Origin of the sequence: Cellvibrio sp. (genome assembly GCF_039207905.1) — a bacterium.
Taxonomy (GTDB): Bacteria; Pseudomonadota; Gammaproteobacteria; order Pseudomonadales; family Cellvibrionaceae; genus Cellvibrio.
Genome location: NZ_JBCECX010000007.1, coordinates 115,344 through 173,014, shown reverse-complemented (window position 1 = coordinate 173,014; position 57,671 = coordinate 115,344). Strand labels below are relative to the sequence as shown.

General features: G+C 48.2%; 41 protein-coding genes (1 of these 41 only partly in view). 19 read left to right on the top strand and 22 right to left on the bottom strand.

Annotated features, from left to right (window positions below; translation table 11 throughout):
- Positions 1 to 191: 191 nt before the first annotated feature.
- The 12 genes from AAGC78_RS06150 to queG all read right to left on the bottom strand — a co-directional run bounded on the left by AAGC78_RS06150 (position 192) and on the right by queG (position 15,799).
- Positions 192 to 935: an alpha/beta fold hydrolase gene (locus AAGC78_RS06150; RefSeq protein ID WP_435783172.1), complete on the bottom strand. Its 744-nt coding sequence runs from the start codon at positions 933 to 935 to the stop codon at positions 192 to 194.
- Positions 936 to 965: 30 nt separating this feature from the next.
- On the bottom strand, positions 966 to 2,042 hold the full coding sequence (locus tag AAGC78_RS06145; RefSeq protein WP_435783171.1) for a DUF2817 domain-containing protein: 1,077 nt from the start codon (positions 2,040 to 2,042) through the stop codon (positions 966 to 968).
- Between the two features lie 84 nt (positions 2,043 to 2,126).
- On the bottom strand, positions 2,127 to 5,390 hold the full coding sequence (locus AAGC78_RS06140; RefSeq protein WP_435783170.1) for a ligand-binding sensor domain-containing diguanylate cyclase: 3,264 nt from the start codon (positions 5,388 to 5,390) through the stop codon (positions 2,127 to 2,129).
- Between the two features lie 340 nt (positions 5,391 to 5,730).
- Positions 5,731 to 9,378 carry a proprotein convertase P-domain-containing protein gene (locus AAGC78_RS06135; protein ID WP_435783169.1) on the bottom strand — a complete coding sequence of 1,216 codons (3,648 nt, stop codon included), beginning with the start codon at positions 9,376 to 9,378 and terminating at the stop codon, positions 5,731 to 5,733.
- A 208-nt stretch (positions 9,379 to 9,586) separates the two neighbouring features.
- Positions 9,587 to 9,802, bottom strand: coding sequence for a DUF4287 domain-containing protein (locus AAGC78_RS06130; RefSeq protein ID WP_435783168.1), 216 nt, complete (start codon positions 9,800 to 9,802; stop codon positions 9,587 to 9,589).
- Between the two features lie 104 nt (positions 9,803 to 9,906).
- Positions 9,907 to 10,305, bottom strand: coding sequence for a fosfomycin resistance glutathione transferase (fos, locus tag AAGC78_RS06125; RefSeq protein WP_435783167.1), 399 nt, complete (start codon positions 10,303 to 10,305; stop codon positions 9,907 to 9,909).
- Between the two features lie 19 nt (positions 10,306 to 10,324).
- A complete protein-coding gene (locus AAGC78_RS06120; RefSeq protein ID WP_435783166.1) occupies positions 10,325 to 10,798 on the bottom strand; it encodes a L,D-transpeptidase family protein in 474 nt (157 codons plus the stop codon).
- Between the two features lie 6 nt (positions 10,799 to 10,804).
- Positions 10,805 to 11,398 carry a GNAT family N-acetyltransferase gene (locus tag AAGC78_RS06115; protein ID WP_435783165.1) on the bottom strand — a complete coding sequence of 198 codons (594 nt, stop codon included), beginning with the start codon at positions 11,396 to 11,398 and terminating at the stop codon, positions 10,805 to 10,807.
- A 170-nt stretch (positions 11,399 to 11,568) separates the two neighbouring features.
- Positions 11,569 to 12,219, bottom strand: coding sequence for a DUF6680 family protein (locus tag AAGC78_RS06110; protein ID WP_435783164.1), 651 nt, complete (start codon positions 12,217 to 12,219; stop codon positions 11,569 to 11,571).
- A 181-nt stretch (positions 12,220 to 12,400) separates the two neighbouring features.
- Positions 12,401 to 13,855 carry a decarboxylating NADP(+)-dependent phosphogluconate dehydrogenase gene (gene gnd / locus AAGC78_RS06105; protein WP_435783163.1) on the bottom strand — a complete coding sequence of 485 codons (1,455 nt, stop codon included), beginning with the start codon at positions 13,853 to 13,855 and terminating at the stop codon, positions 12,401 to 12,403.
- Positions 13,856 to 14,161: 306 nt separating this feature from the next.
- Positions 14,162 to 14,647 (bottom strand): DUF2147 domain-containing protein, encoded by a 486-nt coding sequence (locus AAGC78_RS06100; RefSeq protein ID WP_435783162.1) that lies wholly within the window; start codon positions 14,645 to 14,647, stop codon positions 14,162 to 14,164.
- A gap of 45 nt (positions 14,648 to 14,692) precedes the next feature.
- Positions 14,693 to 15,799 carry a tRNA epoxyqueuosine(34) reductase QueG gene (gene queG / locus AAGC78_RS06095; protein ID WP_435783161.1) on the bottom strand — a complete coding sequence of 369 codons (1,107 nt, stop codon included), beginning with the start codon at positions 15,797 to 15,799 and terminating at the stop codon, positions 14,693 to 14,695.
- Between the two features lie 214 nt (positions 15,800 to 16,013).
- Between queG and AAGC78_RS06090 the strand changes: the two genes are divergently transcribed.
- The 3 genes from AAGC78_RS06090 to AAGC78_RS06080 all read left to right on the top strand — a co-directional run bounded on the left by AAGC78_RS06090 (position 16,014) and on the right by AAGC78_RS06080 (position 20,245).
- Complete coding sequence (locus tag AAGC78_RS06090) at positions 16,014 to 16,739, top strand: SIMPL domain-containing protein (protein ID WP_435783160.1); 726 nt, start codon at positions 16,014 to 16,016, stop codon at positions 16,737 to 16,739.
- Between the two features lie 369 nt (positions 16,740 to 17,108).
- Positions 17,109 to 18,176 (top strand): PEP-CTERM sorting domain-containing protein, encoded by a 1,068-nt coding sequence (locus AAGC78_RS06085; RefSeq protein WP_435783159.1) that lies wholly within the window; start codon positions 17,109 to 17,111, stop codon positions 18,174 to 18,176.
- Between the two features lie 266 nt (positions 18,177 to 18,442).
- Positions 18,443 to 20,245, top strand: a complete 1,803-nt coding sequence (locus tag AAGC78_RS06080) for a tetratricopeptide repeat protein (protein ID WP_435783158.1) — start codon at positions 18,443 to 18,445, stop codon at positions 20,243 to 20,245.
- Between the two features lie 85 nt (positions 20,246 to 20,330).
- Here AAGC78_RS06080 and AAGC78_RS06075 read toward each other — a convergent pair whose 3' ends face one another.
- Both AAGC78_RS06075 and AAGC78_RS06070 read right to left on the bottom strand, forming a co-directional pair.
- A complete protein-coding gene (locus tag AAGC78_RS06075; RefSeq protein ID WP_435783157.1) occupies positions 20,331 to 20,684 on the bottom strand; it encodes a PilZ domain-containing protein in 354 nt (117 codons plus the stop codon).
- Positions 20,685 to 20,807: 123 nt separating this feature from the next.
- The gene (locus AAGC78_RS06070) at positions 20,808 to 22,631 is read right to left on the bottom strand and encodes a DUF1631 family protein (protein ID WP_435783156.1); all 1,824 of its coding nucleotides are present in this window, start codon (positions 22,629 to 22,631) and stop codon (positions 20,808 to 20,810) included.
- A gap of 215 nt (positions 22,632 to 22,846) precedes the next feature.
- Between AAGC78_RS06070 and AAGC78_RS06065 the strand changes: the two genes are divergently transcribed.
- The 3 genes from AAGC78_RS06065 to AAGC78_RS06055 all read left to right on the top strand — a co-directional run bounded on the left by AAGC78_RS06065 (position 22,847) and on the right by AAGC78_RS06055 (position 27,230).
- The gene (locus AAGC78_RS06065; protein ID WP_435783155.1) at positions 22,847 to 24,352 is read left to right on the top strand and encodes an NAD(P)H-hydrate dehydratase; all 1,506 of its coding nucleotides are present in this window, start codon (positions 22,847 to 22,849) and stop codon (positions 24,350 to 24,352) included.
- Positions 24,353 to 24,379: 27 nt separating this feature from the next.
- Entirely contained in the window at positions 24,380 to 24,838 is a 459-nt protein-coding gene (gene tsaE, locus AAGC78_RS06060; protein ID WP_435783154.1) for a tRNA (adenosine(37)-N6)-threonylcarbamoyltransferase complex ATPase subunit type 1 TsaE, read from the top strand.
- A 112-nt stretch (positions 24,839 to 24,950) separates the two neighbouring features.
- Positions 24,951 to 27,230: an EAL domain-containing protein gene (locus tag AAGC78_RS06055; protein WP_435783153.1), complete on the top strand. Its 2,280-nt coding sequence runs from the start codon at positions 24,951 to 24,953 to the stop codon at positions 27,228 to 27,230.
- A gap of 12 nt (positions 27,231 to 27,242) precedes the next feature.
- Here the strand turns inward: AAGC78_RS06055 and traF are convergent, their stop codons facing one another.
- A complete protein-coding gene (traF, locus tag AAGC78_RS06050; protein WP_435783152.1) occupies positions 27,243 to 28,517 on the bottom strand; it encodes a conjugal transfer protein TraF in 1,275 nt (424 codons plus the stop codon).
- Between the two features lie 338 nt (positions 28,518 to 28,855).
- Between traF and AAGC78_RS06045 the strand changes: the two genes are divergently transcribed.
- From AAGC78_RS06045 to AAGC78_RS05985, 13 genes are all read left to right on the top strand, one after another.
- Positions 28,856 to 30,598 (top strand): N-acetylmuramoyl-L-alanine amidase, encoded by a 1,743-nt coding sequence (locus tag AAGC78_RS06045; protein WP_435783151.1) that lies wholly within the window; start codon positions 28,856 to 28,858, stop codon positions 30,596 to 30,598.
- A gap of 23 nt (positions 30,599 to 30,621) precedes the next feature.
- Complete coding sequence (mutL, locus tag AAGC78_RS06040) at positions 30,622 to 32,517, top strand: DNA mismatch repair endonuclease MutL (protein ID WP_435783150.1); 1,896 nt, start codon at positions 30,622 to 30,624, stop codon at positions 32,515 to 32,517.
- Positions 32,518 to 32,522: 5 nt separating this feature from the next.
- A complete protein-coding gene (miaA, locus tag AAGC78_RS06035) occupies positions 32,523 to 33,524 on the top strand; it encodes a tRNA (adenosine(37)-N6)-dimethylallyltransferase MiaA (protein ID WP_435783149.1) in 1,002 nt (333 codons plus the stop codon).
- Between the two features lie 113 nt (positions 33,525 to 33,637).
- Positions 33,638 to 33,904: an RNA chaperone Hfq gene (gene hfq, locus AAGC78_RS06030; protein WP_039912679.1), complete on the top strand. Its 267-nt coding sequence runs from the start codon at positions 33,638 to 33,640 to the stop codon at positions 33,902 to 33,904.
- A gap of 36 nt (positions 33,905 to 33,940) precedes the next feature.
- The gene (gene hflX, locus AAGC78_RS06025; protein ID WP_435783148.1) at positions 33,941 to 35,275 is read left to right on the top strand and encodes a ribosome rescue GTPase HflX; all 1,335 of its coding nucleotides are present in this window, start codon (positions 33,941 to 33,943) and stop codon (positions 35,273 to 35,275) included.
- A 50-nt stretch (positions 35,276 to 35,325) separates the two neighbouring features.
- Positions 35,326 to 36,456, top strand: a complete 1,131-nt coding sequence (hflK, locus tag AAGC78_RS06020) for an FtsH protease activity modulator HflK (protein WP_435783147.1) — start codon at positions 35,326 to 35,328, stop codon at positions 36,454 to 36,456.
- The gene (gene hflC / locus AAGC78_RS06015) at positions 36,456 to 37,331 is read left to right on the top strand and encodes a protease modulator HflC (RefSeq protein ID WP_435783146.1); all 876 of its coding nucleotides are present in this window, start codon (positions 36,456 to 36,458) and stop codon (positions 37,329 to 37,331) included. Before hflK ends, hflC begins: the two co-directional genes overlap by 1 nt.
- Positions 37,332 to 37,503: 172 nt before the next feature.
- Positions 37,504 to 38,676, top strand: coding sequence for an ATP phosphoribosyltransferase regulatory subunit (locus AAGC78_RS06010; RefSeq protein ID WP_435783145.1), 1,173 nt, complete (start codon positions 37,504 to 37,506; stop codon positions 38,674 to 38,676).
- 44 nt (positions 38,677 to 38,720) lie between these two features.
- Positions 38,721 to 40,019 (top strand): adenylosuccinate synthase, encoded by a 1,299-nt coding sequence (locus AAGC78_RS06005; protein ID WP_435783144.1) that lies wholly within the window; start codon positions 38,721 to 38,723, stop codon positions 40,017 to 40,019.
- A 337-nt stretch (positions 40,020 to 40,356) separates the two neighbouring features.
- Positions 40,357 to 43,704, top strand: a complete 3,348-nt coding sequence (locus tag AAGC78_RS06000; RefSeq protein ID WP_435783143.1) for a TonB-dependent receptor — start codon at positions 40,357 to 40,359, stop codon at positions 43,702 to 43,704.
- A gap of 189 nt (positions 43,705 to 43,893) precedes the next feature.
- Positions 43,894 to 45,456 (top strand): tryptophan halogenase family protein, encoded by a 1,563-nt coding sequence (locus AAGC78_RS05995; RefSeq protein WP_435783142.1) that lies wholly within the window; start codon positions 43,894 to 43,896, stop codon positions 45,454 to 45,456.
- Entirely contained in the window at positions 45,444 to 46,907 is a 1,464-nt protein-coding gene (locus tag AAGC78_RS05990; protein WP_435783141.1) for a tryptophan 7-halogenase, read from the top strand. Before AAGC78_RS05995 ends, AAGC78_RS05990 begins: the two co-directional genes overlap by 13 nt.
- Before the next feature lie 33 nt (positions 46,908 to 46,940).
- Positions 46,941 to 48,452 (top strand): tryptophan halogenase family protein, encoded by a 1,512-nt coding sequence (locus AAGC78_RS05985; protein ID WP_435783140.1) that lies wholly within the window; start codon positions 46,941 to 46,943, stop codon positions 48,450 to 48,452.
- A gap of 61 nt (positions 48,453 to 48,513) precedes the next feature.
- On the opposite strand, the gene AAGC78_RS05980 is transcribed toward AAGC78_RS05985, so the two are convergent.
- From AAGC78_RS05980 to AAGC78_RS05950, 7 genes are all read right to left on the bottom strand, one after another.
- Entirely contained in the window at positions 48,514 to 49,134 is a 621-nt protein-coding gene (locus AAGC78_RS05980; RefSeq protein ID WP_435783139.1) for a PEP-CTERM sorting domain-containing protein, read from the bottom strand.
- A 370-nt stretch (positions 49,135 to 49,504) separates the two neighbouring features.
- Positions 49,505 to 50,155: a putative glycoside hydrolase gene (locus AAGC78_RS05975; protein WP_435783138.1), complete on the bottom strand. Its 651-nt coding sequence runs from the start codon at positions 50,153 to 50,155 to the stop codon at positions 49,505 to 49,507.
- 190 nt (positions 50,156 to 50,345) lie between these two features.
- A complete protein-coding gene (locus tag AAGC78_RS05970; RefSeq protein ID WP_435783137.1) occupies positions 50,346 to 51,467 on the bottom strand; it encodes a glycoside hydrolase family 43 protein in 1,122 nt (373 codons plus the stop codon).
- 49 nt (positions 51,468 to 51,516) lie between these two features.
- Positions 51,517 to 52,725: a D-mannonate dehydratase ManD gene (manD, locus tag AAGC78_RS05965; protein ID WP_435783136.1), complete on the bottom strand. Its 1,209-nt coding sequence runs from the start codon at positions 52,723 to 52,725 to the stop codon at positions 51,517 to 51,519.
- A gap of 39 nt (positions 52,726 to 52,764) precedes the next feature.
- On the bottom strand, positions 52,765 to 55,653 hold the full coding sequence (locus AAGC78_RS05960; RefSeq protein ID WP_435783135.1) for a glycosyl hydrolase 115 family protein: 2,889 nt from the start codon (positions 55,651 to 55,653) through the stop codon (positions 52,765 to 52,767).
- 15 nt (positions 55,654 to 55,668) lie between these two features.
- Positions 55,669 to 57,336 carry a glycoside hydrolase family 43 protein gene (locus tag AAGC78_RS05955; RefSeq protein WP_435783134.1) on the bottom strand — a complete coding sequence of 556 codons (1,668 nt, stop codon included), beginning with the start codon at positions 57,334 to 57,336 and terminating at the stop codon, positions 55,669 to 55,671.
- A 97-nt stretch (positions 57,337 to 57,433) separates the two neighbouring features.
- On the bottom strand, positions 57,434 to 57,671 hold the 3' end of the coding sequence (locus AAGC78_RS05950; protein WP_435783133.1) for an endo-1,4-beta-xylanase. Its footprint extends 1,592 nt past the window's final position; the window shows 238 of its 1,830 coding nt (coding positions 1,593-1,830); its start codon lies off the right edge, out of view — the gene reads right to left on this strand; its stop codon occupies positions 57,434 to 57,436.

Here is a 57,671-nt window from a genome sequence, read left to right as displayed (position 1 = left end):
CTAGTTCCAGATCCCGTTAAGAGGGGTCAATATTTGTAAATACGTAATCGGTTTCACGCCCTTTTTACGGGGCTTATACGCATGTTTGACGGGGATATAAAGGATTGTAAGTTGGCGGGCGGATCAACCAATATGAAACAGCATAATGTGTGAGAGTAATTGCGATTTGCGTTGCCGGTAATGGCAGAGTGTTAGCTGTGAATCCACCTACTTATTTGGTTGGCCAGCCACTGCGGATTATCCATTGGTAAGTCGTGCCCTGCGCTGGGGTGATGGATAATTGGCCAATTAAATTGGCGGGCGATGGCATTGCTCGCCTGTACCGAAACCATGCGGTCTTGCTCGCTGGCGATAACTAGACCTGCCACGGCACAGGTTGGTTGGGGATGAAAACTGGCGGCCGCGCGTAACATGGTCACAATTGTTGCGCGCGTCACCGGGCGCTGCTGCTGGATGTTTCGCCAGAGATTGATGTGCTGTGTGTAATCGTCGCGGTTATTGCTGACCAGCGTGAGTACGGCCGCTTCGCGCTCGTTGCTGCTGGCGACTAGCGCGTGGATCATGCGCGGCCAGGCTGAGGGGCGCAGTCGCCACCATAGGGGTTGGTTGCCTGCGCTGGAGTTTATCAGCACCAGCCTGCGTAACTCCCGCGGGAAGCGCTGCGCCCAATCCAGTGCGACCATGCCGCCCATCGAAATACCCAATAGGTAAATTTCATCGCCGCGCGCTGCGATTACCTGGGTTTCGCTGCGTGCATGATCGGTCATTGCGGCGACCGATGTGAGTGCATCTTGATTGATGTATTTTCCACAACCGGGGAAATCCACCAGATGCAATTGGTATTCATCACCCAATACCTGTTGCAATATCTCAGGGAAATCCAGCCAGTGCGCTGCTTCGCGAGCCAATCCGCGCAATAAAATAAAATGCTTCATGGGAACCTCCTACGGCTTGAGAGCCCCTTTTTAAAACCACAGGCTCTTGGCGGTTTGGTTGAATATCCCCGTTTGTTTTTCATCTGGCAACCAATTTTTGTGATTGAGTGTTGCTGCCACAATAAAATCCAGTAGCAAAATGTGGCGACGCAGCACTCGCGAATGGCGATGCTGGATTTGCGGATTGAATAATCCCGCCATATTGAACAGTTGGCGCGGACTTTTTTTCACCCACATCCAGGAACCCATTTCCAGCGTGAGCGGTAAAAAATGCGGCTGGTTTTGCGCACGTGATTGATAGTAAAAATAATCCCACAAATCACCGTGGGATAAATAATGGATTGATTGCGGTTCAAATAAATAGGTGTGGTTGGGATAGGTGCGCTCCCAGAGTAATTTCAGCGCGACATATTGTGCGATATTGCCAATGGCTTTTTTGCGATACGCATGGGGAAACCACAAACGATCCTGCATGCCGAGCCCCGAATGCAAATCGAGTACTGCGGCAAACGGACGGTTGAAAATTTGCCGCTGCAATACTTGTTCAAGCGCAATATTTTCTGCTTCCATTTGCCCGCGTTTGCGCCCGCGATACCAGGGCAAAAATGGTCCGAGCCTGTGTCCGCCACCGAGTAGCGGCACGCGCCCTTCTGCATCAATCGGTGCGTTGCGATTCAAATCTACTCCGTTGCCATTTGCGCGTTGGTTTAAATACATCCCAGCGGGATTTAGGATTGGCAACAACACTAATTGGATGTGTGACAGCAATTGCTGCAAATGCTCATCCCAATTTAATCGCTCCAACAAGGTATGCAGCCAGGCAATTAATACCTGGCTGCCAATGCGTTCAATGCCGTGCATGCCGCCAGTCAGCAGCAATGTCGGCGCATCAGGTTTTTCGCTGCCAAGCGTGACGGAATAGAGCGGGAATTCGAGGGCATTATTTTTTAACAGGATTTCAGTGCGCGCATGCAGGTGTTGCGGGTACTGGCGAATCAGTCGCTCCAACTCAAGCAGCTCAGGGATTTTTTGTTTGAAATCGCGGCGCAATTCGGCGGTGCGCAAACTGGTTAAATCGGGCGAGGTAAGAATTTCATGTCGGGTCATAGCAATGCCGCAGGAATGCCGGGATGACCCAGCATAGCGGCTTTTTGTTGCAATTTTTTTGACAGTTTTATGACAGGGCTGCGCTTAGTCCCAAATGAGTTGATCTGCGTCGTCGGCGATAACGCCAAGTTCACTCTTATCAATCATGGCTTTTACATCGCTGGCAATGCGCTGGTGAAGTGAATCTACACTGGTGTTGTGATTGGCGACTAATCCTACGCTGCGGTTGCGGCCGGATTTTTTCGCGGCGTAAAGTGCTTGGTCGGCGATATCAATTACTTGCTCCCAACTCAATGCCATTGGCTGGCTTTGTATAAATGGGAAACTGGCAAAACCCATCGAGCAGGTTTTTTTCAAGATGCCACCATCTGGCAAAGTGAAATCATATTGCTCAATACTTTTACGGATTCGTTCTGCCATGAGTGGTGCTTCATCGCGATCGGCAAAACGGCTGACAATTAAAAACTCTTCGCCGCCCCAGCGCACTACACAATCGGACTCGCGGCAAATTCTCGTCAGCAATTCTGATAGCTGGATAAGCAATTGGTCGCCCGCGCTGTGACCATGCTGGTCATTCACCGATTTGAAGAAATCCACATCCAGAATAAAAAAAGTCAGGTCGCGTGAGGATTTTCTCTGTGGACGATTGGGTATCGGCGGTATGTGTTCGCGTTGCACTTTCGCGATATCCATCGGAATTAATTTTTGCAAATAGCGGCGATTATTTAATCCGGTGAGCGGATCAGACAAACTAATTGCCTCAAGCTGTGCGTAAGCATTTTCCAATTCACCATTTTTGTTTTGTAGCTCTGCCGTGCGCTCGGCAACTTTTTGTTCCAGCTCGCGGCTGATATTGCGCGCAGCGACTACTTTTTGGTTTTGGTTGCGCATAAACAATAACAACAGGCCAATTATTATGGCGGCATAAATACTGTAAGCCCACCAGGTTTTCCATGGCGGTGGCAGTACAATCAGTTGGATGCTGTGCCCTTGCTCGTTCCAGATGCCATCGTTGTTGCTTGCTTTTACGCGAAACTGATATTTGCCTGCGGGTAAGTTGGTGTAAAGCGCGGTGCGCTGGTTGCCCACTTCGCGCCATTTATCATCAAATCCTTCGAGCATGTAGGCGTAGGCATTTTTTTCCGGATCGCGATAATTCAGCGCGGCAAAGCTAAATGAAATCATCGATTGGGTGTAGTCCAGCGTAACGGATTTGGTTTGGTTGATGGAGCGAGTTAATAATTTATCCGGTCCGTTAATCGCGACCTTTTGGGTGAAGAGACGGAAGTCGGTAATCGCAATTGCCGGCGTTACATTGTTGCGGTGATTTTCGAGGCGATCCACATCAAAAAAATACAGGCCGTTGCGTGAGCCAAATGCCATTGAGCCCGAGCGTGTTGCCAGTGCTGCACCGGTTGCAATGCCGCCGATTAATTCGCCGTTGAAGCGCGTGTAATTTTTTACCGCGAGCGTGTCGGGATTAAAACGCACAATACCGTTGTTAGTGCCCAGCCACAGATTGCCAAAATGGTCCTCGATAATCGCGCGAATTCCCTGGTCGGCAAAACCATTGCTGGTGTCGTAGTGATTGAAGTCGTCAGTTTCAGGATGGTAAAGGTGCAAACCCATATCGGTGCCGAACCAAATGCGCCCTTTTTTATCTTCATGGATAGACAGCACTGAGCCGTTCGCAAGGCTGCGTGGATTTTCTGCGTCGGGGATATAGCGTTTGAACGTTTCCTGTTCGCGATCCATCAAGTTGAGGCCGTAGGCGGTGCCGATCCAGAAGCGACCTTTGGAGTCCTCGTAAGATACCCAGGCTACTGCGCTGGATAAACTTGCCGGATTATTTTCGTCGTGCGGATAAAAATGATAGCGGCCGGTTTTGCGATCGTATTTGGTCAGGCCATTAAAGTGGGTGCTGATCCACAGGTTCTGTTGGTGATCCTCGGAAACATTCCACACCATTAAATCGTTGAGTTTGTTTCCGGTTTTTTCGCCGCGTTTGCTCTGGTCCGGATCGACCGGGATGGTGTCGAAGCGGTCGGTAGCAGGATTGTATTTCTGCACCGCAGCACCCCAGGTGCCGAACAGCAGGTCGCCATATGAATCGGTGGTGCCGTTGAGGATGGCCGTAGTTGCAACGCGCGCGTCGGCGCCGGTATCGGGGCGGTAGTGAGTAAAGGTATCCGTCGCTGCATCAAAGCGCGAGATACCGCCCGAGCCAATCCAGAAGTGGCCGTTTTTATCTTCCACTATGGCTTCGACGTTATTATCCAGCGGCCCTTGGGTGATATTGGCGGACTTTTGGTAGACCTTGATTGCGGTGCTTGAGCGGTCGTAGATATGTACGCCCGATGGATAGGTGCCTATCCACAGGTCGCCGATTCGATCTTCATAAATGCGGCGGATGGTATTACTCACCAATTTGCCTGATCCGCCATCGCCCCGATCAAAGTGAATCCAGCTGTCATTGGTCGCGTCGTAGAGACTTATTCCTGCCCCATCACTGCCTGACCAAACCCAGCCATTGTGATCGATAAAAAGTTGGCGGGAAAAATTATTGCCCAGGCTGCCGGGGTTGTTTGGATCGTGTTGATAATGAGTGAATTGCAGGGTGTTACGATCCAGCCGATAAATCCCGTTGTCGCCACCTGCCCAGACCTGGCCGGCATTATCGATGGCAATTGTGCGCAGGCTATTTTCGAGCGCGGATTTGGGATTGGCAGGGTTGGGAATGTAGAGCTTGATATTGCGAGTAGCCAGATCCAATTGCGCAAGGCCGGTTTCCAGCCCCAACCAAGCGTTGCCCGCTTTATCGACCACTATATCGTTAACCAGATTGCTCGGCAGGGTTTGGGTCTGCTGGTTAAGGAATTCCAGTTTGCCAGTGGCAGGATTCAAGATGCAGAAGCCGTTGGCCGAGCCGATGAGTATGTCGCCGGTCAGGCTTTCAGCCAGCGCGTTGACGGCACCGCCTGCGGGGGTAATGTCATCCGACAGTTTTACCGGCACCAGGATTTCATGGTTGCGATCATAGCGATACAAACCTGAGCGAGTCGCCGCCCACAGGTTTTGGTTTTTATCCTCCAGCAGTTCCAGCACCTGATTAACCGCTTCCGTCTGGCTCAAGTCGGCTGGATCTTTCGCTGCTGGAATCGGCAGGAACTCATAACCGTCATAGCGCAACAGCGCGTTGCGTCCGCCCAACCACATAAAACCCTGGTAGTCCTGCAAAATCGCTTCAACCTCACCGAGGGCGATATCCTGATTTTGCATGATGTTGCGGAAATGGATTTTTTTGGGGTAATCAGTATGGTCGGAAGTGGTTTGCGCACAGACATTCACCGCGCAAATGCAGAGCAGCCAGCACACTAGCGTCCATCGATGTGAAAAACGATATGTGTCGCGCTCAAATCGGCGAAATATAGGTGCAGCCAAGGTTGCCGCAAGACATTGTGGAATCATTGTGTCGATGTGTAGTGGTCAGGAAAAGGATGTCCATGAGCCGGTCTCTAGTTTCCGGGTGACGGACTTTTTTGTTTATAGGTTTATGTATAGCAGGAGTTGGCAAATTTGCCGATTAAATGACGATAGAGAGGAATTGTTTATCGGGAGAATATTTTTCAAATATAAAGTGCAGCGCAAATTGGATTGGTTGCAATCCAATTTGCGCTTGAGTCACGCGTTAACCGCGTGGTCGTCTGTACAGGTAAATTCCGATCATCAATGCAATTAACCAGAAATTGATACTGCCCCCTCCGCCTCCCGAACCACCAGAATTGTTACTGGCTTTCGACGAACGACTGGAGGAGCTAACTACGGCTACATTGTTCACATTAATCGTGAATGTTTGTTCGTTGGTGAGCCCATAAATATCCGCGACTATCAATTTGTAAGTAAACAGGGTTTTTGTCTCCACCTGTGGAGCAACAAATCGTGGACGTGAAGATTGATCATCTTGGAGCGGATGAGTCGGACCTTCTATTTGGATATAGCTGAAACTTAATGCGTCACCTTCTGGATCAGAACTGCCGGAAGCGTCAATGGTGACACTTTGGCCTTCATTAACCTCGAATGTGGTTTTATTTAAGATTGCCGTTGGAAGCATGTTGATATTGTTTGGTGCGCAATCCAATTCATTCTCGACTTCAAAACCAAACAGTTGAAATTCACCTACATTTCCTGGTTTTGTATCTTTAACTGTTAGCGTCCAGGTGCCATTAGGGTTTTCATTATTCAGTATTGAAAAAGAATCTACGGGTTCCAGATCGGAAGGGAATTTATGATTGACGTAGGTCGGTAAATTATTGTCGGGTTTTACCAATATAATTTCAGTCCCTTTCGGTGATCGCAGCTTGATATCCAAATCCGCTGGGTTTGGATGTTCAAATGAAAGGTGCACTCTTACATTGTTGTCATTAAATAAGGCTCTTCCAACAACTGAAACGGTTTGGGTAATTCCATTGCTGTCGTTATCCGGAATTTCTAACGCCTCATTAAAGGTAGAGAACTGTGTTGTAAAAGCACTACCAACGAGCAGATTGGTCGAGACTTTTTTGCTGACGATACCCGCCGCAGTTGCGTGGCTGTAATTTATATTCACCGGCAGTGTACTGCCGCAGGCTGTTGCGTCCGGAATTAAAAAGCTGAATTGCCCTTTATGTAAGCTAAAAGCATCAAGCGTTGTTATTGGCGTAGATTGTCTGAGGTTTTCAATATCCACTGGCGTATCGAGAGCCACCTCGATAGCTGAAATATTTTCCTGTGAATTATTGCGTAACACATAATCCACCTGCACATTACTATTTTTCCGAAATGACGGTGTTGTTGCAGATGTTGGTACGTATGGAATTGATGCCTGCGAGAGTTGTAGGCTGTCAATATCCAGTGTGACAGGATTCGTGTTAGTGCAATCTGCTTCACTCAGAGTGCTTATGCCCCATGACATCAATAAACCGGCTGCTGCGAAACTCTCCGGTTGCGTTAGTTGGAGTTTCCAGGTTCCGTTTGGATTCTCACCTGCGAGCGGTACAAAGATAGTTTTATAGCCATATTTCCCCGGAACAGTTCCGACAACTTCTGTATCCCAGAACGGAAATCCGGTGATATAAATCCGTGTTCCTGCTGGCGATATTAATGAAAGGTTAGGCATCACAAAGAGCGATATGCGTAGATCCAAATGTAATTCAAAATAATTGGTGTTAATGGGCAGCCCTTCAACTTGCAATTCGCTGATTATTTCCGCATTGACGGTTGCCGGGATTTTTAACACCGGTTTGGTTTGGGTGAGCCTCACTTTGTATTCACCGACTAAATAGGCGTAATCCCTGCTGATATTTTTTATGGTTTTTGTTTCCGGATCTTCATAGTTAAGTCCGGCAGTAAATTTTACCTGGCTGCCACAGGCGATGTCATCGGCAATTTCGGCGTTAAATTTGAGCGGTGTTTGTGAGTCGGCATCCACATCTATTGAGGGGATTTCCGTTGTAATAATTTTTACGCCGGGGGTGTTTGAGCTAACAGTAGGCGTTAGGTTGCTTAATTTTGTTTCGCTGTTGTTGCGTAGATTAAGCGTGATACCTAAGGTAGATCCTGCTATCACTCCTTCATTTCTTGATCCGAATAATTGAGGATCTTCAAATGAAACTGATTCAGGCAGGATTTTCTGTTTGATAAAACTATTGCGAAAAACGGCAGCATGCTCTCCTTGTGGATACATTTGTTTAGCCGTAACGATGATCGCCTTTGCCATTTCCGGCATGGTCATTTCACTGCCCAAACCAAAATGAGCCTCTAATATAATTCTATCAACCTCTTCGCGTGCAACACCTTTTTCAAGCAGGGTGCGCAGTGAAGAATAAAGCGGGGCGGCCCAGAGTTCATCTGACCAATGGTCACCTACTTTTTCGTGTGCGGCATAAGCTTTTCCGGTGATGTAGTTTTTGTCGGTACGGTTCAGCAAGCGACCATCTACCCAGCAAGAATTGAATGCAATCCAGTTACCGTTTCGTTCCGGATAAAAAGTAGCACCGTTGAGTGTGGTTAAACCGTAGGATGCGGCCCAATAATCAGAAAAACCTTCACCCATTGCACCTGTATCACCGCCATACCAATTCGGATTTATTGAAAAATGAATAGCATGGCCATATTCATGAAGAATAACGTCAGCGTCTTCCGCCATTGCGGGGCAGTCCTTGGATGCACCGAAACTGATGGTATTGGTTGTCTGCATATAAAACGCATTGTGGACTCCCATAGCGCCCTGTGCGTCAACCGAAATAGGTGCGAACTGGATTCCTGACTCATCCTTAAATCCAAGTGATTGAATGTAGCGTTGGCTTTGATCGAGATGGAAGTAAGCCATTGCATCAAGGAAAGCCGTTTCATTGCGTTTGGCTCGCCAATTGCCATCGATCGTTGTGCTGGGTGCAGTGAAAGGATCTTCTTTATCCTCGATGGTTACCCAAGGGCCGTTAAGGCTGTACACACCGTTGGTGAGTGCTATATCGCGCAGCGGGCGCTCGACATAAGCTGCATCAAAAGCTTCCAGTGGTGAATTAATGGTGAGTTCAAGATTTTGTAAAGCAGTGATCGGATCAGGATCAAATAGCAGTGCAGTGCCGTTCGCACGCGTGACTTCTTCCGTCGTCTTTTTGCGTAAATTATTTTTTGTGTTTAATGTGGCTAGTGCAGTAGCGTATGTTGATTTGGTTTGTGTTTTGAGTTGCGCGGGATTGATATTGCGCTGGAAGTCTTTCGGCAAATGTGCCGGTGTGTCCAACCTTTCGATAGTCAGGACGTCTCCTGAGTAAGCATCCACTGTGTATTCCCAATCACCGGCTTGTTGATTGGTCGCCAGGTTAATGCGATAGACCAGTTGAGGTGACCCGCCTGTTTCAATATAAACAAGGCGCGTGCGTGGTTTAATGAGGAGCTGGCTGCTGGAAGATTGCAGCTGCCAAATTTTTTCCAGTGCGTCTGCTGCGGATATTTTAGTCGCAGTTGTATTCACTTCTTGAAGTAAATTTTTTGTAGAGTTATGAACGCGAATGACTTGGTCGTTGTTGATATCGACACTGATAATTATTTCGGCGCGATCAACAGCCACGCCCTTAAACATTTGCTGAAAATGATAGTGGCGTGAGCTGAGGCTTGGTTGAATCCGCTTGAGTGATAGTGATTCTGGTGATTCCAGTTGATAGCGATCAGCGTGCGCTGCTAAAAATGCGCGAGCTGAGGCCTCATCGGTTATTTTTGTTTGAGTGAAAAAATCCTGATATGCATCAAGTCTTGATATCGGGGTGGTGGCATTTACATTTGTCGTAAATGTCATACTTAATGCGAGGGTAAAAAGAGAGATAGAACTTATACGAAGGCAACGCGGGAGTACTTGCTGGCTAGACTCCTGAATCCTGCTAAAAAAACTGCTCATTTTTATATTCCTTTTTCCATGTGATGTATAGGTCACGCGCGGTAACTATAGTCACATAATCCTGAGCTAGCAATTGATTCTGTCTGTCCGGATTTCGTCCCTCTATCGGCTATAACTTCTCTTTATCCCGGAAATAAGCAACCAACGCATTCGCATGCCCGTGCCCAATTTCGTGTTCACTCTTAAGCCAATTCACCATCTCCATATGTTTTAAGGCTTTTTGTGCAGAAAGCAGTGTGAACCAGTGTTCCACTGGTTTGCCATATTTGGTTTCGATAGAAGGGAAATAAGATGCGGGGCCTTTTACTTTTTCGGTGCTGGACATGGCAATCTCCAAATTATTAATCGGATTTCTCCTGCGCTGTAGCAGGTTTCGTTATTAGTCGGTTGAGCTAAAGATAATTCGACAGTTGGAGTTAACTATTTTTCTCAAAACCACATCAAGCCTTTGTAAGGTTTTTCCTTTAACGACTCCAATCGACTCTGCAAATTTCCGCAATGGATTTCCAGTTTATGCCCGTCGGGATCAAGGAAATACAATGAGTCACCCTCGCTGGTATTTTGCTTCCATTCAATAACCTTCGTCGCGCGCAAACGCGTTGCGATTGCGTCAAAGTTATTTGCATCGCAGCTTAACGCTATATGCGAATAGTCCTGGCTGGGCTTGGCCGCATCCAGAGATAAGCAAAGCCATAATTCACCCAAGCTTAAATAGGCTCCAGAATCCCAACGCACTTGTGGCCGAAACTCTAAAATTTCGTTGTAAAACTTAAAAGAGGTGTCTAGATCGGTGATGGCAATGGTGATGTGATTGAGTCCGGTTAGCATTTACTATTCTCGCGTGTGATTACCATTCGATCTGAATTTTTGTTCCCACAGCAACTAAACTCATAAATTCATCCATCTCCTTATTAGTAAGCGCGATACAGCCATCAGTCCAATTGAATTTTTGATTCATGCTTGAACTCCAGCCAAGGCCATTGGGTTGTCCGTGAATCATAATGAAACCACCCGGTGATACACCGCGCTTTTTCGCGCTTTCGACATCCTGTTTGTTGGGATACGAGATATGCATTGATCGATAATAAGCGGAGTCTTCTTTTTTATAATCGAGCGTGTAAGTGCCTTCTGGTGTGCGTTTATCACCTTCCTGCTGCTTATGTCCTTTCGGGTTGGCTCCAAGGGCGATGTGGTATTCCTTAATAATGCTTTCCCCATCCATCAAATACATTTTATTTGCAGATTTGTCGACTTTAACTAAATCCACCTTGGCGAAAACAATTGCTGGGATCAATACGACCAGAAGTAATAGTGCTTTCATGGAAAATTATCGACTCATTTTGTATTCAAGGTTTTTCTTAACTGTCGGCCATTCCTGATCAATGATCGAAAATACCACCGTATCCCGATAAATACCTTCTGCATTTTTTTGATGGTTGCGCAAAACACCGTCCTGCTTTGCTCCCAATCGTGCAATCGCCGTACGCGATGCCTGATTGTGCCAGTGGGTGCGGAATTCGACGGCAATTGAGTTGAGCGTTTCAAATGCATGAGCGAGCAACAGGTATTTGCACTCCGTATTTACGCCGGTTCTTTGATAGGACTTGGCATACCAGGTATAACCAATTTCTAACCGCTGATTCAGATTATCGGCATTGCAATAACGGGTTGTACCTATAATCTTTTGCGTGTCGTTATCGACAACAGCAAAAAGCAAAGCTGAACCAGCGTCCTGATCGTTGAACGCTTTATCAAGATAAGCTTCGATTGCTTTGTTATTGGGAACTGACGTATACCAAAGCTTCCATAGTTCGCCGTCGCTGGATGCTGCAAGTAATGCATCAGTGTGCTCACGCTTTAGTGGAATCAGCGTAATGATTTTTCCGGTCAAGGTTGTTTCGTAAAGCCAGCGGTTGTTCATGATATTCCTTCAGGTTTATCAGCTTGTGTAGTGGCCGTGAGGTGTTAACATCCAAATGAATGTGAACCCGAAAATGGTGAGCCTTATGCAAATTTTTATTTGCTTTCAAATTAAAATACCAACTGTCTGAAATGGTTGGTGTTGGGGACCATCCACCTCAACTCATTGATTTATTCATCTATATTATTTTCTTTATTAATAGATATAGAAACTGAACGTTTCCCCTCAAAATGTTCTTTCATTAGTACATGCAGTTCTTTTTGTGTCTCAAGGGCTTCATTGTCAGAAGGTAAGCTTAAAATTGAAATAGGTACAGTGTCCTTTTGCGATAGAATAGCTACAGTTTTTCTTCTTATAAAGTTTTCCTCATTTTCCTTGTCCACGTGCGCTTGAGGTACATATCCTGCTTTTTTAATATGAACTTTATCAAATTCAAACCCCAAGGACTCTCCCATTTCATATAGCAAGTCTGAGAGTTGATCGTTTCTTTTTTCTATCCATATTTTTTGTAAGTTTTCATCATCGGGGAAGGAGCTTAAATGATCCAAATATGTCTTCCAGGCGTTGATCACTTTGCTATATTTTTTATCGTTAAATTCAAGTCCCACCATATTTAAGGCGGATACGTGCTGGACAGCCAGGGTGGAAGCTCTTGTTGTCATTAGGTCTCGAAAAACCTTGATTTTTCTTTCTTTATTTTCCTTTCTGGAATCTATGAATTTTTGAATTTGTACCGCTAGGATTGGCCCTAAAATAACCGCAAACATCATTAGCCAGTCACTGATAGTAATAGCTGTGTTGACCACTTCTTTTGATTCCATGAGATCATTTCCTGATGTTTATAGAGTGAGAATGTTCTAATCCATTATTGATTTAATTAATCCATCAAAGCAAAAAATAATTTGAATGTTGAGTTTCGTCAATAGTCCTTACTGGCAGTAAGCAAAAAGCCGGATCATTTCTGATCCGGCTTTTCGTTTTTCTTACATCGCGTTTAAAAACTTAAACGTTGTAAGTGCTCGATGCTGTATTGCCGCCGCGACCAGTCCAGTTGGTGTGGAAGAATTCACCGCGTGGTTTGTCGGTGCGCTCGTAGGTGTGCGCGCCGAAGTAGTCGCGCTGTGCTTGCAGCAGGTTTGCTGGCAAGCGGGCAGTGCGGTAGCCGTCGAAGTAGGTCAGAGCTGAGGTGATTGTTGGAGCGGGGATGCCGTTCACAATCGCCGCTGCAGCAACACGACGCCAGCCAGCTTGGGCTGCATCAACGGTTTTAGCGAAGTAATCATCCAGCAGCAGGTTTTTCAATTCGCCATTCTTGTCGAATGCTTCTTTGATGTTGCCGAGGAATGATGAGCGAATGATACAACCGCCGCGCCACATTAATGCGATGCCGCCGTAGTTCAAGTGCCAGCCGTATTCTTTCGCGGCTTCACGCATCAGCAAATAACCTTGTGCGTAAGAAATAATTTTTGAGGCGAATACTGCGTTGCGCAGGTCATCGATAAAGGCTTTTTTGTCGCCAGTGAAATTCACAGCTGGGCCTTTAATGACTTTTGCTGCTTCAACACGTTCCGCTTTTTGCGATGACAAGCAGCGTGCGAATACGGCTTCAGAAATCAGGGTGAGAGGTACGCCCAAATCCAATGCGATTACACCAGTCCACTTACCGGTACCTTTTTGGCCTGCGGTGTCGAGGATTTTCTCAACCAGTGGTTCGCCATCGGTATCTTTGTACGCGAGGATGTCGCGGGTGATTTCGATCAGGTATGAATCGAGTTCGCCTTTGTTCCACTCAGCGAATACTTCGTGCATTTCGTCTGCAGTCAGGCCAACAACTTCTTTGAGCAATTGATAGGCTTCGCAAATTAATTGCATATCGCCGTATTCGATACCGTTGTGAACCATTTTTACAAAGTGGCCAGCGCCGTTCTCGCCAACCCAATCACAGCAAGGGCTGCCATCATCAACTTTGGCAGAAATGTCTTGGAAAATATCCTTCACGTATGGCCATGCTTCTGGTGAACCGCCGGGCATGATCGATGGGCCAGTCAATGCGCCTTCTTCACCACCGGAAACGCCGGTGCCGATAAAGCGTAGACCTTTGCTCGCCAAGTACGCGGTGCGACGGTCGGTATCGGGGAAGTGGGTGTTGCCGCCGTCGATGATGATGTCGCCAGCTTCAAGATGGGGAATGAGTTGCTCGATAAAATCGTCTACTGCCTTACCGGCTTTTACCATCAGCATAATTTTGCGTGGCTTGGCGAGTGACTGCACCAGTTCTTCAATGGAGCGCGCGCCGCGAATGGTTTTACCTTTGGCACGGCCTTCGATAAATGCGTCTACTTTTTCTACAGAGCGGTTGTAAGCGGTAACTGTATAGCCCTTGCTAGCCATGTTCAGGATGAGGTTTTCGCCCATCACGGCCAAGCCAACCAAGCCTATATCGGAAAGTGGTTTCATAGTAGTAATAGCCTATCGTTGTGGTTGATGTCCTGATCCGCAGGAACAATTCAACAGGACAGTTCCGGTCGCCAATGTCACCCGAATGCTGACCTGAAAACTCCAGGGAGCAGTGATTGACCGATTCTATGTAACGGCGCTGCTCTTATGGCTGCGCTCTTGAAGGGGTGCGTATTATTCCTGTTTGTGGCGCAAAAAAACAGACAAGACAGGAAAAGTTATCGCTATTTTGATGATTGTTTATGGCAATCGGGGAGTGTGGTCAGCAAAAGTCCGGCGAGTACCGGACTTTGTATCAGAGGGATGTCACTTTTGGCGATTCCAGGTCTGGGAGCGGCCGACCAGTGAAAAGCCAATATAGCCGCGCACGACCAACTTTTGCCCATTCTCTTCCAAGCGCATTTTGCACTTGTAGGTTTTGCCGCTCTCCGGATCGAGGATGGTGCCGCCGCTCCATTCATCGTCGTCTTTTTTCAGGCCGGAAATAAACGTCATGCCGCGGATCAGTTGGTGTTTTTGATCACCTTTGCACGCGGTACAGCGGCGCTCCGGGTTTGCATCTGGCCCCAAACCTTTAACGATTTTCCCGCTCAAGACTCCGTTGCTGTCTTCGGTGATTTCCACCAGGGATTTGGGTTGGCCGGTTTTATCGTCGATGGTTTCCCATTTTCCAACAGGTGTATCAGCGGCCAGTGCGGCGGTTGCGTGCAGCAAGCCCGCAATAACCAGTGTCGATCCAATCAACAGTTGTTTAAATATGCGACTCAGGGCGATGTGTTTGGTGGCTTTCATAATGACTCCCTTGTGTACCAAAAGACTCGTCTATGGAGTGTAGCCCTATTCGGCGCGCAGCTTGCGTTTGCGCCGACGTGCGGGATTCATTTGTTGGAGCAGCGCCCAGTCAATATGTTCCTGTACTAACGCCGACACTATTGGTCTTTTTGCTGTGAGCGCCTCGATAATGCCAGCATCACTTGGCGCATTTCCTAACCCCACAGCCAGATTTCGCTGCCATCCTTCATAGCCGATGCGGCGAATCGCCGAGCCTTCGGTGCGGCTTAAAAACTCTTCTTCGCTCCAGTTAAACAGTGATACCAGATCGCTATCAGCCAAGCCGTGGCGCGGTAAAAAATCGGTCTCATTGGTGAATTGCGCGTATTTATTCCAGGGGCAAATGGCTTGGCAGTCATCGCAGCCGAATACGCGATTGCCAATAGGATCGCGGAACTCTTCGGGAATGCTGCCTTTGTTTTCAATGGTCAGGTAAGAGATACAGCGGCGCGCGTCCAATTCGTAAGGGCGTGGGAAGGCATCGGTGGGGCAGACTTTTAAGCAGGCGGTGCATTCGCCGCATTGATTGGGTTGTTCGGGCTTCTCGACCGGTAGCGGGACAAACGTGAAAATCTCGCCCAGAAAAAACCAGCTGCCGACTTCGCTATTGATAATCAGCGTGTGTTTTCCCGTCCAGCCCAATCCGGCTTTTTCCGCGAGCGGGCGCTCCATTACCGGTGCGCTATCAACAAACGCGCGATTCTGGCCTTTGAGGGGATAATCTTCCGGCAATGCATCGTCGATTTTTTGCGCGAGCTGGCTCAGGCGTTTGCGGATTAACTTGTGATAATCGCGCCCCAGCGCATAGCGGGAAATGTAGGCTTTAGTGGGATCTTTCAGGATTTTGATTTGTTGGGTATCGCCCGGTAAATAATTCATCCGCACCGAAATCACCCGCACTGTACCGGGCAGTAATTCCGCTGGACGCGAGCGTTTGTTGCCGTGGGCGGCGAGCCATTCCATGCTGCCGTGATAGCCTTTTGCCAGCCATTCTTTGAGGCGAATTTCTGCATCGCCCAGCTCAATATCGGTAATTCCCAACTGCTGAAAACCCAGTTCGCGGCCCCAGCGTTTGATATCGCTGGCAAGTTGATGCAGGTCGGGCTGGGTCATAGGGTATCGATAGCGGACGAATGAAAGCGTTATTTTGCCTGAAATTGCTACCACTTACATGAACGGCATGATGGACAGCGCACTGATCGCTCGCACAGCTTCGGGCATGATCATTTTTTCATCGCGCGACCTATTACATTTTTAAACATTTGATTTTGTTGATGTTCAGACTTCGCCGCTATAGTGAACATGACATTTTAAACGGAGTATTTGTATGAAATTCTTGATCCCCGCTGTTGCATCCCTGTTGCTGAGCATTCCCGTATTTGCGACCCCTCTGCCTGCGCAGCCCCACGTTTATGTAGAAGGTTCGGCCGAGATTGAAGTTGAGCCGGACATGATGACTTTTACGCTCAGCATCCAGACCGTCGATATCGACCTCGCTAAAGCCAAAGCCGATGTAGACAGACGCTCGCGTTTATTAATTGATGCCAGCAAAAAATTCGGCATCAAAGCCAATGACATCGCAACAACCGCATTAAATATTCGCCCGGAATATGAGTACAAAGACAACCAACGCGTATTGACCGGCAACAATGTTTCCCGCCAAGTCGATATCAAATTGCGCGATTTGAAAAAATATCCCGAGATGATGAAAGCGCTGGTCGACGCAAAAATTTCCGAAACCATTAATACCAATCTGACAGTCGCTGATAAAAAAGCCGTGGAAGAAAAAGTGCAAACCGCCGCGATGGAAGATGCCAAAGCCCGCGCTGGCCGTTTGGCTAAATCGCAAGGGCAATCACTGGGCGCACCCTGGTCGATTTCTGAATTTAACAATCGCGGCAACGAGCGTTGGGAATTGACCCCGAATCGCAACTTGATGGGAAGTTCTGCAAAAGAAGTTGGCGCTATGCGTATGGCTGATTCTTCTGAGCCATTTGAGCCTGGTGTGATGAAAATTACAGCGCAGGTGTATGTGGTTTATCTACTGAAGTAATTTATTGAGTTCGCACCAGATAAAAATGCGGCGCAAAAAAATTGCGACGCATTTTTATTTTTTTAAATCAATTCTCCGCGTACTGTTATCAAAATCACGATGTTTTAGCTAAAACTTGTCGAGGATATTTACAAGGAAAAAGCTATTACGTGCCATTACAATCTCCTTTCTTATTGAAATTAAACATATTTCTGCTTCTGGCTCAGCCTTTGCTAAGTGCTACGTGCTGTATATCACTTAAGGATAATTGATCGAGTACTCATTGTGAGCACCTTTCAATCAGATGTGCAGTAAATCACACATAGGGCGGACATTTATCTCGTTGTGCCTAAACCAATCATTTGTTTTTTTGATGAAGGATCTGATGCCATGAATCTATTTAAAAAACTCGCACTGTCTGCTGCGCTGGTACTGCCAGTGTATGCAAATGCAGACACAATCTCTCCCGAAACTTACGCCGCAACTTTGGCTGTAGGTGAAAGTGTAACTATCACTAAAACTGTAACCATCGAGCAAACTGTATCTAGCGGTGTACTTGATATCGTATTCCTGATTGATACTTCTGGCAGTATGGGGAGCGTTATTGATGCTGCTAAAGCAGCGGCAACTAATTTGTTGGCCGGCTTGTCTGGTTTCGGTAATTTAGCCACTGGTACTGGTTATTACAGCGAGCCAGGTTCAGGTTTGAATACTGACTTGACTACCGATGCTGTTGCTGGTGTTGACGCAATTAATGCGATCAATTTGTATGATGGTGGCGATGGTGGTGATTTCCCTGAAGAAGGTATCCATGCTGTTCAATTAGCTGCTGAAAATACCTCTTGGAGACCGGGCTCATCTCGTTTCGTGATCGCATTGGGCGATGCAACCTTTAAGGAGTCTGATGGTTCAACTGTGGCGAGTGCGCAAGCTGCTTTAGCTGCTAACGGCGTAACTTTTATTGGTATTGATTTTGGCAACATGACTTATCAATGGGATGGCATTGATCCAACTGCTTTGGCTACAGGCTCTGGCGGTTCTATTGTTTCCAGTTCAGCAAATCCTGATGCGCTGATCGCTTCAATCTTGGCTGGTGTTGAAGATTCATTTGCAACTTACAACAAAGTATCTGTTGATGATCTGGGCGCTGGTTTGCCTGGTGTGGATGTTGCTGTTGAATGTTTGACTGCTGATGTTGGTTCTTGCGTAGGCGATAGCGCTGTTGGTAGTTTTGATCGCAGCATTTCACGTACCTTTACTTTTGCTGTGACCTTTACTGGTAAGGAAGCAGGTACTCACGACTTCCTCACTCACGGTTTGGTTGGCGGCAGTATTGTTGCTAGTGAGAAAGATGTTATTACGGTGACTGGTGTCTCTGTTCCTGAGCCAAGCAGCATGCTGTTGTTGGGTGTTGGTTTGCTCGGATTGGGTTTAACCCGTCGTCGTCTTAAGGCTTAATATTGCCTTGATGGAAAAGCGGCCTTATGGCCGCTTTTTTTGCTTTTTGGATGATAAAAATTCAGTGAAATAAATGCTGTTTATCTGCTTAAGAAAAAGACTTGTCGCGATTTCTGGTCGGTATATGATGGCAACGAAGGACTGATGCACACGTCCGTTTACATAACATTGATCAAACAAAGGAGTTGGCTGTGGCTGCCCTAGAATTAACTTTTCGCCTGTTTAAGGCATATCGGCTGACAAATAAATTGTTATGCAAACTAACGATGAGTTTTTGGTTATTAGTTGGTGCAACGTTTACTCATGCGGCTTTATTTACACTCGAACCAACATCGGCGTTCACCGATCAAGGTTCCTCTCCTGTTCCCAGTATCGAATTAAAAGGCCGCGTCGGATCAGAAGCTTTTACTAACCTCACTGTTGATCCTGGCAAAGCTGGTTTGGATAAATTAGGTCAGGTTGCACGTGATGCCATTAAAAAATATCCCAAGTCTGGCTTGGCTCACGAAGTATTAGGAACTGCTTTATTTTATTCTCAGGATCTTCATTCAGCACTAATTGAATTTAAACAAGCTACTCAATTGGAGCCAGAGCAGGATGGTCCTTGGACCAAGCTCGGTATAGTTCAGATGGAGTTGGGGCAAGTAGATGCTGCTGAAACCTCGTTATTGCAGGCGCTAAAAATTAAACCCTTGAACCGTGTAGCAAACCAGCGCTTGGGGCTTTTGTATGAATATCAGAAAAAAAATTCCCAAGCTGTTCTGTACCTAAAGAAAGGTTTAATTGGTACAAACAAAGATTATTTAGGGGTGACTCCAAATCTTGCGCAATTATTAAATAAACAAAAGAACTTTGTTGAAGCTATTGAGTATTTGGCTCCAAAGTTACCCTTAACATCCACTGATGCAAGTGTGCAGGGTATATTGGCGACATCCTATTTAGGTGCAGGTCAATATGCAGATGCAATCCAGCGATTTGCTCGTGCATCTGAGTTGCAACCAGAATCGCGAGAATATTTGTTGGGCTTGGCAGTGAGTCAGCGCAAAAACCAACAATTAGAAACGGCAGCAGCTACGCTGAAAGTATTGCTAGGCAAATATCCTGATTGGGGCCCGGTTTATATGGAGCAAGGTGATTCTGCTTTGGCTGCTGGCAAACTTTCTGAAGCAGAGTCTGCATTTGCTACCGCAGTTAAGATGGGCGCTCGTCAGTCGTCGATTGATTACAAATTTGCTAATTATTATGTGGAAAAAAAGCAACCAAAAGAGGCAATCAAACGGTTGAAGGCGAGTGTTGCCCAAGGTCATGCGCAGCCAAGAACTTACACTATGTTGGCCGAATTGGAGCGTTCGCAAAATAATCTGGATGCAGCGCTCGCTACTTTGCAATCGGGTGCGAAACAATTTCCTAATAATGGTTTGTTGCAATTCCGACTGGCAAGTGAGCTAGCTGCATTGCGACGCTACGAAGAGTCCCTGCCTTATTTTGATAAAGCGAATCAACTGCGACCACAGAATCCGGACATTTTGCGTGCTTATAGCTTGGTGCAAAGTAAATTAGGTAAAACTGGAGCAGCTGCGGCAACGGCGAAACAATTGTATTTAGCACGGGGAGAGCAAACAGCAGAAGCGTTGTTTTATGCCACTCTATTGCAGCAAGATAAACAGCTTTCTCAAGCAGAGGCGATTTACAAAAAAATCCTTACAGTTGAGCCGGAAAATGCTGTTGCGCTAAATAACATGGCCACGCTTTTGGCTGAACAGGGAAAGTTGGATGAAGCTGAAAAAAGTGCACGCAAAGTTAACCAGTTAAATCCAGGTAATCCCCAGTTACTGGACACGTTGGGGTGGATTTTGTATCAGCAGAAACGCTACAGCGAAGCCTCTGAGCTATTCGTTCGTGCCGCTAAACTTGCCCCCTCGTCAGCGGTTATTCACTATCATGCAGGTGTTGTTCATGATGCCGCGGGTAAAGCCAGTGCCGCTAAAACGTTTTTGGAGAAGGCGCTAGCGTTGGATTCCAAAGGTCAATGGACAGGTGATGCACAGCAGCGCTTGAAAAAACTTTAAATATCCTCTTCTGGTTTCAGCTCGCGTGCTTTATGCCAGCGAGCTGGCCTCTTTTGTTTAATTGATGTGTCTCTGCGGGGTCGCATTAGCCCGAGCAAATCTGCGCAATAAACTCTTTCCACTGCACAATGTCGGTTCCATCGGAATCGAACAGGCTTAGGCCGATGAGGTAATCGCCTTCGCTTTCATGTGGGCGGCACCATTTGACTTCGGTGACCAGCAAAAATTGGCGATCATTTTGCGCGTCGCGCACGCAGCAGCGCAGGATGATGTTGGTGTCTATGGTTTCATTGGCGATGACGCGCATGCCGTTGGCGGAAATATCCAGACTTTTACTAACCACCAAAATGGGCTCGCCATTGGCAGATGAGCCGAGTTCGATGATTACCGTCAGCTGGTTATCAAGCCGGTACTCCTGGCGTTGATCATTACTATTCATAAGTGTTCTTCCCATCGCAATGGTCGCCCGTCTTTTATTATCGTTAAGGTGCTTTGAAGCTTATTATTGTTGGCGGCAAAATGCCTATTACCACTACTTACGTCCTGCCGGAAGCTCAGGTTTTTAAGAGACATCGCGGCGTAGCCCGCGGATGACTTTGGCCAATTGGTCTTCAAAGTTATCGCCGTTGCGCAGGATTTTTATCTGATCCTCAACCATTAATGTGATCAGTTGCTCGCGTGTATATTCGGCCAGTTTGCGGCCGAATTGATCGGCAAAAATATACTTCCCAGTCGAGTTGATAATCACCGATAACTTTGCACGCAGCTTTTCTTCAGCGTTGGTTTCGCTGCTGATTTCCAGCCAGGCGCCCACTTGTAATTCGCTGATACTTTGCGCCGCTTGCTGTTGTTTTGCAATGATTTCGGCGACTTGGTTGGCCTCTTGTTCGATACGTAAACGCTCGGCTTCAGCGGCTTGTTCGGCTTCGATCCGTATTTTTTCGTGCGCCAGCGCACGCGCTTCCATCATTGCTTTGCGCGCAGCGGCACGGCGTGCTTCCAACTGTTCTTGCAGGCGTACCTGCTCGGCGGCGCGCTCGCGTTCGGCTGCTTCGGCGGCGGCTTGTTGTTGGGCGATAATCGCGCGCACCACTTCTTCGGCTTTGTTTTTTTGTAGCAATAACTGTGCTTGAACACTGCGATTTCCGCGTTCGATGAGCGCGCTCAAGTTATTGTTGATCACTTCGTCGAATTCTTGGCTGGGCAGCGGGCGGGCAATTCCGGTAGATAAACAGAGCGCGAGATCCTTGGCGTTTTTGTTCATCACTTTGCGCCCGGTGTGGTCGACAAACAGGAATTGGTCCAGCTCCGGATTTTTTAGCACGAGTTTGCAGCGGATATTATCGACACCTGCGTCGCTGGCTTTGCCATCAAAAATAATCCAGTCACCGGGTTGGATGCTTTCAGTTTGCTGCAAGAGCGCACGCGGTACGCGCATATTTGCATCGCTGGATTCGTTGGTCGTGGCGATTGCCGCGAATAATGTGCAGTCCATGGGCTGTTTTTGGATGGCACTCATCAAGCTGTGATTTAACTGCTCGACTAACTGGCTGTAGGCCTGGGCATTGCTGGTGGGGTGTTGCAGGCTGCGCTCCAGCTCGGCGAGCACTAGCGGGATCTGGTCGTAGAGCAACTGGTCATCAACCTCAATGCCCTCGCCGGAAAATAATTGGCCGATGGCGGGCAACAAGCGCTGCCAGCTTTTCCACAGCGGCAGTTGCGGTAAATCAGCAGGATCAGTATTAAACGCCCAGTACTGCAATTCACTTTTCAGTGTGCCGGCGATGGCGCTATGCAGTTCAGTCGGAAGCGGGCGCTGGGCGAGATTGTGATTAATAGAATCGGTCACGCGGGTTTCAGCGCTGGTGAGCTTCAGGTTCGCCAGCTCGGTTTCGCACAGGCGTGCTTCAAGCATGGCGGCGCGTTTGTCTTCGGTGGCGAGCCAATTAGTAAACTCATCCAGATGTTGCTGCATGCTGGCGGCAGGCACGGTTTGGTCGTTGTTGGACCAGTAGTAAAGAATGAATGCAACCAGCTCGCTCAGTTTGTCATACAGCTGTTGATTGGGGCGCGAATCGCGCGGGCACCAGCGGCTGGCGGGCAGGGTGATGGTGTTGAAAAAAGCGCGCAGTGGATGATCGGGCGAACAGTAAAATTCATCGTCATTGGCAATCTGCGTCAGCGCCACAGGCATGACTTTATCCAGCAACGATTGCAGGCGTGCATCCCAGGGATTTGCTTGTACAAAGTGATTTAACAGTTCAGTGGCGAGTTGCTGGCGCAGGGCAGTGGGGTCGGCAACCTCGGTGGCAGCGATACTGGCAAAAACTTCGCTGAGTTGCAGCGAGTCGCCGTTGGTGATGGCTTGCAGGGTAAATTCAGACATGCGTTTCCGTTACAGCTTATGGAATCAATCAACAGAGGTTTTGCTCAATATAGCCAACTTGGTCGGGCATTGCTGCCTTTAATCTGGTTCCATGTGATTAAGTCGGCATCCAGATCAAATTTCTGGCCTTGTCATGCAACTGCAACGAGCCTCACCTCACCACGGCAACTTGCGTATAATCGCGCCTCATTCTTGCCCGCTATTGGTTGCATCCCATGAAAATTACCGCCCAGTCTCCATTCCTTTATACCGCCAGCGAAGTGTACGCGCTGGATGACGCCGCTATCGCCGCTGGTATTCCCTCGATCCAATTGATGAAGCGCGCCGGACGCGCGGCCTTCGATTTGCTGGTTGAGCGTTTTCCCGCCCCAGAGCTGATTAGCGTTTATTGCGGTGCGGGCAAAAACGGCGGCGATGGTTATGTGTTGGCGGCGCTGGCGGCGCAGCGGATATTGCCGGTGCAAGTGATCCAATTAACCGCGCCGGAAAAACTGACTGGCGAAGCGCGTCAGGCCTATGATTTTGCGTTGCAGGAAGGCGTGAAAATTACTCCGTTTGCCCAAGCGACAGCACCGGCGAGCGGCGTAATTGTGGATGGCTTGCTAGGCATTGGCCTGCGCGGTGCGCCTGCGGGCGAGTTCGCCGCGGCGATTGAACAAATCAACCGCAGCCAATTGCCGGTGTTAGCACTGGATATTCCCTCCGGTCTGAATGCCGATACTGGTGCGGTTCCCGGTGTGGTAGTGCAAGCGCAATTGACTATTCCCTATATCGCGCTCAAGCGCGGTTTGCTTACTGGGCGCGGCCCTGCGGTAGCGGGTGAGTTAGTCCTTGCTAATCTGGATATCCCTGAAAATACTTACGATATTATTTCCCCTGGCTCCGAACGTCTGTCATTAAACGAACTTTTGCCGCTGCTTGCCCCGCGCGCTGCCGACGCCCACAAAGGTGATTTCGGCCATGTGATGGTGATTGGTGGCGATACCGGATATGGCGGTGCGGCCTTGATGGCTGCCGAAGCTGCCGCGCGTACCGGCGCCGGATTGGTGAGCATCGCCACGCGCCCGGAACATATCCCGGCGATACTCGCTCGTCGCCCTGAAATTATGGCCTGCGGGGTTGTCTCTGGTCAGGAGTTGGAGCCGCTGCTCGCTCGTCCGACTTTATTGGTAGTTGGCCCTGGCCTCGGCCGCTCGCCTTGGTCGGAGCAGATGTTACAGCAGGCAGTGAAAAGCGGTCTGCCATTAGTGTTGGATGCCGATGCGCTCAATATTCTGGCCGAAGGCCGAGTTGTTCCTGCCGGAGCTAAACGCGGCACCCCGAATAGTCCGTGGATACTGACTCCCCATCCGGCCGAAGCGGCGCGTTTGCTCGGCATCACCACTGCCGAGGTACAGGCTGATCGCTTTGCGGCAGTACAGGCGATCAGCGAGCGCTACAGCGCCAGTGTAATCCTCAAAGGTGCGGGTAGTTTGGTTGCATCAACAGAAGGGCTGATTGGTGTAGTGACTGATGGTAATCCCGGTATGGCGACTGGCGGCATGGGCGATGTGCTTTCCGGTATTCTCGGTGGTCTGGTCGCGCAGGGTTTGAGTGCACGTGACGGTGCGCGCCTCGGGGCAGTAATCCACGCCTGTGCGGCGGATTTGGCGGCGGAAGATCACGGCCAGCGCAGTTTGCTGGCAACCGATTTAATCCCTTATCTCGGTCAGTTGCTCTAACTGGCCGCGCGTTTTCCGGAATTATTCATGCCTATTTATCTGGCCAATAACGAAACTGAAATGGTCGCCCTGGGCGAGCGATTGGGGCGTGCATTTACGCAGCATCCCGGTGCGCTGAGCGTACATTTGCTGGGCGACCTGGGCGCAGGCAAAACCACTCTTACGCGCGGAATCCTGCGCGCCTTTGGTCACGACGGAGCGGTAAAAAGCCCGACCTATACCTTGGTCGAAGCCTATGAATTTCCCGCGCGTACTGTCTACCACTTTGACCTTTACCGTTTGGGTGATCCGGAAGAGCTGGAGTACATGGGCATCCGCGATTATTTTGCCGATCACAATCTCTGCCTGATCGAATGGCCTGCACGTGGCGATGGGGTATTGCCGGTGTCGGATCTGGTTATCGCCATCAGTGTGTCTGGTGACGGACGCCGTCTTGAACTTCAGGCTAACTCCAGTGTTATCGCCGCTTTGCTGCCATCGACCTGATTGGTGAAAATCCCATTCATGCCCTAGGCTTAATTGATCTTTCGACAGACCGCGTGTTGGATTGCCATTAATTGAGTGTTAAAGGATGTGCCCGAGTTACCCATTCCCGGCAATGAATTGCCAAGCTCCACTTCATTCAGAAACGCTGCGTTATGCGCTGGATTCGCGCCGCAGTGTGAGCTTTTTTTTACTCCCGCTTTTACTCCTCTTATTTTGTTGGCCGCGCGCCGCGTTTGCGTACGAACCGCCGGCGCGAATTTTATTTGGCGGTGATCTCGCTTACCCACCGCTGGAGTGGATGGACGACAATCAGGTGATGGGGTTTAACGTCGATCTAGCGCGCGAGGTTGCGCGGGTGGGGGGCAGTAAAGCCGAGCATCAATTGGGTAATTGGCCGGAAACGATCCGCGCGCTGGAAGAGGGGCATTTGGATGTGGTGCCTATGTATTTCTCGTTGGAGCGCTCGCGCCATTTTATTTTTACCCACTCCTATATTTATATTTCCCACTCCATTTATGCGCTGCCCGGCACTGCGCGCGTATCTTCAATTGATGATCTCACCAATAAAACAGTCGTCGTTGAAGAGGAGTCATTTGCACATCAACAATTTCGCAGTTTTGCGAGTAAAGCCAATGCGACCATCAAGCCGCAGCTCGAACTGACAACCAGTACCTTGGCGGCCGTAGAAGCTGTTATGCAGGGAAAAGCTGATTACGCCGTGCTGGCAAATTTGGCAGCGGATAATTTAATCCGCCAGCACGAATGGAAGCTGGTGCGCATGGGGCCACCATTTTGGTCGCGCGGTTACGCGTTCGCGGTGAATAAAAATAAACCGGAGTTGGCCGAGTGGTTACAGGATTCCCTAAGCACTACCATCGCCAATGGTAATTACCAAAATTTGTATCAAAAGTGGCAGCGCGAACTGGACCCGGTCGAGCCCGATGATGGTTGGTTACATTTTTTCTCCACCGGTTTTGCATTATCACTTGCTGTGTTGGTATTTGGTGGCGGGTGGTATTGGAGTTTGAAGCGCACGGTGAAAGAGCGCACGCGCGAGCTACGCGATGCACTCCAGCAACGCGAAGTTGCGGAACAGGAATTGCGCCGCGCGATCAATTTTGATTCACAAACCGGCCTTGCCAAGTTGCCGCATTTTATTGATCAGCTGGATGATTATTTTCACTCGCATCAGCGCCCGATTATCCAGGAAAAAGAAATCCTGATTTTAAAATTGGTTGATCTTGATGTGATTGTGCGCACCTTCGGTTTTGCGCGCGCAGAAATGATTGTGAATGCGTTTGCCATGCACCTGTTAAAAATGGATGACACGCTCGCCGCGTATTTAGGGCGCGGTGTATTTGCGCTATTTGTCAACAAATGCAATGCGCCGGATTTAATTGATCACCTGAGCAATGATATGGCGGAATCCGATCCCGGCTTAAATTCACAATTTGTCGGTGGCTCCGCCTATTGGCCCGAGCACGGTCGCTCGGCGGGGAAATTAATGCGGCATGCAGAGACAGCGCTGGCGATGAGCGAATTGCGCCGTCGCCGCTGGCTGGCTTATGAAGCGGCGATGGAACCAAGCCGCGTTGATCTGGATATTATTTCGATTTTTATCGATGGCAATGTGCAGGGCATTTTTCCTGTATTCCAACCGCAGCTGGATTTGCGCACCGGTAAAATTACCTCCGCTGAAATTTTAGTGCGCTGGCAGCATCCGCGTTTGGGATTGGTGCCACCCAATGTATTTATCCCGCTGCTGGAGAATTCCGGTTTGATCGAGCAAGTCACGGCGCAGATGATCGATGAAGCCGTGCGTGTGGCGGTGTTGTTACGCAAACGCGATTTGCCTTGCTGCGTGAGCGTTAATGTCGCTGCTTACGATTTAATTGAATCCAACCTCGCTGAAATTATCAGCCAAGCATTGGTGCGCTACCAGGGCATTGCCAGTGATATCAAACTTGAACTCACCGAAACCTCTGTTGCTTCAGATCCGCAGCGGGTTAAAAAAGTGCTGACGCAATTGAGTGAGCTGGGTATTTACGCTTCGGTGGATGATTTTGGGACTGGCTATTCGTCACTTTCCTATTTGAGTTTGTTCCCGATTCGCGAATTAAAAATCGACCGCAGTTTTGTCGGCGATATGATTGGCAATCCGCGCAATCACAGCATTGTTCGCTCCACCATTTTGATGGCGCGCGAGCTGGGTTTGATCACCATTGCCGAAGGCGTGGAAGATGATCAAACCTTGCAGCTGTTGAAAAAAGATGGTTGTGATATAGCACAGGGATATGTTGTCGCGCGGCCTATGCCGGAAGCAGAGTTTATTGAATTTATGCGCGCTCATGCGGCGCAGGTTTTTGATATCAGCCAATTTATGAAAGGATAATGCGAGGACGTTTTAAAACGTCCAGCCCAATTGCAATCCGCCGCCGCGATAATCTCCACCAGTCACATAAGCGACGTCGGCAACAAAACGTTTCCAGCGATAACCAATGCCGCCACTAACCAAGTTGTCGCGCAGTCCGGTTTGATCATTGCGATAACCCGCGCGCAGCGCAAGCGTATCCAATAGCAAATATTCAGCACCGATACTCAGCTCCTGAGTGGCAGCTTCGCTGGCCATAGGTTTTGCTTCGCCTAAATCGTAGTCCAAACCAATAGTGAATTTTTCATTGACGTAACCCAAGCCAAGGCGCGAGCGCGAGCTGAGCCTAACTTTGAGATCAGGTTGCGGTTCGCCGGTTACTGGGTCTGGTTCCTGGGTGGTGGTAAATGATTTTTCAAATGCATCTTTTAAGGTAAGGCTGACGCGGTAGTGTTCGTTGATGATCGCGGCTACGCCAATGTCGGCATTGAGGGTGACGTGGGTTTTGCGCGTGTCAGAAAATTCGTCGGTGCCATCTTCGACCGATTCCAGATTGTCGTTGAAGTTGGCGGTATCGCGGAAGGCATCGACGCGCATCAGTTTGGGGGTGATGCCGATGGAAATGGCCTGGTCGCGCCACTCAAATTGTTTTGCCATCGCCATGCCCCACTCGCTAATGGCGAGGGCGCTTATGTCGGCGTTGGAGGTGAGGGTGGCGGTCGGGTCGATTAACTGGCCGCGCGAGTTGATCAGGTGCGGGAATTCCGCCCTGACTATTTCGGGATCGACACCACTGGCGAGTTGGTTCATCGAATCAATATAGTCGTCCAGCAGGGCGCGATCAGTATCGCTCACATTGGCGACTCCGCCGCCGATTAAACGTGTACCGAAATAAAATGCCCCACCTTCGCGGTTACTTGGTTCGCTGATATTGAATCCGATAAAACCATCGAGGGTCAGATCCTGATTGGCGATATCATCAAGTGCATCGCGCAGTTCTGTCGCTGAGCCCGCCACTACGCCCATATTGGCTGACGTGGGTAGGGCGTTGAATGCGTTGATTGCAGAACTCAGCTGGGTGTCCAGCTCATCATCAATCGCATCAAATGCCGCTTCGGTGGCCTCGGAAACCTGCGCCACAATGATTGGTAAATAGACTCGCCCATCGCGTCCCTCTTCCTCTTCTTTATCGTGAAACGCGAGCAGCGCAGGATTATAAAAGGGAGCCTGTGCATAATTGCCTATCGCCGTAGCTGCTCCACCCATCGCCATTCCCCGTGATTCGTACACCCCGTAGCTGATAGCCATTCCGGGCGCGCTTGCCAGGATCAGAGCACTGGCAATAAGAGGTTTGTATGGAGGGCAAAGGCGAAACATTGGTTGCATAGGCATAGGAGAGAACCGATTAGTATTGTAATGAGCGCAATAATGCAAATACTGAGCCGCAGCTTGGCGCCGCTATTCACAGAATGAGGCTAGTGTTGCTGTTCAATCAGTGACCTAATTGGCAATTTTGCTAGAGCGAAAACGGTTTTTTGCGGTAAAGTGCGGCCTGTACGGCGTATTTGTTCGAGGTTCTTGATGGGGCTCGTTCTTGTCGCACCATAATTACAATCAGATTGTTGTTGATGTTATTGAGATCGCCTATGTCTTTTTCTCGCTGGCTGAGTGCTATTTTTTGCCTGGGCATTGCAATTTTTGCCCTGGCCGCCCAGTCGGCCACCGTTAATGGGGTGCGTGTGTGGCGCGCTCCCGATCACACTCGCATAGTGTTGGATCTGGATGCACCGGTACAACACAGCCTGACCCTCGCGGGTAATCCTGACCGCATTATCCTTGATGTCCCCAATAGCAAACTCAATGGTAGCCTGGGTAATTTGCCGCTCGCTGATACGCCGGTGATGGTGATTCGCAGTAACGTGCACAATAAAACCGATTTGCGCCTGGTGTTGGATTTAAAGGCCAAGGTCACGCCGAACAGTTTTTCACTTAAAGCCCATGCCGGTATGCATGACCGTTTGGTGATTGATCTTTACGATGAGGTGCCGAACACTGCAGTGGCGACAGCAACAACGGCGGCCCCTCCTACTACACCTACTACCGCCGTAGCAAAACCTCCGGTATCCACCAGCTTGCCACCATCGCAAGTAGTGAGCGGTGCACAATCACCAGCCACTACCAACAAACCGGCCACTGCTATTGAAAAGACTGTGGTAGTTCCGCCGCCTAGCCAGCCGACTGCCAATGTCGATTTGCAAGGCAAGCGCACCATCGTTATTGCGGTAGATGCGGGGCACGGCGGCGAAGATCCGGGCGCGATGGGGCCGAATCGCCTGCGCGAAAAAGAAGTAACCCTCGCGATTGCAAAAGAACTGATTGCGGCGATTAATGCCCAGCCGGGTTTTTCCGGAAAATTAACCCGTACCGGTGACTACTTTATCCCGCTGAAAAAACGTCGCGATTTAGCGCGCACCATGAAGGCGGATTTATTTGTCTCCATCCATGCCGATGCGTTTACTAAAGCCAGCGCGCGTGGTGCCTCGGTGTTTGCGCTTTCGCGCAACGGTGCAACGTCTGAAACTGCGCGCTTTTTGGCGCAGCGTGAAAACGAATCGGATTTGATTGGCGGCGTGGGCGATATCAGTCTTGGCGATAAAGATCAGGTCTTGGCTGGCGTGTTGGTGGATTTATCGATGACCGCTACCTTGAACTCAAGCTTGCAAGTTGGCCATCACGTATTGAATTCGATGGGCGGGATTGCCCATTTGCACAAACGTCACGTTGAGCAAGCGGGGTTTATGGTACTCAAGTCGCCGGACGTGCCCTCGATTTTGGTTGAGACCGGATTTATCTCCAACCCCGATGAGGCGCGCAAGCTGGCGACGGTTGCTTATCGCAAGCAAATGGCCAGCTCGGTATTCAAAGGTATCCGCCAGTATTTTTATCAACATCCACCCGCGGGTACTTATATCGCGGCGCAGGTTCAGTCGGGCAGCGTGAAAGATTTTGAGCGGCAACATACGGTGGTGTCGGGCGATAGTTTATCGGGAATCGCAACGCGTTACGGTGTGAGTTCGCAGCGTTTGATGCAGTACAACAATATGCGTGATACCAATGTGAAAATCGGCCAGACGTTAAAAATTCCCGCAGGTAATGCGCCCGCTGTTGCTAGCCAACCGGTAGTGCAATCACCGCCTCCTGTTGCGCAATCGCGTCCTGTTGTTGCGGCCAAACCTGTGCTGCCGCGCCAACATAAAGTGGTGGCTGGCGATACCTTATCGCGCATCGCCACTATTTATGGTGTGAGTGTGAGCGAGTTGCAAAAACACAACAAAATGAAAAACGCCACAGTAAAAATTGGTCAGACGATTAAAATTCCCACCACCTGATTCATTAATTCGATTCGCTTCCCATGAGAAAAATTAAACTGCTCAGCCCGCGCCTCGCCAACCAGATTGCTGCTGGTGAGGTAGTGGAGCGCCCGTCTTCAGTTATTAAAGAGTTGCTGGAGAACTCACTCGATGCCGGCGCAACGCGTTTGGAAATCGATATTGAAGAGGGCGGGATAAAATTGATGCGCGTGCGCGACAACGGTGGCGGCATTGATAAAGATGATTTGCCGCTGGCGCTCAGCCGTCACGCCACCAGCAAAATTTATGAATTAGATGATCTTGAAGCGGTTGCGACTTTAGGCTTTCGCGGCGAAGCACTCGCGAGTATCAGTTCGGTCGCGCGTCTTGCATTAATCAGCAGCACCAACGAAGAAAGTGCTGGTTGGCAAGTGGTCGCCGAAGGGCGCGATATGGAAACACAATTGTCTCCTGCTCCTCATCCGCGTGGCACCACCGTTGAAGTACGCGATTTATTTTTTAATACGCCAGCGCGCCGCAAATTTTTGCGCACCGATAAAACTGAATACACTCATCTTGAAGATGTTGTAAAACGTTTGGCGTTATCGCGCTTTGATGTTGCATTTAATTTGCGCCACAACGGCCGCGCAATTTATTCCTGGCGTGCGGGTGATTCGCAATTGGAGCAAGAGCGCCGCGTTGCACAAGTGTGCGGCCCTGCATTTATGGAAAACGCGGTGCATATCGATATCGAACGCGGCCTACTACGGTTATGGGGGTGGGTAGCGCTGCCGACGTTTTCACGCAGTCAGGCAGACTTGCAGCATTTTTATGTAAATGGCCGCGCGATTCGCGACAAGCTCGTCAGCCACGCTGTGCGTCAAGCCTATCAGGATGTTTTGTATCACGGCCGCCATCCGGCATTTGTGTTGTATTTGGAGCTGGACCCATCGACTGTTGATGTGAATGTACATCCCACTAAACACGAAGTGCGCTTTCGCGATAATCGCAACGTGCATGATTTTATTTATTCAAGCTTGCATCATGCACTCGCAAAAGTTCGCCCGGAAGATACCTTAGCGAAACGCGAGCTGGGTGAGGGCGCTGACGAAGCTCCCGGTGTAAATCCGTTTGCACTTTCATCGGCGCGCCCAATTCAAGGTATTGCTGCTGGCGAATTTAAAGGGCAGGAGAGCATGGGCTTTCGCGCAGCATCTGCCGGTAATTATGGCTCGAACTATTCGCCCTCAAATTATCAGCCTGCCGCGATCAATCCCGATGGCGTGCGTGAGCAAATGGCGAGCTACGGTGAATTGCATCGCCCAACCAATACCGAGGCAACTTATCTGTTGCCCGAAACATCTGACGATGAAATTCCGCCGCTGGGTTACGCTATTGCGCAATTAAAAGGTATTTATATTCTTGCGGAAAATGCGCAGGGATTAATTGTGGTGGATATGCATGCAGCGCACGAGCGTATCACTTATGAGCGCATGAAAGAATCATTTGCCTGCGGTGGAATCCAAACCCAGCCGTTGCTCGTGCCAGAGAGTATTGCGGTCAGTCAAAAAGAAGCGGACTGCGCAGAAAACTTTTACGATATTTTTAAAAGCCTCGGTTTTGAATTGCAGCGTGCAGGGCCGGAGACATTATTGATTCGTCAATTGCCGGTCATTTTAAATCGCGCGAAGGTCGAGCAGTTGGTGCGCGATGTATTGTCGGATTTGATTGAACATGGCAGCAGCGAGCGCATCCAACATCACATCAATGAAATTCTCGGCACCATGGCCTGTCACGGCTCGGTGCGTGCCAATCGCAAACTCACAATTCCAGAAATGAACGCACTCTTGCGCGATATGGAAGCGACCGAGCGCAGCGGGCAATGCAATCACGGCCGTCCGACCTGGTTGCTGCAATCGCTCGATGACCTCGACAAATTATTTATGCGCGGGCAGTAGTGAAAATGAACGCATCTGCGCAAAAATTGCCGGTGATTTTTTTGATGGGGCCAACCGCCTCAGGTAAAACTGATCTCGCTATTTCCCTGCACCAACATTTACCCGTTGAGTTAATCAGTGTGGATTCCGCATTGGTCTATCGCGGAATGGATATTGGTTCAGCCAAACCTTCGGCGCAGGAACAGGCGTTAGCGCCGCATCGTTTGATTGATATTCGCGATCCTGCTGAACCCTATTCAGTGGCAGATTTTTTAGCCGATGCCGAACGTGAAATTGCCGCTATCCATGCGCAGGGGAAAATCCCGTTGTTGGTGGGTGGCACCATGCTCTATTTTCGCGCACTGCTGGATGGCTTGGCAGAGATGCCGGCGGCAGATTCTGACGTGCGCGCGCAAATCGAACGCGAAGCTGAAGAGTTTGGTTGGCCACATATCCACGCACAGCTGGTGTTGATCGATCCTGAAACGGCTGCTGATATTCACCCTAACCATTCGCAGCGATTAAGTCGCGCGCTGGAAGTCTATCGTGTGAGCGGCAAGACCATGGCGCAGTTGCGCCAGCTGCAGCATCAACCTTCAGCACAGCAATCGTTTTGCGAGCGCTACAACGTTTGCCAGCTTGCGATCGCGCCGCGTGATCGCGCCATCCTGCATCAACGTATTGCTACACGGTTTGAGAAAATGCTTGCTGGTGGTTTGGTTGATGAAGTCCGGCATTTGTATCAGCGTGGGGATTTGCACCCGGATTTACCCGCGATTCGCGCGGTGGGTTATCGCCAAATGTGGGACTATTTGGATGGACGACTGGATTACAGTGAGATGACAGAGCGTGGGATTATCGCCACGCGACAATTAGCCAAGCGCCAATTCACTTGGTTGCGCGGCTGGTCGACAACATCGAATAGTGAACTACACTGGATATACACTGAGACTGAACAGGGAATTTCGCTCACAAAGGAAGAAATTGTGCGTTGCGCCTTGAATTTTATAGGGGCCGCAGCCATATAATGCTTACGTGAGAACCCTAGTCAGTTTTTCATGCTTTCTTCCACCCCCTCCTTTGGATGTATTTAGGTGCTTCGGGTGGGTAATTACTATAATTTTGTCCCTAGGAGATAAATATGTCAAAAGGGCATAGCTTACAAGACCCTTACCTGAACGTTCTACGTAAAGAACGCGTGCCTGTGTCCATTTACCTGGTAAATGGCATTAAGTTACAAGGCCAGGTTGAGTCATTTGATCAATTTGTCGTGCTGTTGAAGAACACCGTAAGCCAAATGGTTTACAAGCATGCAATCTCCACTGTTGTACCATCACGTGCAGTACGCGTACCTCTGCTGAACGAAGCAGGCGGTATCGAAGGCGAAGAAGACGAGCAAGCCGAGTAATTTATCAAATCATTGATACAACCTCGAGGTCGCTAATTGTTTTTTGATCGCCCTGAATCGGGTGAACTGGCTGTGCTGGTTCACCTGAATTTATCTCACGGCCAAGACGCCGAAGATCCCCGCGAATTTGAAGAGCTTGTATTGTCAGCAGGTGGTGATCCTGTTGCTTTCTTAACCGGCTCCCGAATTGTTCCCACCGCAAAATTTCTTATCAGTACCGGTAAGCTGCAAGAGTTGGCTGATCTGGTTACTGAGCATAAAGCCGAATTAGTAATTTTTAATCACACCCTGACGCCGAGTCAGGAGCGCAACCTTGAAAAAGTGCTCCAGTGTCGTGTGCTTGATCGCACCGGTTTGATCCTTGATATTTTTGCCCAGCGCGCGCGTACCTTTGAAGGTAAGTTGCAGGTTGAGCTAGCGCAGTTACGTCATACCGCTACGCGACTTATTCGCGGATGGACGCACCTTGAGCGGCAAAAAGGTGGTATCGGCCTGCGCGGTCCGGGTGAGACCCAGCTGGAAACTGACCGCCGTTTATTGCGCAATCGCATAACGATGATTGAGCAGCGCTTGGAAAAAGTGCGCTCACAGCGTGAGCAAGGCCGCCGCTCCCGCCAACGCGCTGCTATTCCTACCGTTTCATTGGTGGGATACACCAACGCCGGTAAATCCACCTTATTTAATCGTCTTACCGGTGCCGATGTTTATGCGGTAGATAAACTCTTCGCCACGCTTGACCCCACCATGCGCCGGATTGAGTTATCCGATATAGGTGCAGTCGTTATGGCTGACACTGTAGGATTTATCAGCCATCTTCCGCACAAGTTAGTGGAAGCCTTCCGCGCAACTTTAGAAGAAGCCAGTAACTCAACTTTACTCTTGCATGTGATAGATTCTGCTGCTGAAGAGCGCATGCGCAATACCGAACAAGTGGAGTTGGTGCTGGAAGAGATTGGCGCTGCGGATTTACCGCAATTGCGCGTCTACAACAAAGTTGATTTGCTTGCTGATGCCGAGCCGCAAATTGATCGCGATGAAACCGGAAAGCCGATTGCTGTTTGGCTCTCCGCCCAGACTGGGCTCGGTTGTGAGTTGCTAGCGCAAGCGATTTCCGAGTTGCTGGGTAAGGAAGTTATCAACGGCTGCCTGGTATTGACTCCCACTCAGGGGCGTTTGCGCGCTATGCTCTACTCGCAGCAGGCAGTTGTGGAGGAGGGATACCGCGAGGATGGTGCTAGCCTGTTGCAGATACGAATACCTAAAAATGATTTATTGCGAATCCTGAGTGCCGAGGTTATGGCCTTTGATGATTTGAACTGGGATGATCAGGCTGAGGTCTTGGCGCCTGACGATTTATCCGGGGAGTTGTAAATTCGTTAATCAACCCCAATACAGCTTTACTTTCTACGTGGAGAAAAACTATGGCCTGGAATGAACCGGGAAAAGATAAAGACCCTTGGGGCGGCCGCGATGGCGGTAAAAAGAATGATGGTCCGCCAGATCTCGATGAGGCCTTTAAAAAGCTGCAAGATAAATTGAACGGTATTTTTGGTGGTGGCTCAGGCGGTAACAGATCGTCGGGCGGCGCTAATATGGGGCCAATCTTTGCAATCGTAGCCGTTATCGCGCTGGTATTTTATGTCGGTGCCGGTTTTTATCAGGTCGATGCCAAAGAGCGCGCGGTTGTATTGAAGTTTGGTGCTTTTTCCGAGATCAAAACCGATGGTTTGAATTGGAATGCACCGCTGATCACTGATGTGTACATCGTTAACGTAACCGGCGAGCGTCAATATCCATCTCGTGGTTTGATGTTGACTGAAGATGAAAGCATCGTTGAGTTGCCTATTACTGTGCAGTTCAACGTTTCTGATGTACGCGCCTATGTGCTCAATGTGAAAGATCCGGAAATCAGTTTGCGCCATGCGACTGACTCTGCGGTTCGTCACGTGATTGGTTCAACTGAATTGAATCAAGTGTTATCTGAAGGTCGTCAGGCTATCGCCGCCGAAGTTAAGCAGCGTTTGCAGACTTATCTGGATTCTTACGGTGCAGGTATTCAGGTCATTAACGTGAACATTCAGGAAGCGCGTCCGCCAGAAGAAGTGCGTTCAGCGTTTGACGATGTGATCAAAGCGAAAGAAGACGAAGCCCGTTTGAAAAACCAGGCGCAAGCCTATGCTAACGGCATCATCCCTGAAGCGCGTGGTCGTGCCCAACGTATGATCGAAGAAGCTGAAGCTTATAAAGCGGAAGTTGTGGCGCGAGCAGAAGGTGAATCGGATCGTTTTGAAAACTTGCTGACCGAATACAAGCGTGCACCGGAAGTAACTCGTCAGCGTCTTTACCTTGAAACAATGGAAAGCGTGATGAAGAACTCTTCCAAAGTTATGGTGGATGTCGCGGGTGGTAACAATATGTTGTATCTGCCGTTGGATCGTATGGGGTCTCGTGCGCCCGTTGCTGAGCCGCAAACACAGATAGACAATTTTAACAGCAGGGCTACCCAGACGATTGAGTCACCCAAGCCCCTTGTTCGTCGGGAGATGCGCTAATGTCTACTAAAGGTTTTGTTGCGTTAATCGCATTGGTTGTCGGCCTTATCCTCGCCGTTAATACCATTTACGTTGTGACCGAATATCAGCGTGCTGTTGTGCTTCAGTTTGGTAAATTGGTGAAATCCGATGTTCCACCTGGCTTGCATTTCAAGCTTCCGTTCGCGGAAAAAGTGCGCAAGTTTGATGGTCGTTTGTTAACTGCTGATATGACCCCGGAAAGTTTCTTCACCGTGGAGAACAAGCGTTTGGTGGTGGACTCTTACATCAAGTGGCAAGTGAAAGATGTAGAGACTTACTACAAGGCGACTAACGGTGATGAAGCAACCGCCGAAAACCGTTTGGCTCAGCGTGTTGCCGATGGTTTGCGTAACCAATTTGGTCGCCGCACTTTGCACGATGTGGTGTCGGGCAAACGCGATGAGTTGATGAGTGAGATTACTGCAAGCATCAACAAAGATTCGGTGAAACTGCTTGGTATCGAGGTTAAAGATATTCGCGTTAAGCGTATCGATTTCCCGCCTGAGGCGAGCCAATCGGTATTTGCCCGTATGGCGGCGGATCGTGAAAAAGAAGCGCGCGAATATCGCTCGCAAGGTAAGGAACAGGCTGAAGTCATCGGTGCTGACGCTGACAAACAGCGTGCGGTGCTGGAGGCAAATGCCTATCGCGATGCGGAACGCATCCGCGGTGAAGGTGATGCAAGAGCGGCGGCGATCTTCGCCGAAGCTTACAGCAAAGACCCTGAGTTCTACGGCTTTGTGCGCAGCTTGAATGCCTACCGTATCAGCTTTAGCGGTAAAGAAGACTTGATGGTAGTTGACCCTAAAAGTGATTTCTTCCGCTACTTGAAGGATCCTAAAGGTAGAAACTAAAAAAATCGCCCGCTTAGCGGGCGATTTTTTTGTAGGGCTTATCTTGGTAATTGGCCTACAAATCCTACGGCAAACAGTGTTAAAATGCCGCAACCGAGCCAGCCGCTCGGTTTTTTTATGCGTGCTTGCCGGATTTTCCGCATTTAAACCTGCATTTAACCTAGAGTCGCTTATGACCTACGCTGATCGTTGGCTATTACCGGATGGAGTGGAGGAAATTCTCCCCGCCGAGGCCAAAGCCATAGATAGCCTGCGTCGCCGCTTGCTGGATCTTTACAGCACCTGGGGCTACGACATGGTGATTCCGCCGCTGCTGGAATATACCGACTCCCTGTTGATCGGTCTGGGGCGCGATGTCGACCTGCTTACGTTTAAGGTCACTGATCAATTAAGTGGTCGCACCCTCGGAATTCGTGCGGATATCACCCCGCAAACCGCCCGTATGGATGCTCACAGTTTTAACCGCACTGGCGCTAATCGCCTGTGTTATGCCGGTCATGTTGTCCACACCCGGCCGAAGAACCCACTCGCCACCCGCACGCCTATTCAGGCGGGGCTTGAGCTTTATGGTGAAGTGGGGCCCGCAGCGGATATTGAAGTGGTATCGCTGTTGTTGGAGTCATTGCAGGTTGCCGGTTTACCGCGCCTGCATATCGATCTGGGGCATGTAGGTATTTATCGTGCGATAGCAGCCGATTCCGGATTGACTAAAGCCCAGGAAGAAACCTTTTTTGAGTTGTTGCAGCGCAAAGCTTCTACGGAAATTCGCACTTGGGTTTCCGCTAATATTGTTGATCCGGACAAAGCCGAATTGTTTTTGGCCCTGCCTAAGTTGGCTGGTAATAAGGCGGTTCTGCAGCGCGCCCGTCAACTGTTTAGTGGCGTTGTGGCGGCGCAGGTCGCGGTTGATCAATTGGCCGAAGTCGCCAGTGTAATTGAGCAGCGTTATCCGGCGGCTGAACTTTATTTTGACTTGGGCGAGTTGCGTGGTTATCACTACCTGACCGGTTTGGTGTTCGCTGCATTTGCGCCCGGTTATGGCAATCCGATTGCCAGCGGCGGCCGCTACGACCATATCGGTGAAGTGTTTGGGCGCGCGCGTCCTGCTACCGGTTTTGCGGTCGACATTACTGCGATCAGCAAGCTCGGATTGCTCCCCAAGGTTAGCGTACCTGCCATCGCCGTAGTTGAAACAGGTGATGCGCAGCAGTGGCAAACGATTCAATCCTTGCGTCAGCAGGGGCAACGTATTATTTCAGTGAGCAGTGACGCCGACCTCGCCGAGCTTGGTTGTGATCGCCAGTTGGTATTGCAAAATGGCGGCTACCAGGTTGTAGCGCTTTAATCAGTCAGTTTTCTTTTTATCTAGCACAGAGAGTTAAACCAGTCATGGGCAAGAACGTCGTGGTATTGGGCACCCAATGGGGTGACGAAGGTAAAGGCAAGATCGTGGATTTGTTGACCGATCAGGTCTCCTTGGTAACGCGTTTTCAAGGTGGCCACAATGCGGGTCACACCCTGGTGATCGACGGTAAAAAGACCGTGCTTCACTTGATCCCTTCCGGCATCTTGCGTGAAGGCGTTACCTGCCTGATCGGCAATGGTGTGGTGTTATCGCCTGAAGCCTTGCTAAAAGAAATCAAAGGTCTGGAAGATACCGGTGTTAAGGTGCGCGAGAACCTGCGTTTGTCACCTGCTTGTCCGCTGATCCTTCCTTACCATGTGGCATTGGATCAGGCGCGTGAACTGGCGCGTGGCGATGCAAAAATCGGCACCACCGGTCGTGGTATTGGACCAGCCTACGAAGATAAAGTTGCCCGCCGCGGTTTGCGCTTGGGTGATTTGGCTGATCTGCAAAGTTTTGCCGTGAAGCTCAAGGAAATCCTTAGCTATCACAACTTTGTGCTGACTAACTATTTTAAAGTCGATGCCGTTGATTTCGACAAAGTGCTCGCCGACTGCAAAGTGTGGGCAGAGCAATTGTTGCCGATGATGGTTGATGTAACCGAGCTGTTGCACACCGCGCGCGAAGAAGGCGAAAGCATCCTGTTTGAAGGTGCTCAAGGTTCGCTGCTTGATATCGACCACGGTACTTATCCTTTTGTGACCTCATCTAACACCACTGCTGGCGGCACTGCCACCGGTTCAGGTTTTGGTCCACTTTATTTGGACTATGTACTTGGTATCACCAAGGCCTACACCACTCGTGTTGGTTCTGGCCCTTTCCCTACTGAGTTGGAATGCGAAATTGGTGAATACCTCGGCAAGAAAGGCCACGAGTTTGGCGCCACCACTGGCCGTAAGCGTCGCTGTGGTTGGTTCGATGCTGTTGCTGTTCGTCATGCAAACCGTATCAACAGTGTGACCGGAATTTGTTTGACCAAGTTGGATGTGCTCGACGGTCTTGAGACCGTAAAAATCTGTATCGGTTATCAGGATGCCAAAGGCAACCCGATTTCTGGTATGCCATATGATGCCGATGGTTGGGCTGGCATTAAGCCAATTTATGAAGAGATGGCTGGCTGGAGTGAGTCAACTGTTGGCGCACAAACTCTGGAAGAGTTACCTGCCAATGCGCGCGCTTACATCAGTCGCTTGGAAGTGTTGATCAAGGCTCCAATTGACATCATTTCCACCGGTCCAGACCGCATAGAAACTATAGTCTTGCGTCATCCTTTCACGATCTAAAAGTCCACTTTTATGTCGCCAAAAAACCCGCTTTTTACAGCGGGTTTTTTTATGCGCGAAATACTAAATCACGGGCAATTGATTAAATGAATCTCAATTGATAGCGCTGTCAATTTGTATGGTTTTGCATCACTTTGCATCAAAAAAACACTTATAGTCAGATTGACACATTAATCATCATGAGGGTAGGATAAGGTATCTTGCGATTTTCTGTTTACAAGTATGCAAGATGACTTGACTAAATAACATTAATACAAGCTCAAGAAGTCCTCGCACCCGAGAGGGCAGCAGGCACTATAAAAATCACCTGATCATAATGTTAACAAAGGGGTTGGCTATGGTTTTCCATAAAAATCAAAAAGCAGTTCAACAGCAAAATATAAAATTTAAACGATCGATGTTGGCCATGTGCATCATGGCATTGGGTGCTCCTGCTTTCGCGCAAGATGCAGCCCAAAAGCCCACCGGAGCAGTAGAAGAAATTATTGTTACTGGCAACCGCGTGAACCTGCAGAACGCGCAGGATATCAAGCGTGAAGCTAGTACTTTCGTTGATTCTATTTCCGCTGAGGATATCGGCTCTCTTCCCGATCGCAGCGTATTGGAAGCAATGCAGCGCGTACCGGGTGTATCAATTGAGCGTTTTGCCGGTGTAGATGATCCTGATCACTTCAGTGTTGAGGGTTCCGGTGCGATCATCCGCGGTATGACTCAAACCCGCTCTGAGTTCAATGGGCGCGATTCGTTTAACGCCAACTCTGGACGTGGTCTCAATTTCCAGGATGTCCCGCCTGAGCTGATGGGCGGTGTGGATATCTATAAAAACCAATCCGCTGATATGGTTGAAGGTGGTATTGGCGGTACCGTAAGTTTGAGAACCCGTAAGCCGTTCGACTCTGATGGGCGCGTAGTCGCTATATCAGGTGATATGTCATGGGGCGATATGGCTGAGGAATGGACACCTACGGTTTCTGCTTTATTCAGTGACCGTTGGGAAACTGGCGCCGGTGAATTTGGTGTGCTTTTCAACGTCGCAGATTCAAGCCTGAAAGGTACGTCACATGGTATCCAGAGTGATGCCTATGTCCGTTACAGCGCATCTGTTCTGCCGGGCGCTGAAGACTTTGTTGGATCAGACGGTAAAGGGCAGGTGTGGCTGCCTAATGGTTCCAATGCCTTGATGAAAGAGGATGACCGTGATCGTAGCGGTTACGCTGCCGCGTTCCAGTGGGAAAATCCGGATGACACCCTGCTTGGTACATTCCAGTTCATGCGTTCCGACGCAACGCTTTCCTGGACTGAGCATGCATTTAAATACCAAGGTGGATATTTCGACCCGGGTTCTTCATCCGAACGACGCTTCACTCGCCCAATCAAGTTGAGTACCGATACGTCCGATGGTCCGGCCACTTTCGATTTTGACGATAGAGGTTTGTTCCAATCTGGTGTTATTGCGGATTCGGATGGCTGGCGTTCAGCTGATGGCAACCAGGATCATATTCCTCGTGCGTGGGGCACTAATGCGGTAGGTTTGTTTGGCTACAAATCGCAAACTGATACCCGTGTGAACACAACAAATACACTTGTTGATGACTACTCCGTCAACTTTAAGTGGACGCCAAATGATTTTTGGACTCATACGATCGATCTGCAATATGTCGATGCCAAAACCACCAATGACGATATGGTCGTTCATTTAGGTGTGCACGCCATTGAAGATTACACTGTTAAAACCTCAACTCCGACGCTGAATTTGGTAGAGCCATGGAATGGTTTGCGCGATGCGAATCCTGCAACCTTTGCTACCGGCTACCCGGGTTTTTCTGGTGATGCAGCTGGCGATAGCAATTACTTCCAAGACCCAAACAGTTATTGGTGGCGTTCTGCGATGGATCATTTTGAGCGCTCCGCGGGCGACTCAATCGCATTCCGTTACGATACAAAATATGAGTTTGAAGATGCAGGTTTGATTAAGTCTGCGCAAGCAGGTGTTCGCTTTGCCGAGCGCGATCAGACAGTAAGATCTACCAGCTATGGTTGGGGTAGTCTGGGGCCAGAATTCTCCGGTTCAGCTCCTGCGCTTTGGTTAGCATCACCGGCTGCCAGTTCACAAGCCAATGATTATGAAGCTGTTGATTGGAGTGATTTCTATAGAGGCGATGGTGTATTCAACGTCCCCGGTAATGCTTTGCTTCACGCGAAAGAAGAATTAGTGTGGGATGCATTACGTGAGCGTCGCGACTTGCTTAAAAGTGCTGGCGGTAACTGGTATCACTACGCAGACAGACCAGACCTTGCTCCGGGTGAAAAATATTTTGCTGCTCCCGATATCTACAACACTGTTGAAACAAACAAAGCCGCTTTCGTCCGTGTTGATTTCGGCTCGGATGATACTGCCGTTAGATTCAGCGGTAATGTCGGTTTGCGTTACGTGAATTTTGAACGTGTTGCAAAAGGTTCGATTAAATATCCTGACTGGGTAAGTGATTTCCCTGTGCCTGCAGGTTTACCTTCATCGTTAACGCCGGCAATTGTTCAAGCTTATGCGCAGCCACTTATCAATAACGGTACTTATGCTAACTACGCTGCGTTCCTGGATGATCCTGCGAATGAGTGGGCGTCTCATGCAAACAATTACTTGAGTACAGAGAATCAACAATTTGGTAACAATGGATTCTCAGTTGAAAAGTTAACTACCAGTTATGATACCTGGTTGCCAAGTTTGAATATTAAACTTGAGTTGACTGACGAGTTGATTGCGCGTTTTGCCGCTTCAAAAGCTATCGCATTACCGGATATGTCGGATGTTAAAAACCAAATTACACTGGGTGGCCAAGTAGCTGGTGTTTACCCTGTAGTTGATCCAAACAATCCTCCGGCAGAGGGTGATCCGCAAACTATTTTGGGAGCGGAAATTCTTGATAGAAGTAACTCCGGTGGTAACCCTGAAATGCGACCAATGGAGTCAAACCAATTTGATGCTTCCTTGGAGTGGTACTTTGCAAGTGTAGGCTCTTTTACTGCTACCTATTTCTACAAAGATTTAAGTAACTTCTTTGTTAAAGGTGCGTTCCCGAGAACTTTCACCAATCCAGATACCGGTGTTTCACAAACCGTCAATGTTGACGGGACACGTAACTTCGGCGATGGAAAAATGAATGGTATCGAGTTTGCGTATCAGCAATTCTTCGATATGTTGCCATCTCCTTGGGATGGTTTAGGTATTCAGGCAAACTACACCTACATTGATGCGAATGGTGTTCCGAACGACGAAATCGCCGCTGAAGATTCTGATTGGGTTGGTGGTGATAACGATACCGGTGCGCGTGTTTCTCTGGATGATATTCCGCTGCAAGGCCAATCTAAAGAAACATATAACATTGTTGCGATGTACGAAAAGTATGACTGGTCGGTACGGTTCGCCTACAACTGGCGCTCACGTTATTTGTTGACCACGCGCGACGTTATCAGTAAGTATCCATTGTGGAATGATGACGCTGGTTATCTCGACGGTTCTGTTTTCTATAACTTCAATGAAAACATTACTGCCGGTGTACAGTTGACTAACATTTTGGATACTCAAACCAAAACCATCATGATTCTTGATGGAAAAGGTTTGGAAGCTGGACGTTCATGGTTTGTTAACGATCGTCGTGTTGCTTTGGTTCTGCGCGCGAAGTTCTAATACAAACTGCAAGGCTGTGAAGGATGCGCGTTGTGAAAACAACGCGCATTTTTTTTAGATGTAAATCTAACAATAGTTCCTGATTATCGATAGTCACTCGCAATGACATAATGTCGCTAAATGCATTTATACTGATATTTATTAGTCGAATAGTAGATAAATAAAAATAACTGAGAGAGGCTCCTCATAATGCAGGGTGGACCGATAAATATAATTATTCTAGGTGGCGGAACAGCGGGCTGGATGACAGCAGCGGCGTTAGTAAAAATGCTCCCTTCGAGTAACTATTCCATCACGTTGGTTGAGTCTGAACAAATTGGTACTGTTGGTGTCGGGGAGGCAACTATTCCGCACATAAGACAGTTCAATAAATTTTTGGAAATTGATGAAAACGATTTTATCCGCGCGACCAATGCAACCTATAAGTTGGCCATTTGTTTTGAAGATTGGGGCAAATTAGGCGATCGGTATTTTCATCCATTTGGCAGTTTCGGTCATGATATTAGCGGTATTGAATTTCAGCATTACTGGCTGAAATTGCGGGAAAAAAATATGGCGGCAGCGATCAGTGAATACTCGCTTGCGTGTGTTGCGGCCATGAATCATAAGTTTGATTATCCTTCAACGGATGATGAATCATTATTATCAACCTACACATATGCCTTTCATATTGATGCTGGTTTGTATGCTCGTTATCTGCGTAATTATGCTGAAACCAAAGGCGTGGTGCGGCGCGAAGGTAAGGTTGTTGACGTTGTAACTAATCCAGTAAATGGTTTTATTGAATCTATAAAAATGGAGTCTGGCGAAACTATTCAGGGTGATTTTTTTATCGATTGTTCTGGGTTCGCTAGTGTACTAATTGAAAAAACATTGAAAACCGGTTTTGAGGATTGGAGCCAATGGCTACCTTGTAACCGCGCAATAGCTATACCCTCCGAGAATGTATCTACACCCGCGCCCTATACTCGCGCTACAGCTAGAGACGCTGGTTGGCAGTGGTGTATTCCATTGCAGCATAGGTCGGGTAATGGCTATGTATACTCAAATAATTTCATCAGTGACGATGAAGCGTTGGTGACACTGCTGAAAAATTTGGATGGAAAACCGGTTGCTGAACCTAATCATTTAAAATTTATTGCCGGGCGCCGCAAAAAGAGCTGGAACAAAAACTGTGTGGCAATTGGTTTATCGAGCGGATTTTTGGAGCCGCTAGAATCGACCAGTATTTATCTTGTGCAAATGGCAATTCTTAAATTTTTGGAGTTTGTTCCAGGGAAAACGGTTGACCCTGTATTGCAGCATGAATTTAATCGCGCACTGGAATTGGAATATTGTCGAATCAGGGATTTTTTGATTTTGCACTATCATGCTACCACGCGGGATGATTCCCCATTCTGGCGTTATTGTCAGGCTATGGATATTCCTGATGATTTGAAACGCAAAATGCAATTATTTAAAAAGACTGCCCATGTCGAAAAATATCAACAGGGTTTATTTATGACACCTAGCTGGATAGCATTGTATTTTGGGCAAGGCATATATCCCGAGGCTTATGATTCGCGTCTTGAAAAATACTCGCACGGCGAGATTCAGCAATACACTTCAGCCCTGCACAAAGATATAGCGCAAACTGTACAGTCTATGCCGATGGCGAGCTCTATTCTGGCGAAAACGGTAAAATCATTCGAACCCGGTTACGCGCATGCAGCACTGGATCTTTATCGGGTGAAGAAAACATGCAAAAAATAAAAAAAATTATTGTTGTAGGTGCGGATGAAATTGCGTTGCTGGTTGCAGCAACTTTATCCTTTAATCTTCGTCATGTGGAAATTGTTCTGGTCGATAGCAAGAATAAGTCTACGGGAGCGCTGGTTGAGTCGTCGATGGAAAATGTAGGTGCATTTTTCAGTTTGGCGGGAATTGACATTAAGCATTTCGTCGCCAACACCGGGGCGACATTAAAGTTGGGAAATCAATTTCATAATTGGGCTGGAGCAGGGCATCAATTTACTCATTGTTTCGGTGATTATGGAGTCGCATTTGGTGGCGTTGAATTTCATCAAACCATTATACGACTGATGAAGGAAGGGGCTTACAAGAACATTGCGGATTATTCATTGGTTGCCGAAGCTGTAAAATCAGGAAAAGGGTTGCCTCTGTTATACCGTGCGGAAGAAGGTCTGCCACAAGTAGCGGTTGGGTTACATTTTGCTATTCCTGCTTTCGTTCAATATCTTGTTTCCCATCTGCAGCGTCTAGGTGTCAAACGTATTGCAGAGGGCATTGTTAACGTAAATCTTGCGGATGATGGCAGGATTGCATCCTTGGTTACAGATTCTGGGCAGGAAATAACAGCAGATTTTTATGTTGATTGCAGTGGCAGCTCAAGCCAGCTTCTTGGTGAAGCAATGGGCGTTGATTACATCGGTTGGCAGGATGTGTTGAGGGTCAATCGAAAGTTGTGTGCAGTTGAATCTGCAACTACAGCAATCAATTCCCTTGCAGATATTACTGCTACTGACAAAGGTTGGTTAAAGCGCACAAGGTTGCGCGATTTTACGGTAGCAGAATTATTTTATCATTCGGACGATTACACGGATAAGCAAGCGCAAGCAGAAATTGAACTACATTTGTGCGGCAAACAAGTTAACTATTTCAAATCGACACAGATTATCCCTGGCAAGCGAGCCAGGTTTTGGGAGAAAAATTGTTTGGCGATAGGGGAGTCCGCAGTAAGTGCAGCGCAGTTTTCGCATTCTCCATTATTCATGGCGCAAGCTGCGGTTACTCGCTTCCTTGATTATTTTCCTGCTAATGAACCTGTGCCTGAATTAATTGATGAATATAACCGCATTGCTCACAGTGAGACTGACCGAATCTACGATTACCATTGTTTGCATTATTGGTTGCTGGATAACGCGCATCCGCTCGCAATAAAGGAAGAAAAATTATTGACGCCCGAGCTGAGGCACAAACTGGATGTTTTTAGAGCTTCAGGTCGGCTTGTCAAATATGAAAGTGATAATGTTGAATCATCCCAATGGCAATCGTTATTACTTGGAATGAATGTGTGGCCTGAACGTTATGATCCCATTATCGGGAATCTTTCATCTGCACAGTTGCACCAAACAAGTGAACTGCTAATTGAACGCATCCGGCAGGTGGTTTCGGCTTTGCCACCACAAGAATACATTTTGTAAAACAGTTTTATAACAAAAAATAACAGGTGAATCATGACTGATAATCGCATAAAAAAAATAGTTATTGTGGGTGGTGGAACTGCCGGTTGGATGACTGCTGCTGCTATTGCCAAAGTGTTGGGGGCAAATTATTGCGATGTAGATCTGGTTGAGTCGGAAGAGATCAGTACTGTAGGAGTTGGTGAGGCCACAATCCCGCAAATCCAGCTATTCAATCGATTGCTGGATTTAGATGAAGATGAGTTCATGCGTAAGACCCAGGGTACATTCAAATTGGGAATCCAATTTGTTAACTGGACGCGTATTGGCCATAAATATCTGCATGCATTTGGTGATGTCGGCAAGGATATGGATGCTATCCAGTTTTATCACTACTGGCTAAAGATGTCGCAAATGAGCGATATAGATGATCTTGAGAGCTACACCATCAGTGGTGCTGCATCGCGCCAAAATAAATTCATTCGCCCATTCGATGCCGGCAATTCCCCGCTTTCCGGTATTGCCTATGCCTTTCATTTTGATGCGGGCTTATACGCTCGTTTTTTACGTGAATACGCAGAATCACGCGGTGTAAAAAGAACAGAAGGAAAGGTTGTTGATGTTCGGTTGAATAATGATAACGGTTTTATTGAGGCTGTTACGCTTGAGTCCGGGCAAGTTATTGAGGCAGATTTTTTTATTGATTGCTCCGGGTTTCGCGGGCTTTTGATTGAAGGTGCGTTAAAAACAGGATATGAAGATTGGACTCATTGGCTACCCTGCGACCGTGCATGGGCAGTGCCTTGTGAAAGTGTTGAGCCATTAACTCCTTACACTCAATCTATTGCACGCCCAGCTGGTTGGCAATGGCGAATCCCATTGCAGCATCGCATCGGCAATGGACATGTATTTTCCAGCAAATTTATGAGTGAGGATGAGGCGCGCTCAATCTTGTTGAATAATCTGGATGGAAAAGCATTGGCTGAGCCAAAGCTGTTGCGTTTTGTCACTGGTAAACGGAAAAAAATCTGGAATAAAAACTGTCTATCAATTGGTTTGTCCAGTGGATTTATGGAGCCTTTGGAATCCACCAGCATCCATTTAATTCAATCGTCAATAGCACGCTTGATGAGTTTCTTCCCCAATAAGAATTTTGATCAGGAAGATATTGATGAGTTTAATCGCCAAGCTGATTTTGAAGTAGAAAAAATTCGCGACTTTTTGATTCTTCATTATCATGTTACTGAGCGGGATGATTCTGAATTCTGGAATTATTGTCGAACTATGAGCATCCCTGATGCACTAACCCAAAAGATTGAACAATTTAAAAAGAATGGTCGCATCTACCGCAACTCGTCGGAAATGTTTAATGATTTGAGTTGGCTTGAGGTGATGCATGGCCAGGGAATTCGGCCACGAGCTTATCATCCCTTGGTTGATCGCATGTCGGTGGATGCGATTAGTCAGCGGCTTGTAGGCATCAAGCGAGTCATTGATCAGTCGGTCGACTACATGCCAACACACGCGCAGTTCATCGCGGAAAATTGCAAAGCTGGTAGAAGATAAACATGCGGTTGTGGAAATAAAAAACCCGGCTATTGCCGGGTTTTTTTCACATCGATAACTCTTAATTGAGTTTACGGCGACGCGCACCTACAAGACCTGCAATACCAAGCATCATCAGGATAAATGCAGATGACTCTGGTACTTGAACGGCTTTAACACCGATCAAGAGGTCGTCATGGTTGTCGTCATCGTTAATTCCACCCACATCATCAAAGAATAGAATTGCGTCATACGCAACGCCTTTGTAGGTGGTATTCAATGCGATTGCGAAAGACACAACGCCTTCTCCAATAACATTTGACCCATTGAGTACAGTGTTAAACGCTGCGCTTAAACGGTCGGTAGAAAAGCCAAAGTCAATCAAGCTGCCATCCGCGTAGTTCCCTGTGTAGGTGAACGGTGCTTTTTGAGTGGTATTGTTGATAGAGCTACCTCCAGACGTAAAGGTATTCACCGCACCAGCTTCTTCCGCGAGGAAGTTGAAGGTTAAAGTCAGCTCCCCGGTTTGGTTGGCCTGCAGATTGCCACCAAAGTTGTATTGGGTGGTTCCTACGTATCCGCGAAAATCGTTGTTGGAGGGAATGGTAACATCGGTACCGCCATCAATTTTAAGTAAACCTGCATGGGCAGTAATTGAGCTAGCGGCGAGTATGGCTGCGGCTGTAAATTTAATCAGTTTCATGAACGTCATCCTTTGTTTGAAGCTAAATAGAGTGATTTTTTAACGCACAATTCGATTACAAACTAAGCATTAGTCGTGCCATACGACAAATATGGGGAGATAATTTGGTTTGTGATGTGCATCACAAGTTTTTGAGGGGTTTTTTGTAAATTAACTCGACAGTTTTGGCGTTTAAATTATTTTTGGAAATATTAGCTGTTGTACTTATGGCGGCGTATTGCACATCTTGCAAAATGCTGTGCTGCACTTTCAAGCGAAATTGGCGGGAATATATTTGAAATTGATTATTTTTAGTGCACCGGACTTGGGGCTGCCCAAGCCCGGTGTGAGAGGTTTTCTGTTCTGCTTACTGTTCTGTTTATAGAAACACTTATTCTGGTTGAGCCGTGCAACCCTTTTCGCCTTCCCCTAATTTTTCCAAGCGGATATTGGCAATGCTGACCGTAAACTTACCATCGGTGCTAATTGAGAAGGGGGCAATAATTTTAGTTAAGTCAAAATTATCGCTTTTGAAGCAATTAAGAGGAAGGGGCAGGGAAAACCATTCGCCTTTTGGCATTTGTTTGATCATCGAATTAATGGACAGATCTGCCAAGCAAGGGTAGCCGCAACCCAGCGCGACTCTTACATCTTTATCCGGCTTTACATCGATGCGCATGTCGATAGTCAATGCAGCAGCATCTTTAAATTTGGATAGATCGATCGCTTCGCCGTAGAGACCAAAACTTCCTACCACTTTTTTGCGTGCTGCCCACGTAAGTTGGATGGCATCACCTTTATCTTTGTAGCTGGTCGGCGCTACTGAAATTTTTCCTCCCGCTGATTTTCCTTCGCGTCCCTCAATATTGGTTGACCAGTTGCTTGGGTCACCCACTGAAATACCGCGTCCATTCAGCTCTCCTTTTACTAAATAAAAATACGTTGGGTTGGGCGTTTGGGCGTTACAGATAATCGGTGCAAATAAACTGATGCAAGCAGCAGAAAATAATAGTTTGGATAATGTGGTCAGGCGATTTTGCATGGGCGGATACTCTCTTGGTTGTTTATTATTGGCTTGGTTATTTGTTATCGATGTGCACTTACTCCTATCCTCCCTTGATAGGTGGCGCTCAAATAATATTCATCCAGCCTGGAAAAAGTCAATTTGCGCGCACAAATAAAAAAGCCCCGGCGAGCTTTGCTGGCCGGGGCTTTTTTAGATTGCATTCTCATTAATCGAGATAGGAATCAATGGTGTTGATAGTGCCGTCGTCGTTGTGGGTTAGCTCGGTCACTTTCACGCTGCGCAAATGTGTGTCGCCGCCAGAGAGCGATGAGTCGTGATAAAACAAATACCACTTGGCCTGATGTTGTACGATTGAGTGGTGGCTGGTCCAGCCAAGCACTGGCGTCAGCACAATGCCTTTATAGGTGAATGGGCCGTAAGGATTATCACCTATGGCATAGGCGATATAGTGAGTATCACCGGTGGAATAGGATAAATAATATTTGCCGTTGTACTTATGTATCCACGCAGCCTCAAAAAAACGTCGATTAGTATCAGTACCCAATAGTGGTACTCCACCGCCATCAATAATTTTTACATCGCGCGGTGCTTCAGCAAATTGCAACATGTCATCGCTCAGGCGCGCGATTTTTGGACTGAGTGCCGGTTCATTGCTTGCAGGATAAACATCCTCAGTTTGATATGTGCCCGTAGCCCAACGTTGTAATTGTCCACCCCAAATGCCACCGAAGTACATGTAGTGGCTGCCATCGTCGTCTTTGAATACTGCCGGGTCGATACTGAAGCTACCTTTGATAGGTTCGGCTTCTGCTTTAAATGGGCCGGTGGGTGAATCACTGGTGGCGACACCGATGCGGAAAATATCGGTTTTATCTTTTGCCGGGAAATACAAAAAATATTTGCCATTTTTTTCTGCTGCATCGGGTGCCCACAATTGGCGACTGGCCCAGGGTACATCTTTGAGATTCAGTGCTTCACCGTGATCAACCACTTCACCACCGACGGCATCCATGGATAACACATGGAAATCTTTCATATCGAACTTGTCGCCTTCGCCAGTGGTGGTAACGCCGGTTTCAATATCGTGTGATGGATAGATGTAGAGTTTGTCGTTAAACACATGTGCTGATGGATCAGCCGTATACATGTGCGTTACCAGTGGTTGCCCAATAAATAATGCCGGATCTGCCGGTGTTTTTGCGGGTTTGGATACTGCTGCTGTCGAAGTCGCAGTGCTGGTTTCGGTAGCGGATTTATCCTGACAGCCAGTTATCAGGATGCCGCCAGCGATAAGGCTGGCGAACAAAAGCGTGCGCTGGTTTTTCATCGTTATTATCTCGTTTTGGGTTGTGTATTTTTATAATGCCAGCGCGATATTACCAATGCCAGAGTGTGCCGTCTTCCAAACGGTTCACAGGTAGGCTCGCGCGTTTGTACGGATATTTTGCCGCGAGCTTTTCATCGATATCGACACCGTGGCCGGGTGTTTCGCCCGGAGTGAAAAAGCCGCGCTCAAATTGATAAGCATGCGGAAATACTTCATCCATTTGTGCGCTGTGTGCCATGTGCTCCTGAATGCCGAAGTTAGGCACCCAGTAATCAAAATGCAATGCGGCACCCATGCACACAGGCGATAAATCTGTTGCGCCGTGAAAGCCGGTGCGCACATTAAACAGACTGGCAAAATCCGCAATACGACGCACGTGGCTGATACCACCGGCGTGCACAATGGTAGTACGAATATAATCGATCAATTGGTTTTGGATTAATTCGCGGCAATCGTGAATGGAGTTAAATACTTCGCCTACAGCAAGTGGAGTGGTGGTGTGCTGGCGAATTAATTTAAAGGATTCCTGATTTTCAGCCGGTACTGCATCTTCCATCCAAAACAAATGAAATGGCTCCAGCTCTTTGCCGAGCCGCGCTGCTTCAATTGGAGTCAGGCGATGATGGACATCGTGCAGCAAGTGAATATCGCGGCCAAACTCTTTGCGTACGGCAGCAAATACTTCAGGGATGAAATTGAGGTATTTTTCAGTCGACCACATTTCCGTTGAAGGCAAATCGGAATCGGCCGGCTCGTAACTTTTTTCGCCTTTCGCAACACCGTAGGTTTTTTCGATGCCGGGAATACCGCACTGCACGCGAATCGCCTGATAACCTTTTTCTTTCGCTTTGCGCACGGCATCCAATGTGGAATCCAGATCTTTGCCGTTAGCGTGAGTGTAAGTGAGGATGCGTTCGCGGCTCTTGCCACCGAGTAATTGGTAGAGCGGCATATTCGCCATTTTGGCTTTGATATCCCAGAGCGCAACATCAATCGCCGCCAATGCAGTCATGCCCACCGGCCCGCGACGCCAGTAAGCACCGCGATAAAAAAATTGCCAGATGTCTTCAATCTGTTGCGGGTCGCGGCCAATAAGTGCCGGGACTAAATAATCTTCCAGATAAGAGACGACTGCTTTTTCGCGGCCGTTGAGTGTCGCATCGCCGATGCCATAAATTCCCTGGTCAGTTGTAATCTTCAAGGTGACAAAATTCCTGCCGGGGCAGGTGACAATCACTTTCGCATCAACAATTTTCATTCAACGACGTCTCTACAGCTAGGTTGTGTTAACAGGTTGTTAATATCGTTGGCTCTCCTCTGGACCCAGATAACTGGGCAAAAGTCGGCCGGTATCAATTATGATTTTTTGCAAAACCACACCCGGGTCAAGGCTGTAGATTCGCAATTTGTGTGCACCGGGTTTATCAATCCGGTGTGTGGTCACACTTCTGCGCAGATCGCTGCGCACAGTTTCTTCCCAAGTCGCGTTGCTCATATCAGCCGTTAAATCCACTACTTGCGGCGGCTGATTATCAAATGCAATCGCATAGCGCAAACCTCGCTCCGGCATCAGCGGCCAGCTGGGTGCGAATAATCCCTCCACTTTGAATTCGCCAGCGCTTTGGCTGAATAGATCGTACTCAAGGTAAGGTGCATCCTGAACTTGATTAAAGCTCCGGTCGGTAATCGGGTAGACCGACATGGAGGATAAGCCGCGTCCGTGTTCAGGGATTTTTTCCCAGCGCAATTCGCCGCTATCGCCTTTGCGTTGGTAGTGCTCCGCCTCAATCGCGATATAGCCATCGGCCTCTGCAAAACCTTTCCTTTTTAATGACGACTTGGTCATCCCGGTATTAATCGCTTTGACTGAGATGGTCGCTCCACCCCAACCGGTGCCGGTTATCTGTACTGTGCCGGTGGCCTCACCTTTGGGGGCTTTGCTCCAGTCGATGGATACCTGAATTTGTGCATTCGTCAAAACTTGTACACTAGTATGACTTATTGTAATCCAAGGTGCACTCACTTGGGCAGTAGCTGTGAACGATTCTTTACCTTTATTAAAGACTTCGATGATTCTGTGCTGCTTACCCAGCGGGTCAAAAGTGGCCAATCGATAGTCGCCCGGACTTGGCCAAGCGCTGGCAATCCCCTCAACTGCAATACCCATTTCCGCTGAGTTATGTGGCTCGTACAGATGGATAACCGGTTGGGTATCTTCCGGCGGATTATTCCAATTGCTGTAGCCAATATGCGGCTGCGACATAAAGTGATTCCACTTGCCGCCGTTCAATTGGTGAAATTCCTGTTCTAGCGCAGCGTCAGCCGCAAATAACGCTTTTACTTTGTCGCCGTAGATATTGGTCGTGGCTCGACTTTGCTGCGCGTGCAAATGGTTTTTGGCTTGCGCATCATAAAGCTCGGTCACAATCGCGCTCGCCTTGGTGGGAAATAACACCAGTTGATAAAAAGCATCACGCTGCTCTGGAGCGATTTGTGTGTAAATTTTCTCGGCGCGTGTCGCATAAGATTTTATTTTTGCCGTTACACGATCAGCTTCAGCGTAATTTAATTGGCTATAAATCGTCGCATCTTGCAATTCCGGTTTGCGCTGTAAATTGTGGCGCGTGTAACCCGTCATAATGTCTGCAATTTCTTGCGCATGTTTTTTGCCAAACTCGCGCTCCGCCCAGAGTGTGGCAAATTCCGGAATCCGCTCTTTCGGCCAGGCTTCGGGGTTCCAGGCCATATTGAGAAAAAATTCAATCGGATATTCCATGGGTTTTAAATCGCCCACATTCACGATCCAGATTTGGTTCGCCTCATAGGTATAAGCGAGATGCATTTGCTCCCAAATCTTGGCGATAGAAACGGTGTTAATCCAGCGATAGGAGCGCGGCCCACCGACATAATCAAAATGATAATAAACACCGGCGCCACCGACACGTTTGCGCTCTTCCGGTGTGGGTAATCGGCGGATGTTGCCCCAGTTATCGTCACACCAGAGCAAAATTACATCGTCGGGGACGCGCATGCCTCGTTCATAAAATCCTTGCACCTCTTTATAAAGTGCCCAGACTTGCGGAACCCTGCTTAATTTTTCTTTACCGAAAACGTCGCTAATAATGTTGCGTTGATCGCTGACAATTTTTTCCAGCAGCTCGATATTATCGCCCTCACTCATAGGCTCATCTTGCTGGCCGCGCATACCCAAGGTGTAGATGCTTTCGTAAGGTTTATTGCGCTTTGCGCCATCGACCCAAAAGTTATATAAGTTTTCCGGATTTTTGGAATATTCCCATGGCCCTTTACCGTAGCGATTCCATTCTTTGTCTGCACGCATCATTGGCTCATGGTGCGAGGTGCTCATCACAATCCCGTACTCATCAGCGAGGATCATATTGTGTGGGTCATCATCGGAGAATGCGTTATTCCACATTGCCGGCCAGAGAAAATTCGCTTTCAATCGTAACAATAACTCGAACACCTTTTCATAAAATTGTGCATTGTAATTGCCGTATTTTTCAGTCACCCAGTTGGTGAGTGCAGGTGCCTCATCATTTAAAAAAATTCCGCGATATTTTACTTTGGGTATTTCTATCACTTGGTTTTTTTTATCGATATATAACTGCGTTTTCTTTTTTGCCGGTACATCGGCCCACCAGTACCAGGGTGATACACCTATTTGCTCGCTTAAACTATAAATGCCATACATGGTGCCGCGCTTGTTTGCTCCTACAATTACCAGTGCACGTTTTACCTGTGGAAATGGGTTTTCAATGACTTGTATCTGGTAGGCATCCCACTGGTCGCGGATTTTACTCACATCCAACTTGTGATTGGCAGCCAGTTGATCGATGAATTTGCTCTTTCCCAGAGTGCCAATCACAACAATGTCACCACTTTTATCACTAATGAGATTGTTGAGTGGCGGCTTTTTATTGGTGACTTTTTCGATATCGCTTTGCAGGTTTTTAGCGGCGCGTATGACGCCCGGAAATTCATCAGCATCAATAATTAATTCCGCACTGTTGTTATTATCAATCAGGACTAAATTGTTTTTACTTGACGCTGCGAGCCAGGATTTTTCACCCAGCGACCAACAAGGTGCGCTGATTAAGAATGCTACTAATAACCATAACGGATAGGCTCGGTGGCTCCATTTATTTTTTGTTCGCATGCACAACATAAGTCGCTCCCGGTATTATTTTTCTGTCCTGGCGTGAATGCCGAGCAAGGTGCCGACAAACCCACCGGCCACCTCTGTGCTAAGTATTTTTGCATCTGCATTTTCTAAAACGGCTATTTTGCGGCCATCGTTAGTCTGGTAGTAAAAGCTAATCTTCCCTGCATCGCCTTCAATGGCTAGTGTTAAGCGTGATCCAATATTCTTCGGTGTGATGGTGTGGATTATTTTGGGTGCGCCTTTATTGGCTTGCTCAATAAACAGTTGCAGTTTTCCCTTCAGTGAACGCGCACCAAAGTAATAATGAGCCGTTTCACTTTGTAGTGCGACTATACCGGCTGACGTGTTTTCTGTTGGTAGATCCAGTTGAGTACTGGCACTAAAGCGAGTGTGTTGTTGTCGACGACCAAGGAATGCAGGTTGCTCTAACTCATCGAGGCGAATATCTAGTGCTTGTATTTGGATGCGATTTTTTTGCAGCTGATAAAAAGGCGAATCGGCCGTGCGTAAGCTGACCCAAGGGTGCAAAAGTTCAGCGCTGGAAAAATTATCCCGCCAAACAAAATTGCCGGTTGTTGGCACGGTATTTTTTGTTTTGGCTACCGTTTTGGGCGCGGTGAGTTGGTAGGGAATTGTTTTTCCTTTTTCTAAAATGACTGGCCATTCATTCTTCCAGCTGACGGGTAACAAAAAGGTTTCTCGGCCGGTGTTATAGGCAGTTTTGTCATAGGCGCGAGTAGCTAAAAATACTGCCCACCATTCACCTTCTTTGGTTTTAACCAAGTCGGCATGGCCGGCGGTAGTGATTGGATTGGGGCGATTAATATCAAGATCGCGTTGGGTTAATATCGGATTGCCTGCATAAGGTTCAAAGGATTTGGTTAAATCTTTAGTGCGGAATACAACCTGCGAGTGGTCGTATCCCGTTCCACCTTCGGCGCAGAGTAAATAGTACCAACCATTGATTTTGTAGATATGTGGTGCTTCGATCCACACTGGTTTTTTTGCCAAATCAGTACCGCCGTTAACAATCAAACGGCGGGATTCTTTAATGACCTTTTTATTCTTGAGATCGAATTCCCACAACCAAATCGCACGGTGACCATCATAAAGTGGTTCGCCGATGGGTGCATCATTGTGCGCTATGTAAACGCGGCCATCATCGTCGAAAAAAATGTCGGGATCTATGCCGCCAACTTCAGGTAATAAGATCGGATCGGACCAGGGGCCCTCGGGATTTTTAGCGGTAACAATAAAGTTTCCGCGCACATCAACCAAGGTGGTGATCAGGTAAAAAGTTCCATCGTGATAGCGGATGGTTGGTGCATAAATTCCGCGTGATGTTTGCTGCTTGTAGAGTGGTAATTGTTTGGGGGTAACTAACACATGGCCGAGTGATTTCCAGTTAACCAAATCCTTGCTGTGAAAAATAGGTACCCCGGGTGAATAGGAAAAAGATGAGGTAACCAAGTAATAATCATCGCCGGCACGGGTAATACTGGGGTCGGGATAAAATCCGGCGATGATTGGGTTTTGAAATTGGCCTGCAGCCGGTTTATGAGCAAAGACAGAATCTTTCCCTTCATAGGTGAATTGATAAAAGTTGACACTATTTGAAAAACTATTGTTCGCTACGAGCAATAGGCTGCTGGTAAACAATAGCCGAAGTGTTCTTTTGATATTCATGACATTCACCGTATTAAAATAAAAATGGGCAACTACTTTCGTAGCTACCCAAAGGGAGAAATTTTTAGCTGCTATGAGCCTGCACAATAAATATTTATTAGCTGCTGCAGACTGTACCTTGCAATGCATCCGCAAATCCGCGTAACGCTGGTTTATCGTTATAGTTATTGTCGAATAGCAGCGGCCAGGCAATTTGCTCGTTGTTGAATTGAGTTTTGTACAGATCATTTAACCAGGTGTTGGCGTCAGTGGTGCCCCAGACGGTAATGCCGCCGCGCTGTGCTTCCGGTACTGCATCCAAATAAGCTTTAATAATCTCGCAGTAACGTTTTTTC

What these genes read in the sequence shown, in the direction of transcription:
- AAGC78_RS06150 (WP_435783172.1), bottom strand. Translation starts at nt 935, where the DNA reads ATGAAGCATTTTATTTTATTGCGCGGATTGGCTCGCGAAGCAGCGCAC.
- AAGC78_RS06145 (WP_435783171.1), bottom strand. Translation starts at nt 2,042, where the DNA reads ATGACCCGACATGAAATTCTTACCTCGCCCGATTTAACCAGTTTGCGC.
- AAGC78_RS06135 (WP_435783169.1), bottom strand. Translation starts at nt 9,378, where the DNA reads ATGACATTTACGACAAATGTAAATGCCACCACCCCGATATCAAGACTT.
- AAGC78_RS06130 (WP_435783168.1), bottom strand. Translation starts at nt 9,802, where the DNA reads ATGTCCAGCACCGAAAAAGTAAAAGGCCCCGCATCTTATTTCCCTTCT.
- fos (WP_435783167.1), bottom strand. Translation starts at nt 10,305, where the DNA reads ATGCTAACCGGACTCAATCACATCACCATTGCCATCACCGATCTAGAC.
- AAGC78_RS06120 (WP_435783166.1), bottom strand. Translation starts at nt 10,798, where the DNA reads ATGAAAGCACTATTACTTCTGGTCGTATTGATCCCAGCAATTGTTTTC.
- AAGC78_RS06115 (WP_435783165.1), bottom strand. Translation starts at nt 11,398, where the DNA reads ATGAACAACCGCTGGCTTTACGAAACAACCTTGACCGGAAAAATCATT.
- AAGC78_RS06110 (WP_435783164.1), bottom strand. Translation starts at nt 12,219, where the DNA reads ATGGAATCAAAAGAAGTGGTCAACACAGCTATTACTATCAGTGACTGG.
- gnd (WP_435783163.1), bottom strand. Translation starts at nt 13,855, where the DNA reads ATGAAACCACTTTCCGATATAGGCTTGGTTGGCTTGGCCGTGATGGGC.
- AAGC78_RS06100 (WP_435783162.1), bottom strand. Translation starts at nt 14,647, where the DNA reads ATGAAAGCCACCAAACACATCGCCCTGAGTCGCATATTTAAACAACTG.
- queG (WP_435783161.1), bottom strand. Translation starts at nt 15,799, where the DNA reads ATGACCCAGCCCGACCTGCATCAACTTGCCAGCGATATCAAACGCTGG.
- AAGC78_RS06090 (WP_435783160.1), top strand. Translation starts at nt 16,014, where the DNA reads ATGAAATTCTTGATCCCCGCTGTTGCATCCCTGTTGCTGAGCATTCCC.
- AAGC78_RS06085 (WP_435783159.1), top strand. Translation starts at nt 17,109, where the DNA reads ATGAATCTATTTAAAAAACTCGCACTGTCTGCTGCGCTGGTACTGCCA.
- AAGC78_RS06080 (WP_435783158.1), top strand. Translation starts at nt 18,443, where the DNA reads ATGAGTTTTTGGTTATTAGTTGGTGCAACGTTTACTCATGCGGCTTTA.
- AAGC78_RS06075 (WP_435783157.1), bottom strand. Translation starts at nt 20,684, where the DNA reads ATGAATAGTAATGATCAACGCCAGGAGTACCGGCTTGATAACCAGCTG.
- AAGC78_RS06070 (WP_435783156.1), bottom strand. Translation starts at nt 22,631, where the DNA reads ATGTCTGAATTTACCCTGCAAGCCATCACCAACGGCGACTCGCTGCAA.
- AAGC78_RS06065 (WP_435783155.1), top strand. Translation starts at nt 22,847, where the DNA reads ATGAAAATTACCGCCCAGTCTCCATTCCTTTATACCGCCAGCGAAGTG.
- tsaE (WP_435783154.1), top strand. Translation starts at nt 24,380, where the DNA reads ATGCCTATTTATCTGGCCAATAACGAAACTGAAATGGTCGCCCTGGGC.
- AAGC78_RS06055 (WP_435783153.1), top strand. Translation starts at nt 24,951, where the DNA reads ATGAATTGCCAAGCTCCACTTCATTCAGAAACGCTGCGTTATGCGCTG.
- traF (WP_435783152.1), bottom strand. Translation starts at nt 28,517, where the DNA reads ATGGCTATCAGCTACGGGGTGTACGAATCACGGGGAATGGCGATGGGT.
- AAGC78_RS06045 (WP_435783151.1), top strand. Translation starts at nt 28,856, where the DNA reads ATGTCTTTTTCTCGCTGGCTGAGTGCTATTTTTTGCCTGGGCATTGCA.
- mutL (WP_435783150.1), top strand. Translation starts at nt 30,622, where the DNA reads ATGAGAAAAATTAAACTGCTCAGCCCGCGCCTCGCCAACCAGATTGCT.
- miaA (WP_435783149.1), top strand. Translation starts at nt 32,523, where the DNA reads ATGAACGCATCTGCGCAAAAATTGCCGGTGATTTTTTTGATGGGGCCA.
- hfq (WP_039912679.1), top strand. Translation starts at nt 33,638, where the DNA reads ATGTCAAAAGGGCATAGCTTACAAGACCCTTACCTGAACGTTCTACGT.
- hflK (WP_435783147.1), top strand. Translation starts at nt 35,326, where the DNA reads ATGGCCTGGAATGAACCGGGAAAAGATAAAGACCCTTGGGGCGGCCGC.
- hflC (WP_435783146.1), top strand. Translation starts at nt 36,456, where the DNA reads ATGTCTACTAAAGGTTTTGTTGCGTTAATCGCATTGGTTGTCGGCCTT.
- AAGC78_RS06010 (WP_435783145.1), top strand. Translation starts at nt 37,504, where the DNA reads ATGACCTACGCTGATCGTTGGCTATTACCGGATGGAGTGGAGGAAATT.
- AAGC78_RS06005 (WP_435783144.1), top strand. Translation starts at nt 38,721, where the DNA reads ATGGGCAAGAACGTCGTGGTATTGGGCACCCAATGGGGTGACGAAGGT.
- AAGC78_RS06000 (WP_435783143.1), top strand. Translation starts at nt 40,357, where the DNA reads ATGGTTTTCCATAAAAATCAAAAAGCAGTTCAACAGCAAAATATAAAA.
- AAGC78_RS05995 (WP_435783142.1), top strand. Translation starts at nt 43,894, where the DNA reads ATGCAGGGTGGACCGATAAATATAATTATTCTAGGTGGCGGAACAGCG.
- AAGC78_RS05990 (WP_435783141.1), top strand. Translation starts at nt 45,444, where the DNA reads ATGCAAAAAATAAAAAAAATTATTGTTGTAGGTGCGGATGAAATTGCG.
- AAGC78_RS05985 (WP_435783140.1), top strand. Translation starts at nt 46,941, where the DNA reads ATGACTGATAATCGCATAAAAAAAATAGTTATTGTGGGTGGTGGAACT.
- AAGC78_RS05980 (WP_435783139.1), bottom strand. Translation starts at nt 49,134, where the DNA reads ATGAAACTGATTAAATTTACAGCCGCAGCCATACTCGCCGCTAGCTCA.
- AAGC78_RS05975 (WP_435783138.1), bottom strand. Translation starts at nt 50,155, where the DNA reads ATGCAAAATCGCCTGACCACATTATCCAAACTATTATTTTCTGCTGCT.
- AAGC78_RS05970 (WP_435783137.1), bottom strand. Translation starts at nt 51,467, where the DNA reads ATGAAAAACCAGCGCACGCTTTTGTTCGCCAGCCTTATCGCTGGCGGC.
- manD (WP_435783136.1), bottom strand. Translation starts at nt 52,725, where the DNA reads ATGAAAATTGTTGATGCGAAAGTGATTGTCACCTGCCCCGGCAGGAAT.
- AAGC78_RS05960 (WP_435783135.1), bottom strand. Translation starts at nt 55,653, where the DNA reads ATGTTGTGCATGCGAACAAAAAATAAATGGAGCCACCGAGCCTATCCG.
- AAGC78_RS05955 (WP_435783134.1), bottom strand. Translation starts at nt 57,336, where the DNA reads ATGAATATCAAAAGAACACTTCGGCTATTGTTTACCAGCAGCCTATTG.